At 59.0% G+C, this 55,312-nt stretch carries 59 protein-coding genes (1 of these 59 only partly in view); 26 read left to right on the top strand and 33 right to left on the bottom strand.

All coding sequences use genetic code 11. The features are described from left to right. The 6 genes in view from HL45_RS02575 to HL45_RS02550 are tightly spaced (at most 48 nt apart) and all read right to left on the bottom strand, a layout consistent with a single transcriptional unit that may run on beyond the window. Window positions 1–145: the 5' end (the start) of a DUF7504 family protein gene (locus HL45_RS02575; protein WP_049969531.1), read on the bottom strand. The gene continues 509 nt to the left of window position 1, outside the view; the window shows 145 of its 654 coding nt (coding positions 1–145); it begins with the start codon at window positions 143–145; its stop codon lies off the left edge, out of view. Between the two features lie 48 nt (window positions 146–193). Further along, window positions 194–745 carry a GTP-dependent dephospho-CoA kinase family protein gene (locus HL45_RS02570; protein WP_049969530.1) on the bottom strand — a complete coding sequence of 184 codons (552 nt, stop codon included), beginning with the start codon at window positions 743–745 and terminating at the stop codon, window positions 194–196. Between the two features lies 1 nt (window position 746). After that, complete coding sequence (spt4, locus tag HL45_RS02565) at window positions 747–944, bottom strand: transcription elongation factor subunit Spt4 (protein ID WP_049969529.1); 198 nt, start codon at window positions 942–944, stop codon at window positions 747–749. A gap of 2 nt (window positions 945–946) precedes the next feature. Further along, complete coding sequence (locus tag HL45_RS02560; RefSeq protein ID WP_049969528.1) at window positions 947–1,519, bottom strand: DNA-directed RNA polymerase; 573 nt, start codon at window positions 1,517–1,519, stop codon at window positions 947–949. A 1-nt stretch (window position 1,520) separates the two neighbouring features. Continuing rightward, complete coding sequence (locus HL45_RS02555; RefSeq protein WP_049970070.1) at window positions 1,521–1,880, bottom strand: PIN domain-containing protein; 360 nt, start codon at window positions 1,878–1,880, stop codon at window positions 1,521–1,523. 17 nt (window positions 1,881–1,897) lie between these two features. Next, window positions 1,898–3,133: a translation initiation factor IF-2 subunit gamma gene (locus tag HL45_RS02550; protein ID WP_049969527.1), complete on the bottom strand. Its 1,236-nt coding sequence runs from the start codon at window positions 3,131–3,133 to the stop codon at window positions 1,898–1,900. 147 nt (window positions 3,134–3,280) lie between these two features. Between HL45_RS02550 and HL45_RS02545 the strand changes: the two genes are divergently transcribed. The 6 genes from HL45_RS02545 (at window position 3,281) to HL45_RS02520 (ending at window position 8,053) form a co-directional block, all read left to right on the top strand. After that, complete coding sequence (locus HL45_RS02545) at window positions 3,281–4,168, top strand: winged helix-turn-helix domain-containing protein (protein ID WP_049969526.1); 888 nt, start codon at window positions 3,281–3,283, stop codon at window positions 4,166–4,168. A gap of 180 nt (window positions 4,169–4,348) precedes the next feature. Further along, window positions 4,349–4,612, top strand: a complete 264-nt coding sequence (locus tag HL45_RS02540; RefSeq protein ID WP_049969525.1) for a hypothetical protein — start codon at window positions 4,349–4,351, stop codon at window positions 4,610–4,612. A 78-nt stretch (window positions 4,613–4,690) separates the two neighbouring features. Continuing rightward, on the top strand, window positions 4,691–4,921 hold the full coding sequence (locus HL45_RS02535; protein WP_049969524.1) for a hypothetical protein: 231 nt from the start codon (window positions 4,691–4,693) through the stop codon (window positions 4,919–4,921). A 53-nt stretch (window positions 4,922–4,974) separates the two neighbouring features. Then, window positions 4,975–5,946 (top strand): DUF5787 family protein, encoded by a 972-nt coding sequence (locus tag HL45_RS02530; RefSeq protein WP_049969523.1) that lies wholly within the window; start codon window positions 4,975–4,977, stop codon window positions 5,944–5,946. A gap of 87 nt (window positions 5,947–6,033) precedes the next feature. Next, window positions 6,034–6,546, top strand: a complete 513-nt coding sequence (locus HL45_RS02525) for a hypothetical protein (RefSeq protein ID WP_211250818.1) — start codon at window positions 6,034–6,036, stop codon at window positions 6,544–6,546. Between the two features lie 121 nt (window positions 6,547–6,667). After that, window positions 6,668–8,053: an aryl-sulfate sulfotransferase gene (locus HL45_RS02520; RefSeq protein WP_049969522.1), complete on the top strand. Its 1,386-nt coding sequence runs from the start codon at window positions 6,668–6,670 to the stop codon at window positions 8,051–8,053. 23 nt (window positions 8,054–8,076) lie between these two features. Here the strand turns inward: HL45_RS02520 and HL45_RS02515 are convergent, their stop codons facing one another. After that, on the bottom strand, window positions 8,077–8,895 hold the full coding sequence (locus HL45_RS02515) for an MBL fold metallo-hydrolase (protein ID WP_049969521.1): 819 nt from the start codon (window positions 8,893–8,895) through the stop codon (window positions 8,077–8,079). Between the two features lie 3 nt (window positions 8,896–8,898). Beyond that, the gene (locus HL45_RS02510) at window positions 8,899–10,230 is read right to left on the bottom strand and encodes an ATP-binding protein (RefSeq protein ID WP_049969520.1); all 1,332 of its coding nucleotides are present in this window, start codon (window positions 10,228–10,230) and stop codon (window positions 8,899–8,901) included. A gap of 260 nt (window positions 10,231–10,490) precedes the next feature. Between HL45_RS02510 and HL45_RS02505 the strand changes: the two genes are divergently transcribed. Both HL45_RS02505 and HL45_RS02500 read left to right on the top strand, forming a co-directional pair. Next, a complete protein-coding gene (locus HL45_RS02505; RefSeq protein WP_211250817.1) occupies window positions 10,491–11,288 on the top strand; it encodes a polysaccharide deacetylase family protein in 798 nt (265 codons plus the stop codon). Between the two features lie 6 nt (window positions 11,289–11,294). Further along, the gene (locus tag HL45_RS02500; protein WP_049969519.1) at window positions 11,295–12,482 is read left to right on the top strand and encodes a polysaccharide deacetylase family protein; all 1,188 of its coding nucleotides are present in this window, start codon (window positions 11,295–11,297) and stop codon (window positions 12,480–12,482) included. On the opposite strand, the gene HL45_RS02495 is transcribed toward HL45_RS02500, so the two are convergent. Then, window positions 12,483–14,276: a flippase activity-associated protein Agl23 gene (locus HL45_RS02495; protein WP_049969518.1), complete on the bottom strand. Its 1,794-nt coding sequence runs from the start codon at window positions 14,274–14,276 to the stop codon at window positions 12,483–12,485. It lies immediately after the preceding gene. Window positions 14,277–14,430: 154 nt separating this feature from the next. Further along, entirely contained in the window at window positions 14,431–16,245 is a 1,815-nt protein-coding gene (locus HL45_RS02490; RefSeq protein ID WP_049969517.1) for a flippase activity-associated protein Agl23, read from the bottom strand. Window positions 16,246–16,387: 142 nt separating this feature from the next. Between HL45_RS02490 and HL45_RS02485 the strand changes: the two genes are divergently transcribed. Next, a complete protein-coding gene (locus HL45_RS02485) occupies window positions 16,388–17,536 on the top strand; it encodes a thiolase family protein (protein ID WP_049969516.1) in 1,149 nt (382 codons plus the stop codon). Between the two features lie 218 nt (window positions 17,537–17,754). On the opposite strand, the gene HL45_RS02480 is transcribed toward HL45_RS02485, so the two are convergent. Beyond that, the gene (locus HL45_RS02480; protein WP_049969515.1) at window positions 17,755–19,431 is read right to left on the bottom strand and encodes an aldehyde ferredoxin oxidoreductase family protein; all 1,677 of its coding nucleotides are present in this window, start codon (window positions 19,429–19,431) and stop codon (window positions 17,755–17,757) included. 173 nt (window positions 19,432–19,604) lie between these two features. Here HL45_RS02480 and HL45_RS02475 point away from each other — a divergent pair, with 173 nt between their 5' ends. Next, complete coding sequence (locus HL45_RS02475) at window positions 19,605–20,141, top strand: DUF7344 domain-containing protein (RefSeq protein WP_049969514.1); 537 nt, start codon at window positions 19,605–19,607, stop codon at window positions 20,139–20,141. Between the two features lie 30 nt (window positions 20,142–20,171). Here the strand turns inward: HL45_RS02475 and HL45_RS02470 are convergent, their stop codons facing one another. The 5 genes from HL45_RS02470 to HL45_RS02450 all read right to left on the bottom strand — a co-directional run bounded on the left by HL45_RS02470 (window position 20,172) and on the right by HL45_RS02450 (window position 26,012). Beyond that, entirely contained in the window at window positions 20,172–22,067 is a 1,896-nt protein-coding gene (locus HL45_RS02470; RefSeq protein ID WP_049969513.1) for a cation:proton antiporter domain-containing protein, read from the bottom strand. 150 nt (window positions 22,068–22,217) lie between these two features. Beyond that, entirely contained in the window at window positions 22,218–24,146 is a 1,929-nt protein-coding gene (locus HL45_RS02465; protein WP_049970068.1) for an AMP-dependent synthetase/ligase, read from the bottom strand. 83 nt (window positions 24,147–24,229) lie between these two features. Continuing rightward, entirely contained in the window at window positions 24,230–25,144 is a 915-nt protein-coding gene (locus HL45_RS02460; protein WP_049969512.1) for an MBL fold metallo-hydrolase, read from the bottom strand. A 38-nt stretch (window positions 25,145–25,182) separates the two neighbouring features. Then, window positions 25,183–25,707 (bottom strand): DUF3368 domain-containing protein, encoded by a 525-nt coding sequence (locus HL45_RS02455; protein WP_049969511.1) that lies wholly within the window; start codon window positions 25,705–25,707, stop codon window positions 25,183–25,185. Continuing rightward, window positions 25,704–26,012 (bottom strand): UPF0175 family protein, encoded by a 309-nt coding sequence (locus tag HL45_RS02450; protein WP_049969510.1) that lies wholly within the window; start codon window positions 26,010–26,012, stop codon window positions 25,704–25,706. Before HL45_RS02450 ends, HL45_RS02455 begins: the two co-directional genes overlap by 4 nt. A 534-nt stretch (window positions 26,013–26,546) precedes the next feature. Between HL45_RS02450 and serS the strand changes: the two genes are divergently transcribed. The 3 genes from serS to HL45_RS02435 are packed head-to-tail and all read left to right on the top strand — an operon-like array spanning window position 26,547 to window position 28,668. After that, on the top strand, window positions 26,547–27,902 hold the full coding sequence (serS, locus tag HL45_RS02445; RefSeq protein WP_049969509.1) for a serine--tRNA ligase: 1,356 nt from the start codon (window positions 26,547–26,549) through the stop codon (window positions 27,900–27,902). Window positions 27,903–27,957: 55 nt separating this feature from the next. Further along, window positions 27,958–28,245, top strand: coding sequence for a hypothetical protein (locus HL45_RS02440; RefSeq protein WP_049969508.1), 288 nt, complete (start codon window positions 27,958–27,960; stop codon window positions 28,243–28,245). A 6-nt stretch (window positions 28,246–28,251) separates the two neighbouring features. Then, on the top strand, window positions 28,252–28,668 hold the full coding sequence (locus HL45_RS02435; RefSeq protein WP_049969507.1) for a hypothetical protein: 417 nt from the start codon (window positions 28,252–28,254) through the stop codon (window positions 28,666–28,668). A gap of 48 nt (window positions 28,669–28,716) precedes the next feature. On the opposite strand, the gene HL45_RS02430 is transcribed toward HL45_RS02435, so the two are convergent. After that, window positions 28,717–29,538: an SDR family oxidoreductase gene (locus HL45_RS02430; protein ID WP_049970067.1), complete on the bottom strand. Its 822-nt coding sequence runs from the start codon at window positions 29,536–29,538 to the stop codon at window positions 28,717–28,719. Window positions 29,539–29,703: 165 nt separating this feature from the next. Here HL45_RS02430 and HL45_RS02425 point away from each other — a divergent pair, with 165 nt between their 5' ends. Beyond that, window positions 29,704–30,429, top strand: a complete 726-nt coding sequence (locus tag HL45_RS02425) for a helix-turn-helix domain-containing protein (RefSeq protein WP_049969506.1) — start codon at window positions 29,704–29,706, stop codon at window positions 30,427–30,429. Between the two features lie 30 nt (window positions 30,430–30,459). On the opposite strand, the gene HL45_RS02420 is transcribed toward HL45_RS02425, so the two are convergent. The 4 genes from HL45_RS02420 to HL45_RS02405 all read right to left on the bottom strand — a co-directional run bounded on the left by HL45_RS02420 (window position 30,460) and on the right by HL45_RS02405 (window position 33,595). Further along, on the bottom strand, window positions 30,460–30,924 hold the full coding sequence (locus tag HL45_RS02420; protein ID WP_049970066.1) for a hypothetical protein: 465 nt from the start codon (window positions 30,922–30,924) through the stop codon (window positions 30,460–30,462). 31 nt (window positions 30,925–30,955) lie between these two features. Then, window positions 30,956–32,527 carry a sodium:solute symporter family transporter gene (locus tag HL45_RS02415; RefSeq protein WP_049969505.1) on the bottom strand — a complete coding sequence of 524 codons (1,572 nt, stop codon included), beginning with the start codon at window positions 32,525–32,527 and terminating at the stop codon, window positions 30,956–30,958. Then, a complete protein-coding gene (locus tag HL45_RS02410; protein WP_233274667.1) occupies window positions 32,524–33,105 on the bottom strand; it encodes a hypothetical protein in 582 nt (193 codons plus the stop codon). The genes HL45_RS02415 and HL45_RS02410 overlap by 4 nt, the downstream gene beginning before the upstream one ends. Window positions 33,106–33,268: 163 nt before the next feature. Then, window positions 33,269–33,595 (bottom strand): nuclear transport factor 2 family protein, encoded by a 327-nt coding sequence (locus tag HL45_RS02405; protein ID WP_049969504.1) that lies wholly within the window; start codon window positions 33,593–33,595, stop codon window positions 33,269–33,271. 292 nt (window positions 33,596–33,887) lie between these two features. Between HL45_RS02405 and HL45_RS02400 the strand changes: the two genes are divergently transcribed. Both HL45_RS02400 and HL45_RS02395 read left to right on the top strand, forming a co-directional pair. Next, complete coding sequence (locus HL45_RS02400; protein WP_049969503.1) at window positions 33,888–34,406, top strand: DUF367 family protein; 519 nt, start codon at window positions 33,888–33,890, stop codon at window positions 34,404–34,406. 70 nt (window positions 34,407–34,476) lie between these two features. Then, a complete protein-coding gene (locus tag HL45_RS02395; RefSeq protein WP_049969502.1) occupies window positions 34,477–34,626 on the top strand; it encodes a 50S ribosomal protein L40e in 150 nt (49 codons plus the stop codon). Window positions 34,627–34,669: 43 nt separating this feature from the next. Here HL45_RS02395 and HL45_RS02390 read toward each other — a convergent pair whose 3' ends face one another. After that, window positions 34,670–35,215 (bottom strand): GNAT family N-acetyltransferase, encoded by a 546-nt coding sequence (locus HL45_RS02390; protein WP_049969501.1) that lies wholly within the window; start codon window positions 35,213–35,215, stop codon window positions 34,670–34,672. A gap of 396 nt (window positions 35,216–35,611) precedes the next feature. Further along, window positions 35,612–36,220, bottom strand: coding sequence for an MBL fold metallo-hydrolase (locus tag HL45_RS02385; protein ID WP_049969500.1), 609 nt, complete (start codon window positions 36,218–36,220; stop codon window positions 35,612–35,614). Between the two features lie 81 nt (window positions 36,221–36,301). Here HL45_RS02385 and HL45_RS02380 point away from each other — a divergent pair, with 81 nt between their 5' ends. The 3 genes from HL45_RS02380 to HL45_RS02370 all read left to right on the top strand — a co-directional run bounded on the left by HL45_RS02380 (window position 36,302) and on the right by HL45_RS02370 (window position 37,731). Beyond that, entirely contained in the window at window positions 36,302–36,484 is a 183-nt protein-coding gene (locus HL45_RS02380) for a DUF5786 family protein (RefSeq protein WP_049969499.1), read from the top strand. Between the two features lies 1 nt (window position 36,485). Further along, a complete protein-coding gene (locus HL45_RS02375) occupies window positions 36,486–37,082 on the top strand; it encodes an endonuclease dU (RefSeq protein WP_049969498.1) in 597 nt (198 codons plus the stop codon). A gap of 61 nt (window positions 37,083–37,143) precedes the next feature. Continuing rightward, window positions 37,144–37,731: a uracil-DNA glycosylase gene (locus tag HL45_RS02370; RefSeq protein ID WP_049969497.1), complete on the top strand. Its 588-nt coding sequence runs from the start codon at window positions 37,144–37,146 to the stop codon at window positions 37,729–37,731. Window position 37,732: 1 nt separating this feature from the next. Here HL45_RS02370 and HL45_RS02365 read toward each other — a convergent pair whose 3' ends face one another. The 6 genes from HL45_RS02365 to HL45_RS02340 all read right to left on the bottom strand — a co-directional run bounded on the left by HL45_RS02365 (window position 37,733) and on the right by HL45_RS02340 (window position 44,785). Beyond that, window positions 37,733–38,176 (bottom strand): universal stress protein, encoded by a 444-nt coding sequence (locus HL45_RS02365; RefSeq protein ID WP_049969496.1) that lies wholly within the window; start codon window positions 38,174–38,176, stop codon window positions 37,733–37,735. 102 nt (window positions 38,177–38,278) lie between these two features. Next, the gene (locus HL45_RS02360; RefSeq protein WP_049969495.1) at window positions 38,279–39,553 is read right to left on the bottom strand and encodes an inorganic phosphate transporter; all 1,275 of its coding nucleotides are present in this window, start codon (window positions 39,551–39,553) and stop codon (window positions 38,279–38,281) included. Window positions 39,554–39,610: 57 nt separating this feature from the next. Continuing rightward, window positions 39,611–41,797, bottom strand: a complete 2,187-nt coding sequence (locus tag HL45_RS02355; RefSeq protein WP_049969494.1) for an outer membrane protein assembly factor BamB family protein — start codon at window positions 41,795–41,797, stop codon at window positions 39,611–39,613. A 93-nt stretch (window positions 41,798–41,890) separates the two neighbouring features. Then, window positions 41,891–42,907 (bottom strand): phosphonate ABC transporter, permease protein PhnE, encoded by a 1,017-nt coding sequence (phnE, locus tag HL45_RS02350; RefSeq protein WP_049969493.1) that lies wholly within the window; start codon window positions 42,905–42,907, stop codon window positions 41,891–41,893. Then, on the bottom strand, window positions 42,904–43,665 hold the full coding sequence (gene phnC, locus HL45_RS02345; RefSeq protein ID WP_049969492.1) for a phosphonate ABC transporter ATP-binding protein: 762 nt from the start codon (window positions 43,663–43,665) through the stop codon (window positions 42,904–42,906). The genes phnE and phnC overlap by 4 nt, the downstream gene beginning before the upstream one ends. Before the next feature lie 100 nt (window positions 43,666–43,765). After that, window positions 43,766–44,785: a PhnD/SsuA/transferrin family substrate-binding protein gene (locus HL45_RS02340; protein WP_049969491.1), complete on the bottom strand. Its 1,020-nt coding sequence runs from the start codon at window positions 44,783–44,785 to the stop codon at window positions 43,766–43,768. Window positions 44,786–44,944: 159 nt separating this feature from the next. On the opposite strand from HL45_RS02340, the gene hisH reads away from it, so the two are divergent. Then, a complete protein-coding gene (hisH, locus tag HL45_RS02335; RefSeq protein WP_049969490.1) occupies window positions 44,945–45,604 on the top strand; it encodes an imidazole glycerol phosphate synthase subunit HisH in 660 nt (219 codons plus the stop codon). Window positions 45,605–45,628: 24 nt separating this feature from the next. Here the strand turns inward: hisH and HL45_RS02330 are convergent, their stop codons facing one another. Further along, window positions 45,629–45,973 carry a hypothetical protein gene (locus tag HL45_RS02330; protein WP_049969489.1) on the bottom strand — a complete coding sequence of 115 codons (345 nt, stop codon included), beginning with the start codon at window positions 45,971–45,973 and terminating at the stop codon, window positions 45,629–45,631. Window positions 45,974–46,301: 328 nt separating this feature from the next. On the opposite strand from HL45_RS02330, the gene HL45_RS02325 reads away from it, so the two are divergent. The 3 genes from HL45_RS02325 to HL45_RS02315 are packed head-to-tail and all read left to right on the top strand — an operon-like array spanning window position 46,302 to window position 49,489. Next, on the top strand, window positions 46,302–47,408 hold the full coding sequence (locus tag HL45_RS02325) for a tRNA (guanine(26)-N(2))-dimethyltransferase (RefSeq protein WP_049970065.1): 1,107 nt from the start codon (window positions 46,302–46,304) through the stop codon (window positions 47,406–47,408). A gap of 36 nt (window positions 47,409–47,444) precedes the next feature. Next, on the top strand, window positions 47,445–48,671 hold the full coding sequence (locus HL45_RS02320) for a YihY/virulence factor BrkB family protein (RefSeq protein ID WP_233274666.1): 1,227 nt from the start codon (window positions 47,445–47,447) through the stop codon (window positions 48,669–48,671). 2 nt (window positions 48,672–48,673) lie between these two features. Further along, a complete protein-coding gene (locus HL45_RS02315) occupies window positions 48,674–49,489 on the top strand; it encodes a phosphatase PAP2 family protein (protein WP_049969487.1) in 816 nt (271 codons plus the stop codon). 37 nt (window positions 49,490–49,526) lie between these two features. On the opposite strand, the gene glnA is transcribed toward HL45_RS02315, so the two are convergent. Next, the gene (glnA, locus tag HL45_RS02310; RefSeq protein WP_049969486.1) at window positions 49,527–50,897 is read right to left on the bottom strand and encodes a type I glutamate--ammonia ligase; all 1,371 of its coding nucleotides are present in this window, start codon (window positions 50,895–50,897) and stop codon (window positions 49,527–49,529) included. Window positions 50,898–51,021: 124 nt separating this feature from the next. On the opposite strand from glnA, the gene lrp reads away from it, so the two are divergent. The 3 genes from lrp to HL45_RS02295 all read left to right on the top strand — a co-directional run bounded on the left by lrp (window position 51,022) and on the right by HL45_RS02295 (window position 52,605). Beyond that, the gene (lrp, locus tag HL45_RS02305) at window positions 51,022–51,480 is read left to right on the top strand and encodes an HTH-type transcriptional regulator Lrp (protein ID WP_049969485.1); all 459 of its coding nucleotides are present in this window, start codon (window positions 51,022–51,024) and stop codon (window positions 51,478–51,480) included. Between the two features lie 55 nt (window positions 51,481–51,535). After that, a complete protein-coding gene (locus HL45_RS02300; RefSeq protein WP_049969484.1) occupies window positions 51,536–52,180 on the top strand; it encodes a helix-turn-helix domain-containing protein in 645 nt (214 codons plus the stop codon). A gap of 104 nt (window positions 52,181–52,284) precedes the next feature. Further along, window positions 52,285–52,605, top strand: coding sequence for a DUF7344 domain-containing protein (locus HL45_RS02295; RefSeq protein ID WP_049969483.1), 321 nt, complete (start codon window positions 52,285–52,287; stop codon window positions 52,603–52,605). 111 nt (window positions 52,606–52,716) lie between these two features. On the opposite strand, the gene thsA is transcribed toward HL45_RS02295, so the two are convergent. Then, window positions 52,717–54,390 carry a thermosome subunit alpha gene (thsA, locus tag HL45_RS02290; protein WP_049970064.1) on the bottom strand — a complete coding sequence of 558 codons (1,674 nt, stop codon included), beginning with the start codon at window positions 54,388–54,390 and terminating at the stop codon, window positions 52,717–52,719. A 162-nt stretch (window positions 54,391–54,552) separates the two neighbouring features. Continuing rightward, window positions 54,553–55,101, bottom strand: coding sequence for a KH domain-containing protein (locus HL45_RS02285; RefSeq protein ID WP_049969482.1), 549 nt, complete (start codon window positions 55,099–55,101; stop codon window positions 54,553–54,555). Window positions 55,102–55,312: the final 211 nt, after the last annotated feature.

Here is a 55,312-nt window from a genome sequence, read left to right as displayed (position 1 = left end):
CGCCGAAAAACTTCCGACTAGCACACGACAGAACGGAATCGGGAACTGACCCAACAAGCAACAGATTACAGCCCCTGCGTTTCAACTGCTGGAGCATCCGCGTGAACTCCACGGTCGCGTCGTCCCCACGCTGACCGCTAGGCATTGTTATGAGGTGGCAGGCCACACCCAATAAATTTTTTCGCTTAGCGAATTATGAATTTCGACCGTCATCAACGAGCGAGAAGAGTCGCTCCGTGTCGCCATCCATCTGCGAGAGCAGGTCGGTAACCTGCTCTTTCACAGCCGAAGTCACCTGCACGAGAACCATTCCTTCGTCCGGTTGACCGTATACGACGCTTCCCCCCTCAGGCACGGCGAGCACCGCCGGAAGCGCCGCGAGGTCTTCTTCGCCTTCGACGACGAGAACGGTCGCCTCGGGCGCGACAATTGCCTCGACGAGCGCCGAAAGGAGGTCGTGGGTGAGCACTCCCGCAGGATTCTCGACCGGGACGTGTTTCGCGTCGTCGCTCACTGCATCCCGAATTTTTGGTGAGACTGTGTCGCGTTTCGTCAGTCCGTCCACCAGCGCCACGTCCGGCGTGACGCCGACCGATTCGAGATGGTAGGTGACGACGTCGCCGACTGCGACGAGTGGGCTTCCAGCGGATTCGAGAAGTCGCTCTGCATCGGTGAAAATCGGCCCGAGCGGTTCCTTTAGCTCACTTCGCAGTGCGCGAGGGAGCGAGACGACGGAGTCGGTCACGTTATCTGACTTTCAGCGCGTAGCTTCCCGGTTCCGACACACCCATCTCCTGTCCGATTTCGCTCTCCTCGGGGTGGGCGATGACGACGTAGCCACTCCAGTCCTCCGTGAGGCTGGTGGAGTTGCATATCGAGCAGATCTCCTCGTCAGCTTGGAGCACGGCGTGGCAGTCGCGGCAGGCGAGTCGATTACTGGCCATGGTTATTCACTCTCGGTAGTCGCTTGGCGCGAGTCACGGTCTTCTTTCAGCCAACCGTGTTTGCCGAGGCCGACCTGCTTCGCCGTGAGGCCGATTTTGCTCTCGCGCGGATTGCGCTCGTCGATGCTCTTCGTCACGATTCGAGCGCGAACCGAGTCACCGACGCCGAGCGTGCGGTTGGACTCGCGCGAGGCGAGCTGTTGATTCTCGTCGTCGAAGGCGAGATATTCGTCCGAAATCTGGGAGACGTGGAGCAGTCCGTCCACCGGCCCGATACCGACGAACGCACCGAAGTTGACGACTTCCACGACCTCTCCGTCCACGACCTCCTGCATCTGAGGGTCGAACGTGACGGCGTCGAACTCCGCTTCGTAGTAGACGCCGGGGCGGTTTGGAAGTACCGCGCCGTGACCGATGTCGTGAACTTCGGTGACGCTGACGACGCTGCCGACGTCCTCGTCCATCCGTCCTTCAAGTTTGTCCTGTAGGAGTCGCTGCACCAGCCCCGGCGTTACATCTGCGAGGAACTGGGGCGGAACCTCGACCGTATCTTTCAGTCTAACCCGTTTGTACATGCTATGGTTGAGTGATTGCGAGTTTGTTCTGCCCCCTTATATGAATTACCGGTACGCCAGCGTCGAGCAGACGTTTCCGAAGGGGGGCGTCGTTCGTGACGACGAAGTCGAACTCGGGTGCGAGTTCGACGAACGCGTCGTCTGCGTACGATTCTTCGTGATCGATGGTTCGACAGCGAGTCGCCAAATCCGCGCCCACGCTGGCGGCGGTCGCTTCTGCGCCGCCGCCTTGAGAGAGTCCGTCGAGTTCCGAGATGACGGCACGGGGTGTGACGCAGTCGAGCTGGCCCAACAGCCTGTCGAGTTCGTCGAACACCCTGACGCCCGATTCGACGGGCATCATGAGCGCGCTCGTGTCCATGGCGACCGTGTGAACCATCAGTTGGTGGTGAGCGTTCCGATTCCGATGAGTCGCCAGCGTGCGCCGATACGGCGGTTGATGGCGATTTTCGCGCCTTCCGGTGCGCAGACGGGGCGTTTGAGTGCGACTTCGCACTCGCCGTCGCGCGCACTGGTGACCGAACCGACGGTCGTCGCGGTGCCGACGGTCAGCATGAGCGGTTCGCCCGTGCTGATTTCGTCGATTTCCTCGTCGTCCAAGCCGACGAGTCGATCGAGCAGGTCGATTTCCATCGTGAACTGCTCCCACGTCGGGGGGAGACTGCCGGGCGTTCCCGCGACCTGTCCGGCCAGCGCGTCACCTTTGGTGTAACTCGGGTCGAGTCCAGTACCGACACCGAGCAGTCCACCGGGCGTGACCTCGTCCACCATCTCGCCGCCCGCCTGAAGGGAGCGAACGTCGGTTTGGATGGGTTCCCAATGGGTCTGGCCGCCTTCGTCGATTTCGCGGCCGGGACGTAGTTCGAGTTCGTCGCCTTCGGTAAGGTTCCCCTGCACAAGACTGCCGCCGAGAACCCCGCCCGTGAGTTTGTCCCACGTCGTACCGGGACGGTTGATGTCGAAGCTGCGGGCGACGTACATCTGTGGGTCGTCGTCCGGATTGCGCTCCGGCGTCGGAATCTCTTCCTCGATAGCTTGCATCAGCAGGTCGATGTTGACCTCCTGCTGGGCGCTAATCGGGACGACTGGTGCGTCTTCCGCAACCGTGCCTTCCACGAACTCCTGAATCTGTTCGTAGTTGCGCTCCACGCGGTCGCGGTCAACCAAGTCGATTTTGTTCTGCGCGATGACGATGTTTTCGATGCCGATGATGTCGAGCGCCATCAGGTGCTCTTCGGTCTGGGCCTGTGGAACGGTCTCCGTGGCCGAGACGACGAGCACCGCGCCGTCCATCAGTGATGCGCCCGAAAGCATCGTCGCCATGAGCGTTTCGTGGCCGGGTGCGTCCACGAACGAAACTGTACGAATCGGTTCGCTGTCCGAACCGTCGGGGCACGTCTCATCGACTGTGTAACACTCCGGAGCGTCCACGTCTGGACACTGCCGGAACGTCGCGTCCGCATAGCCGAGTCGAATCGAGATGCCTCGTTTCATCTCTTCGGAGTGCTGGTCGGTCCATTCGCCGGAAAGCGCCTGCACGAGAGTCGTTTTCCCGTGGTCGACGTGCCCGACGAGACCGATGTTCACCTCCGGTTGGTTGTGTGTTCCTGTCAACGTTGACCTCCTGAGAGTAATTTATCGTAGATTCGGCCCGAACGACTGATAAACCTACTGTTCTGGTATAGCGCGCGCTTCTGACAAGATAGTTGCAAAAATGAAATACACATAACGTTTTATTCGCTACCCGTCCGTAGTGGGTATATGAGCAGTGACACCCCGCTTCAGGAATGCGACGATTGTCTCGCTCCGGCGGAAGCGTTTTCGGTTATCGCCAACGAGACACGTCTCTCCATCCTCGAAGCCCTCTGGCAAGCGCCCGAACGGCCGGTTCGGTTCTCGGAACTTCGGAAGGAAGTCGGCATGCGCGACAGCGCGCAGTTCAACTACCACCTCCAGCAGTTGGCCGACCACTTCGTCGTACAAACCGACGACGGCTATGACTTCCGGCAGGCCGGGAAGAAGGTCGTTAGCGCGATTCTCGCCGGGTCGTTCAACGAGCATCCGCGACTCGACCCAATCGAACTCGAAGAAACCTGTGCCGATTGCGGCGCGAACCTGCACGCCACCTACGAGGACGAGACGCTGGTAATCGACTGTCCCGACTGCGCGAAACTGTACGGAAGTTATTCGTTCCCGCCGGGCGGATTGAACGACCGAACCGACTGTGAAATCATGGACGCGTTCAACCAGCGCGTGCGACACCTCCACTGTCTCGCCGCCGACGGCGTGTGTCCGGAGTGCAACGGGAAGATGCGGACGGACGTGACCCGAGATTCGGAGGACATTTTGGGAACGAAAATCCGCGTTGACCACCAGTGTGAGCAGTGTCGGCACCGACTTCGTTCGACGGTCGGGTTGTCGCTTCTCGACCAATCGCAGGTCGTCACCTTCTACAGCGACCACGGAATCGACCTCTGTCAGAAACCGTTCTGGGCGCTTTCGTGGTGCGTGAGCGACGAGCAGACGACGATTCTCGCCGACGACCCGTGGGAAATCGCAGTGACGATTTCGCTTTCCGACGGCGAACTCCGCGTCATCGTGGACGATGACCTGAACGTCGTCGAAATCGAGCGCAGACAGGTCGCATAACGAGTAGAGACTGTTTTTGATCGATGGAGAATAGACTGACGACAGCCGGCGGTTCGGAATCAACAGGAAAAGATGACATTTGAAATGCAGGATCCGATTTCAGTAGCGCGCCCAACATAACTGTATTTCAGCCAACACTTTTGCGGTACGCAGTCCTCTCTCTACCTGAGGAGACGCACCATGAAATACGAAACCACCACCCTCCCGAAACGGATTCCAACCTTCGACGCGATTCGCCGGATGCTGGTCGCGCTGTGTACTCTCGCCCTCGCTGTCGGTGCTGTCGTCCTCACCGGACTCGCGTACATCTACGGCGCTGAACTGCTCGGCGGCAACCTTGCTGTGATGCTCCTCGGTTGGGTCGCAGGCATCGGCATTGCGGTGCTTGCTCCATTCCTCGTCGTGCGAATCGTAGCCACGATTCTCACTGCGTTCCGACTCTAAGGTTTACTCCTCCCGTTTCGAAACTCACGCGAACGACTATTGAAGTCCCTCGCCAATTTTTCTCGCGGGGGAGAACCGATGTGCCACTCACGGGGGAGTTACTACCCAATCAAAGACCGAGAACCGACACGCAAAGAGCGCGAGTCGAGAGACGAGCGCGAAAACCCGAGTGAGAAGCGCAGACGAGTGAGAGAAGAGGGAATCCTCATCCGAGCGAAATACAGTCTCGCGTCCCTGTTCGACACGCCCGGCGAGGACGGGCGGCGAGAACCGGAACCGATCATGAAAATGGGAACGGGAGACGACTGAGACGGCACACCACTGACGCGGCATTTTTGTTTTCAGCGCACCAACCTCGTATCGTGCGAGAGTTCCCGTTCGAACTGGCGCTGTGTGCCCATCTCGAAGCGACGACGGACGACGTTCTCGCCAGACAAATCGGCGGCGGTGTTCACGCACCGTCGAACCGCATCATCGACGTGCTGTGCGTCGAACCCGATTCTGGGTTCGACGCCCGCGCGAAACTCACGAACGAGCGGATTCCCGACGCCGCAATCGAGAGCGAGGTCGGCGTCGGACAGTCGCGCTACTGGCGAAACGCTTTCGACACGTCGCCGGAGTACGCCCGGAAGGTCGTGGACAGGGCGGTCGAAATCGGCTTTTTCGAACGGAAGCGACGGCGCGGCAGGGAGTACGTCCGGCAGGTCGCGCGCTACCCCGACTGGTTCGGGAAACTCGTCGGCATCGAGAACAAACCAGACCTCGCAGACCCCGGCGACCTCGAAACGCAACTCCGCAAGGACGTGAGCCTCGGCCTCGTGGACGAAGTTATTTTGGCGACCGAGAGCTACGTCACCCGCGCGCACCTGAACCGGATTCCAGAGGAGGTCGGCGTCTGGCGGTTTGCGGGAGGTGAAGATGAGCGGGAAATCGAAGTCGTCCGCGAACCGACGGCGCTCGAAACCGATACGGCGGGAACCGAACTCATAGAACAGCATGCGGGGAAAGCGGACGTTCGCGTCGTCAGCGCGGCGGCGAAGGCCCGCCAGCGAAGGCGAATGGCGGAACGCGCCTACGGCAAAGGCTGGCGAACCTACGACTTCCCGGCGTGTAGCGAAATCGAATCGCGGGACGGCGGACTTCCGTACTGTCGCTGGAAAGGGCGAATCGTCAATCCAGTTCACTGCGGGCCGGACTGTTCGGGTCACGACCCTGCCGACCCGCCGGAGGTTGACCTCGATTTCGAACGCGATTCGCGGACGCCGTGGGTCGCAGACCCCGCCGGACTGAAACGACGACAAACAGGGCTCGACGCGTTTCGGACGGAGAACTGAATCGAGCAGTGAATGGATCGCTATCTCATCGCCCAAACGTCTATTGACGCCGGTACTGACAGAGTTATCGCTGAACCGGAGGAGTCTATGGAATACAAAGAATCAGTCCGAAAGGGCAAATCGGTCGTACAGTCCGTTTCGTCGCGGGAATCAGTTGATGCGATTACCATCGCTCGCTCGTTCAGTCGGGGACTCGTCGGAGGACTGATTGCCACCCTCGTCATGACCGCCTACCGGATTCCGATTGCGCGCTCGCTCCCGCCGACCGCGGCGTTTTGGGCGCAGTTCGTCGGCGAGAAGGAGGCGAGCGAGTATCCCGTCCACGGACTCGTTCTCCATTTGGTGTACGGGATGGTCGGCGGCGGTATCTTCGCGCTCCTGTTCGAGCGTCGAGTAGTCGAATCCGGGCAGACGGACGAAAAATCCGGAACGATGTGGGGAGCAGTGTACGGATTCTTGCTCTCCGTGTTCGGCATTCACGTCGTGCTGAAGCGCGTCCTTCGAATGAACCCTCAGTCGGATGAACGGTTCATTTTTCACGTGAGTCATCTCATCTACGGGGTGACGCTCGGTGCGTGGTTGGGTTCGAGAGCGGAGTGAGGACGGTTTTTGTGGCGATTCATGACATCTGTTTGTACTGCCTCTGACGGTACCGTGCAGGCGATGAGTCCGCGAAAGGATGTGTAAACATACAAGACGCAGGCCGGTAATAGTGACCGATATGCAGACGCCCTCTCGACGGCAGTCCCTTGCTGTCGGTGTGATACTCCTTTGCTGTTTTCCGTTGCTGGCTTCGCCACTCACCGCTCAGTCGGGGGGACAGGAAACAGCGCAGAATCCCTGTGCCGGAACGCTCGTGAATCCGGCAAACGGAACGACCGTTATCGCCGTACAAGGCTACTCGTGGCTGGAAAACGGCGGGAAAGAACCCGCGAAACTCGTCGGCGTCGGGCCGAACGGCGAGGTGAAGTGGGTACACCACACCGCCGAACACGGCATGGTGTGGGGCTACGACGTTGACCCGATGGAGAACGGCAACCTCTTCGTCACCGGAACGGCGAACGGGGAAACCGTCGCCTACGAGTTCAACCCGCGAACGCAAGAACACGTCTGGGAAGAATCGCTCCCAATCCACGACACGCATGACATCGACCTCATCAACAACGGCACGCAGTTGCTCGTCGCCAACATGCGCGCCTACGACGAGGAGGCCGAGCGGAACGACGACAGCATCTTCGTCTACGACTTGGAGAAAGACGAAGTCGTCTGGCGCTGGTACTTCCGCAACCACTACCCGAAAGACACCGCGAAAAACTACTCGAACGACTGGACGCACGTGAACGACGTAGACAAAGTCGGCGACGACCAGTATCTCGCGTCCCCGCGGAACTTCGATCAAGCCATCCTCATCAACAAAACCACGAAGGAAATCGACCTGCAACTCGGGGAGGACGACAACCACGACATCCTCTACGAACAGCACAACCCGGACTATCTGGAAAGTGAAGATGGCGACCCGACGTTCCTCGTCGCTGACTCCGAAAACGAGCGCATCGTGGAGTACGAAAAACAGGACGACGGCTGGAACCTGACGTGGGAACTCGGACAGGGCGACGACCTCAGGTGGCCCCGTGACGCAGACCGCCTCGAAAACGGCAACACCCTCATCGGCGACTCGAAAAACCAGCGCGTCATCGAAGTGACGCCGACCGGTGAAGTCGTCTGGGAGTTCTACGCGCCGTGGCTGGTGTACGACGTGGCGCGCCTGCCCGACGAACGTGCCGAAAGCCCGACGATGGCTGACCGGAATGTGACCGGAAGCTACGAAATTTCGGGAGATACGGCAAAGTACAACGCTGAAACGATGAAGGAGTGCCACTCCTACCTCCAATCTATCGACGGCTGGGCAGATGGGCAGGAACCCGGGCCGAACGCTGGCTCCGACACCCCCGGCGTACAGGACAATGACGAGCGAAACGACGGGAGTCTCGGCGGGCCGAACAACACCCAAACCTCATCCGGCCCGACCTCGCTCCCCGGATTCGACTTCGTCGTCGGCGCAGTCGCACTCCTGCTCGCAGTCGCCCTGTTCGTCTGGCGACGGTAGGACAAGAACGAAATACTATCGGCTCAAATTCGGTACCATTCGCCGTCTATCGCCAACGGTTCGCGGAACGCTTCTTCTGCGGGATAGAAATGCGAGACGTGGACAAGTCGAGTTTCTTCCGCACCGAGTTCGTCCGCCAGCGACAGCGCGCCCTCGCGCGTCATGTGTTTGTAGCCGAAGGTGCGCGGGACACCGTCCTCGGTGTGATGTCTGCCGCCCGCGGGATGGTGTTCACAAAGCGATGCCGGAACGATAGCGTCCGCGAGAAAGAGTCCGGGATTCATCATCTGCTCGCGTGAGGCATCCGGAATCCCGTAACTCGTGTCCCCCGAGAGGACGAGTTTCGACCCGTTTCCGACGATGACGACTCCGTAGCAGAGCAGGGGCGGATGTTCCACCGGCACGAGCGTCACGTCGAACCCGCAGGCCGAAAACGAGGTGAGCGGGTCGTGGTCGTGAACCGAAATCCGGTCGAGATAGTCGAACTTGTCCCGAATCGTGTCGGCCACGCTCTCGTCTTTCTCCGGGTCGATTTCGTTCGCGGCGTGAACCGGCAGGGAGTCGAACAGTCGGTAGGCGTTCCCCAACCCGTCGAGATGGTCGAAGTGGACGTGCGTGATGAGAAGTTCGTCAGGAAGCGGAACGTCGTGGGTGAGAAATTGGTGTCGAAAGTCGGGACTGGCGTCCACGAGCAGGCTTTCGCCCGTCTCCTCGTTGCGGACGTGAACCGAAAACCGAGAGCGCTCTACGTCGCGCTCACGAGCCAGAGAACAGGTGTCGCAATCGCAACCGGGCGTCGGTGTCCCCGTCGTGTCGCCAGTGCCGAGGAGGGTGATTTCCATCACTCAGTGGTCGTGTGAGTGACCACTTATATCCCCGCCAGCGACCAGCGCGTCGTGGTCGCCGTCAATCATGTCCATGTCCTTCAGGTTGTCGCGCTCCTCGAAGCCCTGAATGGCGTTGAGCAGGTCGTCCTGCGTGAGTTCCGTTCGGTTTTCGGTGAGGGCTTCGAGCACCGCTTCGCGGAGGACGAGTCGAAGGTCGCTCCCGGTGAGTCCTTGCGTCTTCGTCGCCAGTTCGTCGGGGTCGAAGTCGTTGATTTGCATCCGACGCGTGATGACGCGGAGGATGTCAGAGCGCATCTGCACGTCCGGTTTCGGGAAGTTCAGGATTTCGTCGAAGCGCCGCCACGCCGCCGCGTCGAGTTGGTCGGGGTGGTTCGTCGCGCCGATGAGAAGCACGTCGTCCTGAATCAACGAGATATTGTCGATGGATTTGAGCAGGGTGTTGACGGCGCGTTTGATGGCCGCGTGTTCGTCGCTCCGTCGGGTTTTGGCGACGAAATCGAACTCGTCCATGAAGAGGATGCAGGGCGAGAGTCGCTTTGCCACCTCGAACACCTTCTCGACGTTCTTCGCCGTCTCGCCGAGATACTGACTGGTTATCATCGACAGTTTCACTTCGACGAAGGGGAGGTCTAAGTCGTAGCCCAGCGCCCTCGCGGTCGAGGTTTTTCCGGTTCCCGGTGGGCCGACGAAGAGGATTTTCCCGATTTCGCGCAGGCCGATTTCCGCGAGATATTCGCGGTGTTCGATGGCTTTGACGATTTTGTGAATCTCGGCCTCTTGGTCTTCCGTGAGGACGAGGTCATCCAACGTCAGTTCGACCTCCTCCGGTGCGTGGATGTCCACGAGGTCGAGCATGTTTTCGCCATCCTCGTCTTCCTCGTCAGTGTCGAAGTGCTGTTCGAGCAGGCTGTCTATCCACGCCCGGTCGGCTTGCACCGGGCGGTTTGCCTCGCGCACAGACTCGTAGTCTACATCGACGCCGTCGCGGTCGGCGAGCGCGTACGCCAGCGTCGGGTTCCGCGCGATTCGTTCCTCATCGCGCTCCACGAACCACTCCTCGGCCATGTCGCGTTGGGTCAACTCGATGTTCCCCGAGAACGTGTCCCGCTCGGTGAACATCAAATCGGAAACGGCACCCCACGGCTGGTCGAGTTCGGTCGCTTCGCGCGTCGTTTCGACGGTCGTCTGGAGCGGTCGCTCTATCGTCCCGTCGTGCCAAAACACCTGCCGGATGGCCGGTGGTAAGTCGTTTTCATCGAGGTCTTGGTTTTCGCTGTAGATACGCGCAGTGAGCAAGAACTCGATTACGTCCAGCGCCCCGCTATTCATTCTTCCGTGAATTATCGCGGGAGAATCTTAAGCGCGTCGAAGCCCCAGCGAGACGGATTCGTCATCGCAGCCTTTGAATCAGATTTGTTATCAGTTCAATCTACCGCAGTAGGTGTTTACGAACCATCATCGCACGTTCAGACATATCCTTCTACCTCTGTATTTTGAGTAGATTACTCGTAACAAAGCAATGGTGTATCGAATTCAATTTCGAACCCATGAAGTTATCGGGATTCAGTTTAACAGACTACGAGCAAATTTTGGACGCAGCACAGGATAGTGGATACCAGTTTTACACCGTCGCCGACTACATCGAAGCGGACGTGGTGGACGAACCGTACATCGTCCTTCGACACGACGTCGACCGATGGGCCGACAACGCCGTTTCGCTGGCCACCGCGGAAGCCGAGCGCGGCATCAATTCGACGTACTACTTCAGAACGAGCACGTTCGACCCGGACACCGCCCAGGAGATGGAAGCGCAGGGTCACGAAGTAGGTTACCACTATGAAGACCTTGCGAAGGTACGCGGTAACGTCGAAGCCGCACATGCACGGTTCGCAACCAACCTCGAATCATTCCGTGAACACGTCGATGTGCGAACTGCCTGTGCGCATGGAAGTCCACTTTCGCCGCACCTGAACACAGAAATGTGGGAAGATGCGAGAACTCCCGCAGAGTACGAGCTTGTCGGCGAAGCATACAGCGGACTGGAGTTCGATTCGGACGGAGCAAGCGATTTGCTGTACTTCTCGGACACCGGTCGTGACTGGAACGCGACCGTTCCCGACTTCGGCGACGTGCGGTCAACCGCCGACGTGGTAGACGCCATCGAATCCGGCACGTGTCCGACGCTGTACTTACTGGCACATCCGAGCCGGTGGGCAACGACGCGGTATCAAACCGTCGAGCGAACCGGATGGGACATCGCCGCCGAAGCCGGAAAAATTGCGGTGCAGAATGCACACGCCGTCCAGCAAACCGGCGGACGCGTCGCCGAAGGGACGGGCATCGCACGAGCGATTCGGTCGGTTGCCATGCGGATGACAGGGGAGTAGCCAACGATGACAAGAAAACGCGTTTCGACGCGTCGTGACGTTCTCAAGCGAACCGGGATGGCCGTCGCCGGGGGGACAGTGGTCGTCGGAACGTCCGCTGCCCAGTCTACGAACGGAAAAGTGGTGTTCACCTACGACGACGGTCCTATCAAGGATTACACGCACGCGTATCAGCGAGCGCATCGAGAAGAGGACGTCCCGGGGTGCGCGGCCGTTCCGTCGGCAGGCGTTGGCACCGACGGAAACCTCAGCGCGGCGCAGCTCCGCGAACTCGAAGACAACGGATGGGAAATCATGTCCCACTCCGTTCGCCACCGCGCGCTCGGTGCCATGGCGGTGACCGAGGATATCGCCCCGGACGACCGGAAACTCTACGTCGAGTCCAACCTCCACGGGAAAATGGAAGGAGATCGACTGGTCGTCAACGACGGCTCGCAGTCCGCCACCGTCACGGTTCGCGGAAGAGACTCCGACGAGCGAGGGGAGTTCGTGACGCTCGATTCGGCGGTCGGAACGTCGTTCGCCGCCGACGATGGTGTAACCGAACGATACGTGGACGAAGTGGTACGAACTTCCCTCAGAGAGTCGAGGACGCAACTGGAGGAGTACGGAGTCACCGTCACGAACATGGTGATGCCGTATGGTGCGTACGGCCCTCGAACACGTGAACTCGCGGGTGAGTACTACACCGCTGTCGCAAACGGGGGGCTTGCCATCGGTGGTCGGGGCCAGATACACCGGGGTGGAGACATCACACTCCCGCACTTGTCGAGGACGATGTTCCGCAAAGGAAAGATGACCGAAACCGAGCTCGCGGAGTTCCTCGACGGGGTGGCCGACAGAAGCGCGCTCGGAATCCTCGGTGGGCACAGCTGGCACGAACGCCTTCCACCGAGCCGTATCAAAACAGCGATTCGAATGGCGAAAGAACGAGGGATAGACATCGTTACGCTCCGAGATGCGCTTTCGTCCTTCGACCTCACCGGAAAGGAAACGAATCGGACGACTCAAACGACCCGGACGCAGGCCGATAAAACAGGAACGGCCGATGACGGATTGGAATCCGGACAGCAGAGAACGACGTCTCAATCCTCCGAAACGACGGCCGAAACCGGGCAACCGGGATTCGGCTGGCTGGCGACGGTCGCCGGTGTCGGCGGTACCGCCGTGCTCCGACGACGACTCGGCGAATAATCAGGATTCGGAAATGATCCGCTCTTCTTCGACGTAAATCGTCATATCGCTCACGTGGCACCCACTGTTGAAGCCGTACCGCTGGAACTGGTGTGCTTCATACCCCTCCATGTACGAGTCGATGTCCTCGGCGGTGCCATCTTCCGAGATACACGTCGAAACGTTGTTCAGCGTGACAACGATAGGTGGTTTCTCACCAGCAAGGTCGGTCGAGCGGTTGGTACTGGCGACCTCGGCGTCCGCAGTTTCGAAGTACCATCCGAGGGGAAGTCGAGCGTGCCACCCCGGCCCGGGGGGCGGTACGTCGTTGTCGGATTCATCGGGCGTGTCGAGTTCCTCACCGAAGAACAGCACGTCGGTACCGTCGTTCTCCTGTGATATTTGCTGGAGGTCGGAAAGGAGCGGTTTCACATCGTCAGGGCTGGATGCCGACTGGGCATACTGGACGAGTTGATTGTCCGGACTCTGTGGGTTCTGGTAGGAAGTATCGTAGGCCGCCATCCCGACCTGTGCCGAAACGAGCAGTAACAGAACGGCGGCGGCGACGGCGCTCACGTCGTCGCCGCGTTCGTAGCCCTCTCGACCCCAGCGGAAAATCAGCGCGAGGCCGACCGCCGCGGGGAACGCCAGTGGAACGACGGCGTGTACCATCGCCCACGCGGCCTTGATGTCCATTGCGAGGGAGTAGCCGAGAACACTGGCAACGCCCCAGTAGAACCCGAACGAAACGAGAGCGTTCGGGCGGTCACCCGAATAACGGTCAACGAGGAATCCGACGACGGCGAGGAGACAGAGCGCCAGCGCACCGACTTCGAGCGACCGGAGGGAGTCGATGAGGTACGGAAGATAAGCGTGGTCGGAACTGTTAGACCAGCTGATGAACTGCTGCCACGTTTCGACCGTCGATGTGTGGATGAGTTCGGGAAACATCCCCGGATTCGAGAAGGCCTTCCACAGGCCGACTCCCGGCCGGGTTTGTGACCGCGGCGCGTAAAAGAAGACGATGATAGCGAGGAACTCGACAACCACAAGCAGGACGACACCGACTCCCTTGAGGACAGTTCTCTTTATCGTTCGTCCGTCGTTCTCCCGGAACCAGTTGCGCAGTTTCGGCGGAATCGCCCCCGCAATACCTTCGTTCCCGACCCGTCCAAGAAAGAGGCGGTGGTCGTACACGAGTGCCCCTGCACCAACCCAGCAGGCGAGATACAGCAGGGCGTTTTCTTTCATCGTAAAGCCGAGTGCGAACGAGGCGACGCCCAAGAACAGATAGCGCAGTTTTCTGGTGTCGAAAAACCGGACGAAAAAGCCGAGGGCGAACACCATCACCATGGCTAATGGGACATCGTTTCGGAGGAACCGCGAGTAGTAGAGGAGGATGGGATTCAGCGCGAACAGGGCCGCGAGCGCGACCGTCTCGGACGGGCGCAGTCGCTTTCGGAACAAGAGGGCAGCGAGCGGAAGCGCAGCGCCCATCAACGCGACGACGAGTCGCATGATGAAGTCGTTCGCGCCGAAAATCTCGAACATAAAGGAGTTGACGTGGAAGAAAAACGGACCGTGAACGAACCGGCGATAGAACCAAACGCCGTTTTCGGCATATCGGGCCATCCAGTAGGCGACGCGGGCTTCGTCCTGATGGGCGACGCGCGCGCCGAGATTGATGAGACGGAGAAACAGGGCGAAAACCGTGATGCCGATGACGGCCAGTTGGGTGCGGGTCGCGGTGGTCGTGAGCGATTCGCGGATACTCGACACCGAAACTGGCGAACGGGATTGTGCTTCAGACGGCATCTCTGTCGTAAATTCGTGCTAACTGCTGGTCGAGAACGGTTCGGAGGGTGGATGGCATTAGCAAGTACTGTTCCCGTATCTAATAAATATTTTCTGAAAATTCGAGAGGAAACGGGTTCGATAGCGCTCGATACGAAGATAGTCGGTTTGCGAATTACGCGGTTTGATTCGCGGACGCCTGCCCGTTTTCGACGTAAATCGCCATGCTACTGACGGTACAGCCACTGTCGAAGCCGTATCGGTCGAACTGGTACCGACTGTAGCCGTCCATATGCTGGTCGATGTCCTCGGCGGTACCCGACTGGTCGGAACACGTCGTCACGCTGTTCATCGTGATGATGATTGGCGGGTTCTCTCCCTGAAGGTCGTCGGCATCGTTGGTGCTGTTTACCTCCGCATCGACGGCCTCGAAGTACCACGCCAAGGGGAGACGGGCGAACCAGCCATCGCCGCCGTTTCCAACGGGTGCGATATCGTCGGCGGATTCGTCTTCGGAGTACAGTTCGGTTCCGTAGAACAGCACGTCCGTGCCTTCGTTCTCCTGTGAGATTCGCTGCAGGTCGGAGAGGAGTGGTTTCGCATCGGTGGACGACGACTGAGCGAACTGGACGAGTTGATTGTCCGGGTTTTGGTCGTTCTGGTAGGTCGTGTCGTAAGCCGCCATTCCGACCTGCGCCGAGACGAGCAGTAACAGGACGACGGCGGCGATGGCACTCACGTCGTCCCGACGTTCGTAGCCGTCTCGACCCCAGCGGAAGACTAACGCAAGGGCGACTGCGGCGGGGAAGGCCAGTGGAACGACGACGTGCACCAGCGCCCACGCGGCTTTGATGTCCATCACGAGGGGATAACCGAGGAGGCTTGCGACGCCCCAGTAGAAGCCGAACGAGACGATGTCGTTCGGGCGGTCGCCAGAGTAACGGTCAACGACGAATCCGACAACTGCGAGCAGACAGAGCGCCAGCGCGCCGACTTCAATCGTCCGCAGGAAGTCGGTGAAAAACGGCAGATACGGGTGGTCGGTGTGGCCCGTCCAACTCATAAACTCGTTCCACGTGCCGATGGTTGCAGTACCGATGATGTCCGGGAACATGCCGGGGTTGGAGAACGCTTTCCAGAGGCCCGGGCCGGGTTGTCCTTGTGACCGCGGCGCGTAGAAGAAGATGATGATGGCGAAGAACTCGATGACCGCGAGCAGCGTAACGGCGATTCCGATGAGGATTTGTAGCGCAACGGACTGCTTGTCGTTCTCCCGAAACCAGTTACGCAGTTTCGGCGGAATCGCGCCAGCGATTCCCTCGTTGCCGACGCGCCGCAGGAAGAGGCGGTGGTCGTACAGCAGAACCCCTGCGCCGACCCAACAAGCGACGTAAAGAAGGGCATTTTCCTTCATCGTAAAGCCGAGTGCGAACGAGGCGACGCCCAAGAAGAGATAGCGCAGTTTTCTGGTATCGGAAAATCGAACGAAAAAACCGAGGGCGAATACCATCACCGCGGCCAGCGGAACGTCGTTTCGCATGAACCGCGAGTAGTAGAGCAGGATGGGATTCAGCGCGAACAGGGCCGCGAGCGCGACTGTCTCGGACGGACGCAATCGCTCGCGGAACAGCAGGGCAGAAAGCGGGAGCAATCCGCCGAGCAGGGCGACGATAAGTCGCATCGAGAAGTCGTTCGTTCCGAAGAGAGAGAACAAAATCGAGTTCACGTGGACGAGGAACGGGCCGTGAACGATAGGTCGGTAGTGCCAAACCCCTGTTTCGGCGTAGCGGGCAATCCAGTAGGCGACGCGGGCCTCGTCCTGATGGGCGACGCGCGCGCCGAGGTCAACGAACCGGAGCGCGAGCGCGAAAACCGTGAGGAGGATGACGAGCGAAACCGGACTGGCAAAGCGCGCCAGCAGGCCGGACTCCTCGCTCGACGGGAGGGAACGGGAGCGAGTGGTCGTCTGAGCAGTGTCGGAACCTTGCATCGTCGGGAGTTACAGACGATATGGACTCGGTTCGGACAAATAGTTTCTGAACCCGCGTCGTTAGTCAATAAACTTACAAACTGTTTCTCATTTACTCGGAGTTCTACCGCCACTTAAGGGCATCCAGCGAGAACGGTCTGGCATGAGTAAAGACACCACACCAGTCATCGTCAAAGCAGTGAGAACGCCGCAAGGAAAGGACGGCGGCGTGTACGAAGCGGTTCGAAGCGAAGACCTCTCGACTCCGCTCATCAACACGATTCTTGCAGAAACCGGTCTGACCGGCGACCACATCAACGACCTGATGTGGGGCGTCGCCCAACAGCGCGGTCAGCAGGACAACAACGTCGCGCGAATCATCGCGCTCCTCTCCGACCTCGGCGAGAGCGTTCCGGCGACGACCATCAACCGATGGTGTGCATCCTCCATGCAGTCGCTCATCAGCGCAAGTGACGCGATTCGAGCGGGCCAGCGAGACGCCATCATCGCGGGCGGGGTCGAAAACATGTCCCGCGTCCCGATGTCCGGCGCATACGAGGGCCGAAACTTCCACCCGGAGATGTCCGAGCAGTACAATCTTCCCGAACTCCAGATGGGGATGACCGCCGAGAAGGTCGCAGAAGAGTTCGACATTGCCCGCGAAGACCAAGACGAATACGCCCTCCGTAGCCACCAGCGCGCCGCAGCGGCGACCGAGGAAGGCCGATTCGACGACGAAATCGTCCCAATCGAAACCGAAGACGGAGTCGTCGAAGCAGACGAAGGCATCCGTCCGGATACCAGCCTCGAAGCCCTACAAGGCCTCCCAACAGTGTTCAAAGCAGACGGCACGGTCACGCCCGGCAACGCCTCCCAAATTTCCGACGGCGCGGCGGCCACCCTCGTCACCAGCGAAGCCTTTGCGGAAGACCACGGCCTCGACATCCTCGCCTACGTCGGCGACAACAACGTCGCCGGTGTTGACCCGACGATGATGGGAATCGGCCCGGTTCCGGCCACGAAAGGCCTGCTCGAACGCACGGGCGAGGACATAGAGGAGTTCGACCTCGTGGAACTCAACGAAGCGTTCGCCAGCCAGACGCTTTACAGCCAGCGCGAACTCGGCGTCGATGACGAGAAGTTCAACGTCAACGGCGGCGCAATCGCCCTCGGCCACCCACTCGGTGCCTCCGGCGCGCGCCTCCCGGTCACGCTCGTCCACGAGATGCAAAAGCGCGATGCCAAGAAAGGACTCGCCACGCTCTGTGTCGGCTTCGGGCAGGGTGGAGCGATGACGTTCGAACGACGGTAGGCGGTTCAGTTTCTTTCGAGAATTTCTTTCGTCTCTTGAGTAAAATCGTCTTTCCGGCTTTCACATCCGCTATGCCACTTGCGAGTTGGGAGACTGCATCGGGGGTCAGTATCGGGGTTTTGTCCTGGGTCGTGAGTTCGATTTCTTGCGGTTCTATTCTATGATTTTCGCCTCTACCACGTCTCGCTGAAACATGACAACGGCGATTCCGGACGCCGTTAGTCGTCCGCGCTCACGACGCCGGAATCTTCGGGAACCGTCCCGTCGTCCTCCCATCCTCGAATTTCGTAATACTCGGACAATGCGCGCTCAAAGTCCGGCAGGTCGTAGGGAAGAGTGTCGTCCTCGCGGTCAAATCCGCGTTCGTTGTTGAAGTGGCGTTCGAGTGCGACCACTTTTGCACCGATTTCCATCAACTCGTCGTAGTCGGTATCGAGTAGGGTTTCGAGGCGTTCTTCGGTCATGAAGTCCCGCGAGAACTTGCAAACGACGCCGCTGTCGAGAATCGCATTGTAATTTTCCTTTGCCACGATGAGCGGCGGTTTCCCCTCCAAACCGGTCGGGTCAACCGCCTCGTCCTTGCTGACGAGGGGGTACTCTTTCGAATAAAACTCGGCGTACATGTGGTCGGCACCACGGTTGGAGGTGGCGAAGGCGAGTCCCTGTCCGTTCAGGGTACGACCGTCGTGGGCCGCAAATTCGAGTCCTTTGACCGTCCAGTCTTCGACGCCGAGTTCGTCCGCGGCGCGGTGGACACCCTCCGCGAGTAGGTCGCCTTCGTCCTCGCGGTGAGCGATTTTCTCCACGAGTTCGTGGATAAGGTCTGAGTTGCCGAACTCGTCGTTCGCGGCGAGGTAGGCCGAAACCACGTCGCCGCAGGAGATGGTGTCCATCCCCAATTCGTCACAGAGGTCGTTCGATTTCATCACGGAAACCACGTCGTCCACTCCGGCGTTGCTTCCGAAGGCCATCACCGTCTCGTACTCCGGGCCCTCGGTTTCCACTCCGGTTTCCTCGTCTTTCGTCGGTAATTTGCAGGCGAAGGCACACTGCGAGCAGGTTCCCTTCTTGTACTTTTTGTCGGAGACTGCATCGCCGCCGATGTTGCTTGCGCCCTCGAACTCCAGTTCCGAGAAGTAGTAGGAAGGAAGCGCACTGACGTGGTTCGCGTACTCCGTCACGCTGGTCGTTCCGGCGGATTTCATTGGATGGTCGTCGGCCGTCGCGGCCTCCCGGTGCACGTCCATTTGAATCGAATCGATGTCGATGTCCGGGGCGGAATCTCCTTCGAAGGAGACACATTTGACGTTTTTCGCTCCCATCACCGCACCGAGTCCGCCCCGTCCGAACGCCCGGTGTTCCGTCGTCATGATTGACGCGAACCGAACGCGATTTTCGCCCGCCGGGCCGGAAACGAGGAGTTGTTCGTCGCCGAGGTCGTGGTTTTCTGCCATGTATTCGCCGACTTCGGAGGTCGTCGCTCCGGCGAGTTCGGGAACTTCCTCGAACTCGATTCCTCCGTCCGTGACGTGAATCGCCAGCAGGTCGTCACTCTGGCCGGTCAGTGCCACCGCGCCGTATCCGGTCGCACCGAAATGACGGGAGAGAAAGCCGCCAGCGTTCGAGGAGAGCAAGCCGTCCGTGAGCGGTGAGACGCCGGTACAGTTCATCCGCCCCGTGAAACTCATGTTCGAGACTTGCAACGGGCCGGTCGTGAAAAACAGGCTGTTTTCCGGGCCGAACGGGTCGGCATCGAACGGAATCCGGTCGTGGGAAAGTTTCGTCGCCACACCCCGCCCGCCGACGAACGATGACAACACGTCGTCTATGTTCTCGGTGTGTGTTTCTCGCTCACCCACGTCGATAGTCAGCAGTGACCCTGCTGTGTGAAGCATACGAAACAGTTGGAGAGTAGACGGTATAAAAATACAGTTCACGATTCCGCAGTCTACTCCCGAAATGGCTTTTTTCTGCCGTGAAGCGGTCTAAACCGACGAACATCTTTTTGCGGTTCTACCCCGAAGTTGAAGCAGTGTAACGCCCGGTAGGCCGACTACAGCACGCGACTATGACCACCGAGCCATCGTCCGGAGCGCAAATACTGTCACGCGACATGGCGTTCGAAATCCTCACGAATGCCCGGCGTCGCTACACCCTCTCATACCTTCGGTCACAGTCGGGTGCGGTTTCCATCGGCGAACTTGCGGAAGCGGTTGCGGCGTGGGAAAACGACACCTCCGTCGAACTCGTCTCTTCTAAAGAGCGAAAGTCCGTGTACACCTCCTTGTATCAGACGCATCTGCCGAAGATGGCGGACGCGGGGATTATCGACTACGACAGACAGCGCGGAAACGTTCGGCTCGACGAACGGGCAAACGAACTCGACGAATATCTCTATCCGGCATCCGAAACGTCGAACTGGAGCGTCTACTATCTCGGATTGGCACTCGTCGGCGGATTCGCCGTTTTCTGCCGGATATTGGGAATGTATCCGTTCACAGAAATTCCCGTTCTCGTGTACGCTGGACTGCTTCTCGGGTCGTTCATGTTGCTCTCGGCAGTCAATCTCGAACTGATTCGGAGGGATAAAAACGGACGGCAGTAGAGGAGAAACGGGCGGAGTAGCAGATCCGTTTTATGCTCGCTGTTGTGGATGACAGAGGTCGATACTGTCTCGAACCGCCTCTTTTCGGCCGAGGAACGTAATGTGGTCACCTCGCTGGAGCGTGAACCCCTCGTCCGGCACCTGCGTATCGCCATCTCGACCGACGAGCGCAATGAGAACGCCGTTCGGGAGGGTGTCGTCCAATTCGGCAATCGTCTTGCCCACGAGGTCTTTTGCAGTAACTTCTATTTCCTGTACGTCGCCGCTTCGGCCGAGTTCGGTCATCCAGTTCGACAGCGCCGGACGTTCGATGACGTTGTCGATTGCCCACGCCGTAGAAAGCGACGAGGAGATGGTGCGAACGCCGAGGTCTTCGAAGGCGTCCACGTTGTCCGGATTGTTCGCCCGAGCGATGACGGTCTCCACGTCGAACTTCGAGTCTGCGAGTTGTGCAATCAACAAGTTCGCATCGTCGTCGCCAGTCGCAGCGACGACGATTTTCGCGTTGTCAGCACCCGCCGCCCGAAGAACTTCCGTATCGGTTCCGTCGCCGCGATGGACGGTGAACCCTTCGTCGCGGGCTGTCTGGATCATCGTTTCGTCCTGCTCGATGAGCACGACGTTCTCTCCACGGTCTTCGAGGCGTGCGGCGAGCGCACGGCCCACCTTTCCGCCTCCGATAATGAGTACACGCATTGGAATCACGTTCAATTTTTCTGCGATGTGTCGGGCAAAACCGGCTTCGAATACGACGGTGACGACGATGACGAGGAAGACGGTTCCGATGAGCGTCGTCGCCGCTGCCCCCGAATTCGGAATTGGTTGTGTCTGCTGTAGTTCGAGTGCAAACAGAGTTGCGACGGACGCCGGGATGATACCACGCGGCCCGACGAAGCTGACGAACAGCTTTTCGCCGCGCGTGAACTGCGTTCCGGCAGTCGAAATGAACACGAGGAGCGGCCGAAGAAGAAGCATCACAGTGAGGGCAACCACCACACCGCCGACTCCCAGCGAAAAGAGGTCGGCGGGTTCCAGCAGTGCCGCGAGCGTGATGAACACGAACGAGAGAACGACGAGCGTAATGTCGCCTTTGAACTCCTCGATTCGCTCCTCGTAGGGTAAATCCGCGTTTCCGAGGACGATGCCCGCCGTCGCAACTGCGGCGACACCCGCTTCTTTTGCGAAGAAATCCGCCGCGCCATAGGCGATAAGTGCCCCGGCCAACACGATGAGACGGGCGTTTTGCGGCGCGTTTTCCCGCGAGAGGTCAACGTATCGAAGTACGTACCAGATGACGAGGGAGACGATAAGCCCGAAGATGAGTCCGGTGCCGAGTCTGTTGAAGAACTCGCTCACGAACTCGACGGGGGCGAACGGTTCGCCTCCCGAGAGGACGACAACGTTGAATATGACGACCGCGAGAATCGCCGCGGTTACGTCGTTGACGATACCTTCCGTTTCCAGCGCCGCGCCGACACGGTCACGAACGGCGACGACGGACAGAATCGGCGTGATAACCGTCGGGCCGGTCGCCACGAGAAGCGACCCGATGACGAACGAAAGCCCCCAACTCGTATCCAGCGCGAAGTGAACGACGACGGCGGTGCCGACCAGCGAAATGAGCGCACCAATCGTCACGAGGCGAATCTGGGCGGACGGGGCCTCTCGGAGTTTGTTCAGCTTGAGATGGAACGCCCCCTCGAAAACGATGATGGCGACGCTCAGGCCGACAATCGACGAAAGCGCAGTTCCGAACGATGAGGGGTCTACCAACCCGATTCCGACAGGGCCGACGATGATTCCCGCCGAGAGCAAGAACAAAACGCTCGGCACTTGGAATCGGTCTGCCAACACCTGCGAGACGACGCCGATGCCGATGATGGCGGCGACGATGTAAATTAACTCGGCACCTGCTCCAGAACTCACGGGTGACCCTCCATTATGTGAAAATAAGTGAGTGAGAGGGTATAAAAGCCCTCATTGGAACCGACGGCATAAAATCGACTGGAGCTACTGCTTGATTCGGGTTGACGCGAATCCCCCACTCCGTGCCGCAGAAATAAAACCGTGATGTAGCTATTCGGCGTATATTGCCTCGATTTCGTCGGCAAATCTATCGAGGATGTTCCGGCGTTTTTTCTTCATCGTCGGCGTAAGGAGGTCGTTGTCCTCGGTAAATTCGACCGGAACGACGCGGAACTGCTTAATTTGTTCGTAGGACTCGAACCGTTGGTTCGCTTCTTCCACCGCCGACTCTATCCACTGCTGTACTCTGTCGTCCCGACAGAGTTCGCTTGCATCTTCGGGAAGCGAAATACCTTCTCGCTGCGCTCGGGAACGGACTTCCGCCTCGTTCGGAACGATGAGCGCGCTGACGAACTTTTTCCCGTCGCCCATCACCATGCACTGTTCGACGATGTCGATGGCCGCGAAAGCATCCTCGATGGGGCCGGGGGCGACGTTTTTGCCCGTCGAAAGCACGAGCAGTTCCTTTGCTCGTTCGCGGAAGGCGATGTAATCGTCCGGGCGAATTTCCACGATGTCGCCGGTTCTGAACCAGCCGTCGTCGGTGAACGCTTCGTCGGTCGCCTCCGGCATGTTCCAGTAACCGTCGGTGACGTTCGACCCCTTCACGAGCAGTTCGCCGACTTCGCCGTCGGCGAACTGCTCGCCGACCATCGACGTATCGACTTTCACCTCTTGGCCGAGCAGTGGCGGGCCGATGGTTCCGATTTTTGGCTCCTCGGGCGGGTTGACGGAGATAACAGGCGACGTTTCGGTCAGCCCGTAGCCTTCGAGAATCGGCAGTCCCATCCCGTGATACAGCGCACAGAGGTCGGCAGAGAGGCTTCCGCCACCGCTGATAAGAAACTCCACGTTGCCGCCAAGACCGTCCTTGACTTTGTTGAAGACAAGTTTGTCCGCGAGGGCTTTCTTCGCGCGGAGGCCGACGCCCGGTGAGTCGGTTTCGTAGAAGGCGACGCCCACGTCGGTCGCCCATTCGAAGATTTTGCGCTTCGTGTCGCTCTCTTCGGCCTGCGATCGAATCGCGTCGTAGATTCGTTCGTACACGCGCGGGACGCTGGTTCCGGTCGTTGGGCGAACCGCCTGAAAGTCGTCACGGAGGGTATCCGGACTCTCAGCGTAGGCCACCGTCGCTCCGGCAGCGAACATCAGGAAATGCCCGGCCATTCGCTCGAAGACGTGTGCAAGGGGAAGGAACGAGACGGTGCTGGAATGTTGGTCGATGGTCGGAACGGTTTTGTCCGGTCGCGGGCCGAACCGTCGGTACGACTGGTTGACGTTCGAACGGAAGTTCCAGTGGGTGAGTCGAACGCCTTTCGGCCTCCCCGTCGTTCCGCTGGTGTAGATAAGGGTGGCGAGGTCGTCCGGGTCACGGGTGTCAAGCCACGATTCGTACTCCTCCGGGTCGAACAGTTCTTCTCCCCTGTCGTGAACCTCCGCAAGGGTGTAGAGGTCGTTTCGGTCGTACTCCCGCGAGAGGGTGTCCATCACGACGATAAATTCGAGGTCGAGTTCGTCTTCGACCGCGAGAACGCGCTCCAGTAAATCCTCGTTTTCCACGACGACGCCGGTCGCTTCCGGGTCGCTGAGCAGGTATTCGACCTGTGAAACCGACGAACTCCGGTAGACAGTGGTAACGACCGCACCCGCAGAGAGCAGGGCGAAATCGGATTGTGCCCACTCCATTCGCGTATCGGCAAAGATACCGATTCGGTCGTCCGCGGAGACGCCGAGGTCGCGGAATCCGGCAGAAAGATTGTGGACGATGTCACGCATTTTGGCGTACGAAAGCGCGCGAAACTCGCCGTCCGGTGCCGCCGGAAGCACGGTTTCGGTGAGCGAGCGACTGTACACGCCACCTTTGTACTGCTGTGCGGGGCGATTCGCGTGTCGCTCGGCACTGTCTTCGAACATCCGGGCCAACGTCGTCCGTCCGATGGCCGGGTCTGTGTACTCCTGCTCTGCGTCACGCCACTCCATACCGCCCTGTTCAAACCCATGTGACATTAAGGTAGTGTAAAACGATACAAGAGTTTATTGTCGTTTTCGTCGATTCGGGTGAATCAGTCGTCGTCCTTCTGGTCGAGATAATGGAGAACTCCGCGGGTGTTCAACACGGTTTCGGCCTCGGCCTTTCGTTTCCCCCACACGTCGTTCATCTCCTGTTCTGTCACGAAATGGTCGATAACCGCCTCGTCGTCGTCTTCGGCGGCGCGTCGGGATTCGACCGCCGCGACCCACTGCGAGAGGACTTCGCCGTACTCGTCCATCACCTCGTCGGAGTACGGACGCGGGCCAAAGTGCGGGTAAAGAAGCGTCGTCGGGGCGATTTCGCGGATGGTTTCCACGTCGTCTAGACACGTATCGAGGTCGAAATCCGACGGCGGCGAGGTTTCGCGGATGCGCTCGATTTTCGGCACCCAGATGCCCGCCGCATCGCCCGTGAACACCGCGTCGTTTTCTCGGTCGTGGAAGATGAGTTGGTGTGGTGCGTGCCCCGGCGCGTGAGTTGCTTCCAACTCGTGTCCGCAGCCGATTACGTCGCCGTCGGTCAGTTCGACGATGCGGTCTTGCGGCACCGGTTTCGGTTCGGCGTAGAACTCCCACTGGTCGCCCACCGCGCTTTTGGTTCCTTTGACGAGATACTCCGGATTCACGAGGTGGCGCGCACCGATTTCGTGAATAAATACATCCGCGTTGGGGCACTCGTTCGCGATGAATCCCGCCCCGCCAGCGTGGTCGAGATGCACGTGTGTGAGGACGATAGATTGCAAGTCTTCCCGCGCGATGTCGAGTTCGTCCAGTGCAGAGAGGATTCGTTCGTGGTTCGTCCCGATTCCCGAGTCGATGATTGCCGGTTTGTCGGTATCGAGAATGTACACTGCGCCGTAGCCTTCCGTGTCGTACATCCCAGTATCGAGGTAGTAGCAGTCGGAACAGTCGCCCGTCGTGACTTCCCGGAGGTCGCCAATTGCCATACAGAATACGTGCGGGCCGACGGGAAAAACGATTCGCGTCAGTGTCGAAGTTCTCGTCCCATCTGGACTGCCCGCCGATAGAGGCTCGCACTCATCCGGAATCCGTTGTCGGTGAGGTCATTGAGTAACGAGACGTACTCCTCAAAACCGATTGTGCCGGAATCGAGCGATTCGAGAAGGACGTAAATCGTTCCGCCCACGTCCGTTCCGAGCGATTCGGCGGTTTTTCGCGCTGCGTGGTCGTCGGTAAGACAGCGCGCGTTTTCGGCGAGTGCGAGCGCAATCGCTGCTGATTCACCGCGACCCAGCTCTGCGGAGTTTTCGATTCGTTCCGCTCGTTTCGCCGTGTCACCTTCGAGCGACCGAACTGTGAGAAACGATTCTGCCGCCTGTTCGACCGAAAGCGCATCCATGTATCGTTCTTCGCGTCCACGAGTAACGACTTCTTCGTACACGGCATTCGGCACGAGAGCGTGGTCGAACAGCGCGTCAAGACGGTCGAGTTCGCCGAGTTTTCCGAGATAGATGAGTACCGTCGTGTCGGTGATGACGACCGAACTCATTCGTCGCGCACCGCCGCGAAATCCGATTCGAGGTCGGATTCGTCGTAATTCATTTCGATTCCCCGAGATTCGAGAACGTCAAGAAACCGCCAGTAAGAGATACCTGCAACTTCGGCAGCCTTGCCGAGCGATAGTTCGCCGTCACGGTATTGCCGGATAGCAGTGTCGAGACGCCATTCTTCGACACCGCGTTCCAGAAGCCGCTTTACCGCGGTTGAGCGGTCGGTTCGCTCCGTCTCCTGAATCATCTCGATAGCCTCGTAGAGGTCGTCGGGAACTCGGGTTGTAATGTGGTGCTGGCTCATGTATACACAATTGTGTCCAATGTGTATGAATACTCCGAAAGGCGAGTGAGTGAACTACTTAGGCAGGCAGATAGCAAATCACGACAACAAATACCGCAACCGCACCTCGTCTTCCCCAGCCTCCTCCCTCGCTTCACTCAGTCGTCCCTCGCGCGGACGAACCTCCGGCGGAGGTTCGTCTTCGCGCGCCATGTGAAAATCCGAGTTTCGAGAATCAACACAAACCACGGTGGCGCGTGCGTCGGTAGGCCTGAGGGCATTTCGCCCGAAGGCCTATCCGAGTTCGCGCGAGGGATGAGTAAACGAGCGACAGCGAGTGAACGAATCGGTTGGGGAGGGTGTGAGCGGGTGCGGGGTGGAGGCGGTTTTCATTGGAGTCGTGATTTGCTAACAGCAAAACTGTACTCGTTTGAACGACCCACTATCCGACAACCGATTCGTTGACTCAGTAAAAATCTCTACGATATCATCTCCCATCCCGTAGTCGTGAGAGCGATACGGTTTTTTGCAGGCGGACTGAAATCCGATACAGGAATGCTCGACAGGAAGTATATCAGGGAACATCCCGACGAAGTCCGGGCGGCCCTCGAAAACCGAGGTGCCGACGTGGACGTGGACGAGTTCCTCGACATGGACGAAGAGTGGCGAGAACTGAAAGCGCAGGGCGACGACCTGCGCCACGAACGAAACGAGGTCAGTCGGAGCATCGGCGACCTGAAACAGGAAGGCAAAGAGGAGGAAGCCCAAGAAGCAATCGAACGCTCGGGTGCGCTCAAAGCCGAACTGGAGGAAGTCGAAGAACGCGCCGAGGAACTCGATTCGGAACTCGAAGAGCGAATCTTAGAAATTCCGAACGTACCGGACGAGAGCGTTCCGGTCGGCGAGGACGAGGAGGACAACGAGGAAATCCGGAGAGAAGGCTTCGACAACCTGCGCGACTTACCCGCGGAAGTCACTCCGCACTACGACCTCGGGGAAGACCTCGAAATCATCGACGAGGAGCGCGCGGCAAAGACCACGGGAAGTGGCTTTTACTTCCTCAAAGGCGACGGCGCGCGACTCGAACACGCGATAATGCAGTTCATGCTCGATGTCCACCGCGAACAGGAGTACGTGGACATTTTCCCTCCGATTCCCATCAACAGCGACTCGATGACTGGAACGGGTCAACTGCCGAAATTCGCCGACGACGCATACAAACTGGAAGGCGAAGACCTCTGGCTCTGCCCGACTGCCGAAGTGCCGGTGACGAACATGTACGCTGGGGATATTCTCTTGCGTGAAGATCTGCCGCTGAAACATCAGGCCTACACACCGAACTTCCGCAGGGAAGCAGGAGAACACGGCACCGAAACCCGCGGTATCGTTCGTGTTCACCAGTTCAACAAAGTTGAGATGGTGAATTTTGTCGAACCGGAAAACAGCTACGACCGCCTCGAAACCCTGCTCGATGAAGCGGAAGAGGTCTTGCGACGGCTGGAACTGCCCTACCGCGTGCTCGAACTCTGTACGGGTGACCTCGGATTCAAGGCCTCGAAACAGATCGACCTCGAAGTGTGGGCACCCGGCGACGACATGGACGACGGGCCGGAGGAGGGCGGTCGATGGCTCGAAGTCTCGACCGCCTCGAACTTCGAAGATTTCCAAGCCCGGCGTGCGGGACTTCGCTACCGCCCAGAACGCCACGAATCGACAAAGTATCTGCACACGCTGAACGCCTCGGGACTCGCGCTCCCTCGCGTCATGGTCGCTATCCTCGAATACTACCAGAACAACGACGGCACCGTGACGATTCCAGAAGTCCTGCGCCCGTACATGGGCGGACAGGAAGTCATCGAGGGCCACGAACCGGTCGGCGAGAGCGCCCTCGGATCGGGCGACAAAGAGTAAAAGAGTCCTTTCACATTTCAGAAAGTATTCAAAAAAAGTTGGAGTACCGATAGGTATGCGCCGCCGAACATTTCTCGCCCAGAGTGCGACCCTCTCCGTTGCTGGCTGTGTCGGTGGAAACGCCGGAACGAAACCGGGAACGAGCGACCACGGGACGAATAGCCCGGAGACGACCGATTCCACACCAGCCACATCGACGGCAATCACGACGCCAGCGAATCGAATCTATCGAAGGTGTGACCTTCAGATAATCTACTACAACACGTTTCCAGAGCCGGTGAAAGAGGAAATTGACACCGCGCTCGCTGACGGAAAGTACGCCGCCGAGGAAGTCTTGCTTTAGGAGACGATGAGCATAGAGGACAGCTACGTGCTGAAAGACCGGGCGTACTACACTCCAAGCATCGAGCAGGTAGGTAAGGAGCGGGTACTCAGGCTACCAGAAGACCCCGAACCGAAACTACGGGAAGGTCGTGCCCTTTCGGTGAAAAACGAAACCGAAACGGAGGTCGTCGTTCGGCTTCGCAACGAAAAAGGTGAACAAATCGTGGAACCGGCACACCTCGCACCCGGTGATTGGGAGTCGGTTCATGCGACGAACAAAATCGGCAACTACGACGTCGAACTGGAATTCGGAAAAAAGACGGAAACATTCGGCTGGAAGGTAAACTGGTCGTATGGCAGTCCGAAACTGACCGTCAGAAAGGACGGGTACGACCTCGAACAGGCTGTTGCGGACATCCCTGTCTGCAATTTCGAGTATTAGACGACGAACACCGGAAAGAGCAACCGGGTCGGCGGACGCAGAGTCGGCCTACTCGTACGTCAGCGTCATCCCGCCGTCGAATAGCAAGTCGCCGCCGTTCAGATGTTTCGCGTGTTCCGAAAAACCGAACACGAACAGGTTGGCCACATCGACGGGTTCCATCATCTCCGTGCTTCGCGCTTGGCCGAGCATCACATCTTCCACGACTTCATCGACTGAGATTCCGCGTTGGTTTGCCGTATCGGGAATTTGGTTCGTAACGAGCGGCGTTTTCACGTAGCCCGTGCTGACCGAAAACGAGCGAATCGAGCCGTTTCCTTCCGCGGCAATCGACTGTGTGAGTCCGCGCAACCCAAACTTCGAGACGTTGTAGGCGACCTTGTCGGCGGTGACGTAATGCCCGTGAACCGAACACATGTTGCCGACACAGCCCACGCCGTCGTCGGTCGCGCGAATGTGGGGGAGACAGCGTTTCGAGAGGTAGAGGGGCGCTCTGAGCATGATGCCGTGAATCGCGTCGTAGGTTTCCATCGGGAACTCCTCGATAGAGTCGATGTGTTGCATCCCGGCGATGTTGGCGAGGTAGCGAATCGTTCCGTACTCTGCGGCGGATTCGACGATTCTGTCGAGGTCGTCGTCCTCGGTCAGGTCGGCGGTGACCGACTCAAACTCGCCAGCAAGTTCGAGTTCCACGATTTTGTCCGCGGTTTCGTCCAATCCGGATTCATCTACGTCGGTTCCGACGACGGTCAGGCCGTTCGCCGCCAGTGCGACGGCGGTCGAACGCCCGATTCCCGACCCTGCGCCCGTCACGATACAGACGTTCTCGGTGGTAAAGTGGTCGTCATCGACGGTGAGAATGTCGCCCATCGTCGTCTCCGGCGGGGAAATCCGGTCGTCAGCCTCGCGCTGTGAACCAGTCATTCGTGGGATAGCTGAGACGGCGAGCGAGGGAAAAGTAGCGGGTTGATATGTAAATTTAATCCGGGTGGCGATTTTCGCCATCTATATTTGGCATGAACGATGACATGGATTATGATTTCGGTAACAATGGACATGGTACAGTACGACTGTCCATACATCGACGTGACTGACGAGGTCGATGTCTCGTTTCACACGATGCACTGGGATTTCAACACGGCCAAACAGAAGTTGGAAACCAGAGTCCTCGTTACCGGAGACGACCGCGGCGCGCTGACGAATGGCCTCAGCGCGCTCAAAAGTCACGACGGAATGTTGGGGTTCGAACTTCTTTCGCGCCGGGGAAACACGGCGGTCATCAAGTCCTTCATCGGGCAGACGAACGCCATGCGAACCATCCGAGAACACGACGGCTACATCACCGGCCCGTTTCAAATCAGCGACGGGAGCGAACTCTGGAGTGTCGGTTTCGACACCGCCGACAACACCGACAACGCCCTCTCGGATTTGGAAGACGACAACGATTTTCGCGTCGAAAGCCGCAACGCAACGTCGTTCGAGGATTATCTCGACGTCATCCAACATCTCGGCGCGGCGAAAAACGTCCTCGACGGGTGTCGTGACCTCTCCGAGAGGGAACGCCAAACTCTGAAAAAAGCCGTCGATGGCGGCTATTTCCAGACGCCACGGAACGCAACGCTCGGCACGCTGGCCGAAGAGTTCGACGTGTCGAAAACCGCGGCCTCGAAAAATCTCCGACGCGCCGAAGAGAAGGTGCTCGAACGAATCGTCTCGTCGTTTCCCGATGTAGAGGATGAAACCATACTGGCTCGAAAGTAGCAACCCGGAAAGAGGATTCGAAAACCGAAATCAGAACAGCCCGCTCTGTGTCTCGGCCTCGACACTAACGTGGGAGAGTGCCGATTCGTTTTGCAGTGTTTCTACATCGTCTACCTGTGAGTCCGCCGATTTCGTCGCGTAAAGCTCGAACGAGTCGGATTCGGCACCGCCGTTTTCGTCCCACTCCACGGTCAACGTCGCACGACGAAACAGAGAGCCGTCTCGAAGCCGAATCGACTCGACTGCGGCGAGCGGAACGGCGAAGTTCCGCTCGCTGAGCGTGAGTGCTCGTTTCGGAGTGATGTTCTCGATTTCCTGTCGACCGCGTTCGCCCGTGTCCGCCCGCAAGAGCATGGATTTGAACGACTCGCCGACGAAACACCAGACGAGTCGCTCGTCGGTGACGAGCAGTTCCCAGTACTCCATCGACGTAGGGCGCTGGCGGAACCAGCCCGTGAGATGCGCGAGCAGGGTTTCACCGGGGTTTTCGTTCATGCTTTTGCTCACTGTGTCCACATCATTCATGCTATCGTTCGAGCAAAATGGCGATGTCTTCCGGAACCGTCGTCCGTTCCTGCGTCGCTATCGAGACACCGATGAACAGGGTAATCGTCACCAAGAGCGCGACCGTTCCGACCGGGAACGAACCGGGGAAGGGGTACAGATTCATGATTGCGGTACCGACTCCGGACAGTCCAACCGTGTCGGCAATCGACGGCATCGCGCTGTAGAACAGGTTGACCGCCAACCCGCCGACGAGGGCGGCGATTGCACCTTCTTTCGTCGCCCCCTTCCAGTTCAACCCGAGGCCCGCGATGGCGAAGAACGCTGCCGCGAAGAATCCCCAGCCGATGGTTCCCAGGATGCCGACCAGCGCCTCCGAGAAATAGACGATGAGCGTCGATGCAACCGTGAGACCGGCGAGTGCGGCCTGTGTGACTCGAAGTTCCGTTTTGTCGTCGTTGATTGGTCGCCCGAGCGCCCGCGGAATGTCGCGGGAAACCGCCGCCGCGCCGATGTTCAGGAACGAGTCGCTGGTGCTCATGATGGCCGCGAGCAGTGCCGCGAGAATGAGTCCGGCCACGATACCCGGTGTGTGTTCGAGGACGAAGATCGGGCCGACGACGGACGCACTTTTCGGCGCGGCGGTCTGTCCCGCTTCGACCATCGCGCGCATCGACAGGCCGGTGGAGAACGCGAGCAGACTGGAAATCGCGTAGGTCACCGCGGCGATTGGCGCACCCCAACGGAGAATTTTGAGGTTACGACTCATGTAGAACTTCGTAATGAGGTGTGGCTGTCCTGCTGCGCCGACCGAGAAGAGAATCCACCAGCCGAGCGCCGTGAAGATGGTCGCGCCCGCCGCACCCATCGCGCCGAACGGCGAGATGAACGCCGGGTCGGCAGAGGCGAGGTTTTGCGAAATCGACTGCATGCCGCCACCGAACGAAAGCGCGTAGGAGAAGACGAAAGCTGCGCCAACAATCATCGTGATTGCCTGCACGAAGTCTGTCCAGACGCCAGCAATCATGCCGCCGAGGACGCTGTAGAGGAGCAAAATGAGCGCGCCAATGAGCAGCCCCCACAGCACCGGCAGACCGAAAATCGCCCGCATGACGTACTGAAGCGCCGCAAGGTTCGTCGCCAGATACGCCATCACGCCGATGATGACCGCGACTGCGGTCAGGCCGCGAACCCACGCGCTCTCGTATCTGACGTACATTCCGTCCGCGAGCGTCATCACGTCCCGGATGTCGGCCAGCAGGCGCATCCGTTTCGCCAGCAGAACCCACGTCACGACGAATCCGAGCGGGGCCGTGAAGAAAATCCACAGCGCAGTCGTCCCGAATTCGTAGACGAGTTCTGGGCCGCCGACGAAGCCGAATCCGGACTGAATCACCGAAAACGCCGTCAAGGCAAGCACCCACGTTCCGATGCTCTTTCCCGTGATGAGGAAGTCTTCGGTGCTTTCGGTTTGGAGATAGCCCCAGACACCGATACCGAGCACCATCAGCAGATAGAGTCCGCCGAAAAGCAGGACGTAGGGGCTGTCCGTAACCGGAATTTCTTGCAGCGGAACCAACGGTATCGAACTCATCGCTGGTCACCTCCGGTTGCTTGCGGCGACTCGTCGCCGGTCGTCACGGACTCTCCGGAACTGCTTGCGTCGTCAGTACTCTCCGAACGTCCGGCAGTGTCCGACGTTCCTGCTCCGCCGGACGTTCTTGCACCGTCAGCCTCGGCTTGGGCCGCGGAAAGCGGAAACCGGTTTCGTCGTTGTACCTGCCGCACGTCGGTCATAATGTCATCAACCACGTCGTCGCTTCCGATTTTCGGGAAGGCAAAGGCGTAGTAAAACGCGCCGAGAATCGGCAACAGCCAGAGAAATCCGAAGTACGCCAGCGTTGGAATCGGAAGGCCGAGAACGTACGTGTACTCGGTGACGCTCGGATTCCACTGCAACCAGATAACCGTAAATCCGATTGTGAAAACTGCCCCCAACCCGAGCAGGAGGGGCGAGTACGGTGCGAGATTGAGTTCGCCGTCGTTCCGCTCGATGGAAGCAACGCCGAAGTTTGCGACGATGAACAGCGCCGCGAGGTAGGAAAAGGCGCGATACAATCCGGTTGCCGCGGCGACCAGCAACGCGACGGCCAGCACGGCTATCGTGCCCATGACTCTGTTCCGCGCGCCACGTGTCTGTGTTCGTGAAGACGCCATCTTGTATGGAACAAGGTAGCAAATAGCGAAAAAGAACGGGTTGATATGTAAACAGCGGCCGTCGAACTTGGATTTTTGCAGTTCGGTTGCCGTTTTCTCTCAGCGAAAGAACCGTCCCTCACCGAGTTCGAGTTCGGATTTTCGCAATTCGACCGTCCGCAATCGAAAATTCGTCTTCGAACGCGAACAGTTGCTCGCCGTCGGAATCGAGCAGACGACCTTCGACCATCGCTTTCGCGCCGTTTGCAGAAATCTCGGCAATCTCGTGCGTCGTCTGCTTGTTCGGGCGGTCGTCGCGCATGAACGTCACGAGCGTTGCCCGGCCCTCGATGGTTCTGTCCGGGCGCTCGTGAACCACGTCCGGCGTGAGCAGTCCCTCGAACGTCTCGTAATCGTGTGCGTCGATGGCGTCGTAATAGCCGCGAACGACCACCTCGGAGTTCATACGCGGGAGAACGCGGACGGGCCTCTTTAGCGTCCCGGCACCGGAGCGAATCGGAGCGAAACAAAGGAACTATAGAGCGGTATTGAGCCATCAATCGCGGGCAGTAGCTATCATATAAACGCCTATACAGTCATCATCGAAATCGACGCCTGCCGGGAACTCCCGGCCGATCAGTACTCGAGGGAACGTCTGTTTCCATACCGTCCCGGCAATCTGTCGGGACGGTCATCTTCTACGTCACCCAATGTTTCTATCGCGCTTCTTTTGAGCAACCCGCGCCAACCGTCCGACAGTGAAACTCCACGTCCGGTACGAGGGTGACGACGACCCGAAAAAATGCACGGCCCGGAAGCTCGCGCGATTCGACCTCACGGAACTGCACCGTTCGAACCGGGCGACACCCTACGGAATCGTGCTCAATCCGCACGCGGAGCAGGCGCTTTCGCCAGCGGATAGAGAGGAAAGCCACAATCTCGTCGCACTCGACTGTTCGTGGGAGAGCGCCGGAAAGGCCCTATTCGAGATGCCCGGCGTGCACCGCGCACTCCCGTTTCTCGTCGCGGCGAACCCCGTCAACTACGGGAAACCGTTCCAGTTGAACACCGTAGAAGCGTTCGCCGCAGGATTGTGTATCCTCGGAGAGCGAGCGCACGCCGAGGAAATCCTCTCGAAATTCAACTGGGGCGAGACGTTTCTGGAGTTGAACGAAGAGCCACTTCGTCGGTACGCCGACTGTGTGGATTCGAGCGAGGTAGTGACAGTACAACAGGAGTATCTGGACGCGGGCGAGTCGGACGGTTCCGACGAGTGACGGGCGGAAAACCATCCACCCTCACGGCAACTCAAAAACGTTTAAACGCGCGGGGAAGAAAACGCTCCGTATGGCCAGTTTCGACGCCGCGGAAAAACGAACGCTCGAAAAGATGATCTGCATGCGCTGTAACGCCCGCAATCCAAAGCGAGCACAGCAGTGCCGAAAATGCGGCTACAGCAACCTCCGCCCGAAAAGCAAAGAGTCGCGAAGCGCGTAGGCCGATTGCAGTTTTTTAGCGGACAGCAGCTGAGAAGCGATGGCTACGTCTCTGCCTCTCGGTCGAACCATTCCTTTTTCAGAATCGCGTAGAACTCGACATCGACGTAGTCGCCGTCCAAAAACTCCGCTTCGACGTATGTGCCTTCGTGACGGAAGCCGAGTTTCTCCCAAATTCGCGCCGACCCAACGTTCCCCGAGAAAACGCGGGCCATGATGCGGTGGTGGCGGCGTTCGCGGAAACCGTAGTCGGTAATGAGCCGACTGGCTTCGGTGCCGTAGCCCTCGCCCCAGAACTCTTCGGCGAGAAGGATACCGATTTCGCCGTTGACGCCGGTCGAATCCTTCGGGTGGAGTCCGACGGTTCCCATCGGTTCTTCGTCCCGGCAGATGAGGAGGTGGGTGTGGTCGTCGTCGGAGGCGCGCTCTTCGAACCACTCCTGTTCTTGGTGGACGTTGACTGGCAGGCGATGGCCGAGATACTGGCGAACCGCACGGTCGTTGACGGTCGCTTGGAGAAAGTCGAGGTCTTCTTCCTCAATCGTTCTGAGGTCGATTCGGTCGCCGGAGAGAAAAACTGGGCCGGGCATATTCGAGACTCATGGTGACTGACTAGAAAAACGTTCGTGAGGTGTCGTTTGCAAATCTCGACTCGCTCGCTCCCCGGCCAAATCCGCAGGCGGGCGAGTGCGGCGCACTCGCCCGCCGAGTGGTTGCGTGGGTTTCCACAGAAAACGGCAGAACGAGTTTCCACAGAAAACGGCAAGTTGACTTTGGATTGGGCGGGCAGGCCAGCGGTCTGCCCGCCCCGCAGTCGGGCCGGGAACGAGCGTATCGAATGCGGCGCGAAGCGCAGCTGAGAGGAACGAGTGAGTCAGGTGTGGCTTGCGCCTAGCATTAGCAATCACAGCGGTTCGAACGAGGGTAACGGTGGTAACAGATAGGTGAACACCAAACCCAACCAACCATCAGAAAGTTCGTCGGCGCTATTCGGGATATTTCGGTTCTCGCTTCTCGGCCCGCTCCAGCGCGGTTTCGATGACGTCGCGCACGTCGCCGTGGAACTCGCCGCCGTGTCCAGCGTACATGTGTTCGACCGAATCGGGCATTCTGTCGAGGATTTCGCGGAGGCTCTCGATGAGTTCCTCGCGGGATTGTCCGGGCATGTCGGTGCGTCCGAAACTGCCGTCGTCGAAGGCTCCGTCGTCGTGAACGACGACGTCGCCGCTGAAGATGGTCGAATCGCTGACGAAGGCGAGATGGTCGTCCGCGTGGCCGGGCGTGTGGATGGCCTCGAACTCCTCGTCGCCGATTGTGACTGTGTCGCCGTCTGCGATGGCGGAGTCCCTGCGTGGGTGGTCGTCGTAGGCGGCGAGTTCGGTATCGAACGAATCCAGCACAGAATCGAGTTGTTCGACGTGGTCACCGTGTTGATGGGTCAGAACGACTGCATCGAGCGAATCCGTGTGTTCACGAACCACGTCTACCACGCCGTCCATCGCGCCAGCATCGACGAGGACGGGGCGGTCACCGAGGACGAGATAGGCGTTGCAGGTGAACGTCTCGGCGTCGGCGGTGACGGTTACGACTTGCATATTGAGGTGTTTCCCGCCATCTACCAAAATTCTGACGGGCGGCGAGCCACTTTAGTGAGAGAAGAACATAATTATGAATGCATGGGCTTTGGGAGCTACGACGAATCCGAACAAGAAAACCGAGAGTACAGTGCCGATTTGGACGACGACAGCGGCGTCAACACGTCCGAACACGACCACGAGGGGAGCGTCAGCTTCGAAATCGGCGCATCGAACGACGAACTACTGAATCGTCTCTCGGACATCAAAGACGGCGACGAGTAGCGTGAAACCCGGCGTCAGAGCGCTTGGCGTCGCGGAGTCGTACCACGCAAACGCGAGCGATGAAGGCGGTGGAGACGGCGAGACGACCAGCACGCTCGCAGGCGTGGTAACCCGCGCGAACAGAGTCGCAGACGGCTTCGTTTTTGGAACCTGTACGGTCGGCGGAACGGACGTGAGCGACGCGATTGTCGACCTCGGAAAACGTCTCGACCGCGAGGACGTGCGCTACGTTTTCGTGGCCGGAATCGCGCTCTCGTGGTACAATATCGTGGATATGCATCACATCGCCGACGCCCTCGACCGACCGATTGTTTCGGTCACCTTCGAGAAAAGCGACGGATTGAGCGCCGCTCTCGAAACCGAATTCTCCGGCGAGGCACTCGAACGGCGGCGAGAAATCTACCGCAGACAGCCGCCCCGGCACGAACTCACAGTCAACGACCAGACCGTCTTCGTCCGAAGCGTCGGAATCGACGAGGACGAAGCCCGCGACGTGGTTCGGGCGTTCACGCCGGAAGGGGGTCGCCCGGAACCGCTCCGGGTCGCGCGACTGGCGGCCCGCGCGGGGGACGAGTGGCAAAGGATGGAACGATACTGAAGGTAAAACAGCAAAATTGCATGCCGCGGGGACTTAATACGCCCCGCTCGTTTTTCCGCACATGGGTACGATGGAGGGACTGGAAGTCACCGACTGCGAGCAGTGTCCCGCGCTCGTAGACTGTCGAAGCCAAATCGTCAACGGAACCGGGCCGGAGGACGCAGACCTCCTGTTTGTCGGGGAAGGCCCGGGCGCGAACGAGGACGAACAGGGCGAACCGTTCGTCGGACGGAGCGGTTCCGTGCTGGACGACAGACTCCGCGACGCGGGGCTTTCGCGCGCAGACGTTCGAATCACGAACTGCGTGCGCTGTCGGCCGCCCGAAAACCGCGACCCGACGAAAGAGGAACTGGGTAACTGCCGAGCGTATCTGGAGCGCGAAATCGAACTGGTGAATCCCGACGTTATCGTCACGCTCGGCAAGGTTCCGAGTCAGCACCTCCTCGATAGAAACGTGGCGGTGACGAGCGAAGCAGGAAGCATCGTCAACGCCGAGCTCGGGGGAGAACTCCGAGACGTGCTGATTTGTGTCCATCCTGCGGCGACGTTGTACGACCGCAGTCAGGAATCGACGTTCGAAAGCGCAATCGAAAAAGCCGCCACCATGGCGGGGTCGAGCGGCGGACAGTCGAGTCTCGGCGAGTTTTAAGCTATTTCACTATCGTCACCGTTATCGGCGCGCGATGGGCCACTTTCTCGGCGACAGAACCGAGGAAGACGTTCGAGAGGTCTTCTTTTCCGTGCGTTCCCATCACGATGTGGTCTACGCCTTGTTCGGTGGCGTGTTTGACTATCTGTCGCGCGGGTTGCCCCAACGTGACGACGCTTTCGAACGGCACGTCGTCCGCTTTCTCGCGCAGTTCTTCGTGCAGTTCCTTCGCGCTGTCCCACTCTTTTTGATACCATTCCTGCGAATACGCAGGCATTCCGGCCTTCCCCAGCGGCGATTTGTACCCCGGCGACAGCGGGTCGATGTCGAACGGATTGACGACAGTGAGAACCGTGATTTTGACCTCGGGCATGGTCAATGCGTAGTCAAGCGCCGCCTTCGATGCCGGTGAGCCATCTATCGGAACGAGAACGTGCTCCCCCATGTACGAGGACACGACTGTGACGGAGTAAAGCGATTTTCTCTGGTTGCGACACGAATCGGAGTGAACGATGAACCGCGATTCGCAATGGTTCGGCTCGTCGGTTCACCCGGTTCCTAACACGAACTCGAACAGAATGTACGACCCAACCGCCGAAATCGTGGGCGAAAGAACCCAGAGAACGACGATTCGGCTCGTCGCCGCCGGGTCGAACAGGCTCTCGGCCGCCAGTTCTTCGATACTCTCTTCGCCGATTGGCGGAACCTCCGGCGTCTCGCCACCGTCGCGCGATTTTGGCGGGGTCGGCACTTCACCCTCCGCAACGTCGCCAATCGTCGGGCCGGGCGGCACCTCGGCATCGCTCGTTTCGGCGATGAGCGCGCCCGCAGAAAGGTCAACGTCGGGTGCCGGTTCCGGCTGTATCGCGGATTCCGCCACGTCAGTGAGTGCCACGGCGCGGCTGGCACGGCCCCATCCGAGTCCGATGATGCACGAGGTCGTGCTGACCGCGAGACTGGCTGGAATCCCGAGTCGGGAGAGAACCGTGATGATGGTCGCCCCGATTATCGAAACGATGAGCGCCGCCAGAATCGGCAGGTCGGTGATTCCCTCGCCAATCGTGTCGAGCGTTCGGCGGGCGATGGTCAACCCTCCAAGACCGATGGAACCGATAGCGAGCAAAATCCCCTGTTCGATGGTAATCGAGCCGTCGCCGACGAGCGGGGCGACGGCGTTGGCCGCGTTCGACGCACCCGCGCTGAATCCCATGTAGCAGGCGATAACGAGCACCAAAATCGCCCCAGTCACGTCGCGTTTTCCGACCCTGGGGTTGAGCGTCGGTCGCGGAACCGACCCCGAGCGGTCGAGTCGAAACAGCCCTCCCTCGATTCTGGAGAAGGAAAATCGGGCGTCCAAATACGGGTAGATGTAACGACCGATGAAAAACCCGACCCAGAACGCCGCCAACGGGGCGACAATCCACGCTGAGACGATGGTGAACATGAGCGACTCGTTCAACGAATCCGTCGCAAGTCCGAGTCCAACGATTGCCCCGACTGCGGTCATGGATGTCGATGCTGGCACGCCGTACAGATTCGAGATGAGGAGCGCGAATCCGGCGAAAAACAGCACGACGACGCTCGTTTCGAGCGTAAATTGGCTCGCCGGAACGATGCCGTCGCTCATGGTTTCGATGACGTTTCTGCCGACCGTCCAGCCGCCCCAGAGCGCGAAGGCGGTGAACAACACCCCCGCGCCGACCTTTCCGATGATTCGGCTTCCGACCGCAGGGCCGAACGCGACGCCCGTCGATGACCCGCCGATGTTGTAGCCGACGAAGACGGCAACTAACAGTCCAACTACCAGTAGCGCAGTAACCACACAGAGTTCCCCCGACAGTACGACGGCGTGGAGGTATTTCGTTCTTTCTCGTCTGACTCAAGCGCGGAACGTCGCCCAGCGCAACATGTCGTCGAACTTCACGACCGATTGATACCGGTCGTCCGGGTTGGATGCCATCGCCGTCGAAAGCACGTCGGTCAGTTCCGGGGAGAGGGAAGAGTAGTCCTGCAGAGAGGGAGAATCGTCCGCTGTCGGCGGCGATGCGCCCGCGGGCGCATCGCCAGTGAGGACGAAATAAGCAATCGCGCCGAGTCGGTACACGTCGGTTCGTTCGTCCGCCGCCTCGCCCGCGACCTGTTCCGGCGCGTCGTAGGGCGAGGAATCACGATGGTCTGTGAACGCGGTGGCGAGTTCCCAGTCGCTCACGCCACCCCGACCGTCACCATCGAGCAGAATCGTTTCGGGCCTCAGTCCGCCGTGAATCAGTCCGTCACCGTGCGCCCTGTGAACGGTCATGTTCGCGTCCGAAAGGGCCTTGATTCGCTCTCCCGTTGGTCGCTCGCTGTCGGCGAGCGACCCGCCCTCGTAGTCGGGGAGTTCGGCCCAGTCGTCCCCGAAATCGAGGACGGGAACGACGCCCTTTCGGTCGCTCAGGTCGGCCCAGCGTTCGACTGCCGATTCGAACTCCTCAATTAGGTTCGAGTCGGTCAGATGCTTTTTCACGACGACGCGCGGGCCGTCCTCGCTTCGTTCTCTAACCCGGAAGGTTTCGGTGAACTCGTCGCTGGCGATGCGTTCCAGACGGCCGTACTCCGGTTCCGGTTCGGGTTCCGGTTTCGAGTCAGGTTGGGATTCGGAATCCAATTCCGGTTTCGGCGTTCCGTCCGACGATTCCGGTTCCGCGTTCATCCGGCGATACGCGACGAACACGCCGCTTCCGAGGAGGACGCTGGACAGGGCGATACCGACTCCAGAGGTGAGAAAGCCGGTCGTCTCCTCCACGAGCATATCGGGAATCGACTGGGGCAAGTCGAAACAGTACAGCGATTCCATCGTTCCGAGGAGGACGGCTTCCTCCGAGACGGATATCGTCGTCATCTCCTCGTCAGGTTGAAACGACCATTCGACAGTGCCGTCCTCGGTGGAAAGCGCGCGCAGTTTGCTCCCGTGAACGACGTAAAAAGTGCCATCGACGATGTCTCCCCACGACAAGCGATAGTCGTCCTCTTCGGGCAACTCGAACGTCCATCGCTCGGAACCGTCGAAGTTCACCGCGACGATTGTCTGATCGACTATCGAGAACACCGCTCCATCGGCCACGAGGACGGAGCGACCTCGTTCCCGTCTGTTCGCTTCGTCGTACTCCCAGCGTATCGTTCCGTCGCCGACGGAAACCGCGAACAGAGAGTCGCCCCAGAAATACACCGTGTCTTCGTGAAGCACCGGTTCCGAATAGCTTGAGTTGTCGAGGGAGGCCGTCCACTGCGTATCGCCGTTTTCAGGGTCAAAAGAGACTACCGTGGAACCGCTTCGGCAAAGGATGCCCTTTGCGGTGGCCAACTGCAACCGGAGTGGGTTTCTATCGGCGTCGATGACATCCGACCCGCCAACATTTTGCCCATCTCGATGCCATTGTTCTTTCCCGTCCTCGTCCGAGAGTGCGTACACTCCAGCGTTCGTAGTGGTATAAATCGTACTGCCGACGTGAGAAAGCATATGAACTGCTCCGATTTCGGCGTCCGACTGCCAGACTTCCGACCCGGAGTCGATGTCGATTGCTTCGATTCCGCGATTTCCTGCGACGTAAATACTGTCACCCTCGGCCGTCAGTTGCCGCGGATACTCATGGACAGGGTGTCTCCACTGTTCGTCGCCATTTTTCGAATCGAACGCGCGCAGTTCGTAGTTTTGCTGCGTCTCACCATCGCCAGTCGTGGTGGTAACAAAGACGGTGCCATCCTCGATGACCATATTGGCGAGTGACGGAAGCGTTTCCGTCCACAGCGTCGTTCTGTCCGCTTGGTCGATTGCATAGAGAGTGATTTCGTACTGATTCGTCCTATCCGACTCGGAAGAACCGAGAACGTATGCAACGCCGTCCGCCGTTTCGAACGGATAGTACGCATCAATGTCGGCCTTCGAAAACGTCCAATCAGGTTCCCGCTGGCTTTCCTCCGATGTAGTGGTAGTTGTCTGTGCGTTCCCGACTGCGGTGGCCATGCCGACTGTTCCGTACGCCGTGAGAAACCCGCGTCTGGAGAGCGAGGAGGGCGAGGGATTCATATCGATAGCTAACGAGTCGAGTTATTTATAGTTGAATGTGTGGGGAAAATGGAACGTCGAAGAAGAGTCGCTATTTTGGAACCAAACCGGTCGTTATCGCCACGCGGATTCGCTCATCCGCTGTGGGAAGCCCCGAATCAGGTCGATGAGGTGCTGGAAGAATCCGCCGTGGTCTTCGCCGTCGCCGCGGAGATACGACCGAGTTCGCTGACTTATCATCTCGACGGAGACGACGAGAACGAAGATGACGATGATGGTCGCCATCATGTTCGTGTAGGCGAACAGGCCCTGTTGGGTGTTGAGGATACCACCGATACCGCCTGCGCCGATAAGCCCCATGGTCACCGCGATTCGGACGTTGATTTCGAGGATGTACATCGTCCACGCGATAAACGGCGTGAACACCTGACTGAGCATCCCAAAGACGATGGTCTGCGGTCGGTTCGCACCCGTACTTTCGATGGCCTCAATCGGACCATCTTCGACCTCTTCCAGTGCATCGGTGAACAGTCGTCCGAGATTTCCGATGGTGTCCGTCCCGATTGCGAGGGTCGCCGTGAACGGCGACAGTCCACCGAGCGGAATGTAGATGATTGCCCACACCAGCGCGGGAATCGAGCGAATAGTGCTCATCACGCCGCGGAAGATGAAGTTGAACGGGAAGGGCGTCACTCGCTCACTGCCGAGAACGCCGAAGAGAAGTGCACCGGGAACACCGAGAGCGGTTCCCGCGAACCCGATTGCGAGCGTCGTCAACGCGGCTTCCGTGAACGACGTTCCGTTCTGAACCGGTTGTTCGACCGTGATGAACTGCCAGTACTGACCGAAGTCGATGAATGGAATCACGCCGAAGTAGGTCGTTATCGGGAAGAACTCCCCGAGTGCATCGCGGAAGACGGGCCAGTATTCGATGAGTTCCGAAATCGAGAAGTTGACCTGCGAAAGCGAGAACAAAAAGAGATACGCGAATCCAGCAAACCCGACGAGCCATCCGAGCCGTTTTACCGTCTTGGCCCGTTTTAAATCCATCAAGCGTCGTTCGACGTTGTTTTCACCGCTGTAGCCGATACCAAAGTACGCTCGTATCCGTTCTCCCGGTTTCCCACTCATGCGTTTGCCTCAGTTTCTTCGTTGCCGCGAATCGCTTCCGTCTGAATGTTGCCGTATATTTCGTCCACCACGTCGATGGAGAAGTCCTCACGATAGCCGTCGAAGACGACTTCCCCACCTTTCATACCGAGGAATCGGTCACCGAACTCCCGCGCCAAGTTGACTTGATGGAGACTGGCAATCGTCGTCAAATCCCGTTCGCCCGCCGCATTCCGAATGTATCCCATCACACTTTCCGCGCTCGCTGGGTCGAGACTCGCGACGGGTTCGTCCGCGAGCAGCAGGTTCGGCGTCTGAACCAACGCGCGAGCGATACCGACTCGTTGTTGCTGTCCCCCGCTCATGCGACTCGCTTGCTGGCCTGCTTCGTCGAGCAGTCCGACAGTGTCGAGCGCACGAAGGGCCTCCATTTTGTCCGCCCTGTCGTTCCACTGGAACAGACTCCGGAAAAACGACGTTCGGTTGAGTGACCCAGTGAGTGCGTTCGCGTACGCGCTCAACTGACCGATGATGTAGTGTTGCTGGAAAATCATCGCCACGTCGTCCCGTGGCCCGGTAATCGGTTCGCCGCCGATGGTGACGCTTCCCGAAGTAGGCTTCGTCAGTCCGTTCAGACAGCGAAGAAGCGTCGATTTCCCTGCACCGGACTCGCCGAGAAGGACGACGAACTCGCCGTCGGGTATCTCGAACGACACGTCCTTGAGTGCTTGCACATCACCGTACGATTTACTAAGGTTCTCTACTTTGATGGTGCTCATTCTTGTATCCGTGTTTACCCGCCATAGGCCAATCGTTGACCGCTTCGTATGAAGGTAGAAAGCAGTTCGATATTAAAGAGGTGCGAAACGATTCGAACGGTTAGTTGCCGAATTCGAGACCGAGCGAGTTTTTGACGTTCTTGACAGGGTCGTAGTCGTTCACGTCGCCTTCTTGGACGCCCGTGAACCAGAGTTCGTTGTCGCCGCTTGCGTCGCCTTTGAGGTCTTCTTCGGTTGCGTCGATAAGCGCCTGCTCGACTTCCTCACGCTTCGGCGAATCCCAGTTGGAGCGGGAGAGAATCGGAGCGCGCGGAATCGGTTGCGACGCCTTCAGCAGTTTCAGTTCCTCGTCTTCGCTTCCGGCGTTGTCGAACTCGGAGGACATCTCTTTGAACCGTGATGGGAACTGGTCTTTCGGAATGTGCGGTGCGGCGACGAACGCACCCGTCCCTGCCGCCATTACGTCGGGTCGGTTCATCATCTGATTCAGTGCAGTGTCGTGGTCACCGGCCCACTGACCGTCGAAACCATTCGGAGTTCCTTCGGGGGCGTTGCCGATGTCGAGTCCCGCCTCTTGGAGCATGTAGAGCGGGAAGAGCGACCCACTGGTCGAGATTTTGGAACCGAACGTGACGGACTCGCCTTCGAGGTCGGAGAGGTTGTTGGCACCACTGTCCGGGGTGGTGGAGATGAGCGAGAAGTATTTTGCCGAACCGTATGCGACGCGGATACCGACGACATCGGTGACGTTCTCCTCGTCGCCGACGACTGCCAGCGTGGGCGATGCATCAGCGAGGTCACCGCGTCCGCCTTTGAGCGCCTGAAACACGGCGGGGTAGCTTGCCGCTTTGGTCGATTCGACCGTGACACCGGTTTCGCTTTCGATGTAGTCGAACAGTCCCTTGTACTGCTGTTTGACGTTCACGGACGCCTCGGCGGGCGTGAGGATGAAGTTGACCGTCTCACCGTCACCGCTCTTCGTTGAGGTTCCCGTACCCGTTCCGGGCGTCGTGCTTCCGTCGCCGTCGTTGCCGGAATCGTCGTTGTCGCCCGTGCAACCAGCAAGACCGAGTATTCCTGCGGCACTCGCGGTTCGGATGAAGGTGCGTCGTTTCACCATGCTGAAATCATGTTATCGGTTCGGCAGTTATTTGTTAAATCTTCCTATTCTTTCCTTGTGTATATACTATGTCAGCTATAAACACATATATGAGCAGATGTATCGGGAGAATCGGGGTGAACGCAAAACAGTTTGTGCACCGAGTCACTACCGAAAGATATGGAACAAAGAGAACGCATGCGAGAACAAACCGTCTCCGTCGTGGTCGTAGATTACGGACTCGGCAACCTCCGGAGCGCCGTCAGCGGCCTCGAACGCGCCGGAGCGGACGTCGAAATCTCCGACGACCCTGCCACCTTTGAAGAAGCGGACGGAATCGTCCTGCCGGGCGTCGGCGCGTTCCGAGAGGGCGTCGAAAACGCCGGGCCGTACCGTGACGCACTCGTTGAGGCCGCAGAAAGCGGGACGCCCGTGTTCGGCATCTGTCTCGGCATGCAGATGTTGTTGACGACGAGCGAAGAAGCAGAACGCGCCGGGGAAGGAGAAGTCACCGGACTGGACTTCGTCCCGGGAACGAACGTCCGATTCGGCGAGGGACAGAAAGTTCCGCACATGGGCTGGAACGAACTGTCGGTGGAGCGCGACCACCCAATCGCAGCGGGCGTCGATGGAGAGTACGCCTACTTCGTCCACTCCTACTACGCCGTTCCCGAGAACGAGAACGCGGTTGTGGCGGAAACCGACTACGGCACTCGATTCCCCAGCATCGTCGCTAACGAATCGGGAACCGTCTTCGGAACGCAGTTCCACCCCGAAAAGAGCGGCGAGACGGGGCTTCGCATTCTCCGAAACTTCGTGGATATTTGCGCCGAAGCGTAGCCGAGAAAGCCGGGAAAGCCGAGTTTACAGAAATTCCCGAACGTCCGAATACCACATGTCGTGGTCGTCCATCGCGTCGATTCGCCGGGCGATTTTCGCGGCGAGGACGTGCCAGCAAAGGTCGGTCGGGTCGTCGGGGTCTAAATTGTATTCGCTATCCCGGCAGGTACAGCCGCCCTCCACGATGTACTCGTCCTCGAATCCGACGACGACCACGAAATCGCGGTACTGTTTCACCCGCTTTTCGGACACCGCTTCGATTGCCTGCATCCCTCGGTCGTCGTGAACTTTGAGGATTCGATTCACTATTTTCGGCGTCAGCGACTCCACGTCGTCGAGGTCGGCTTGCCACTGTTGGACGGGGTTCATAGCTCCCCCTCCGTGAACAATTTCGGACGACGGGACGAATGGGACACCGGACGCACGGATGGGCGGTTCGGACGGGCCGAATAAACCCATTCCGATAGCGGGTAGCGGGACTGATTTTTTGCGTAATTACTGTGAGTGCGACAGGTGGTACAGTGTCGTTTGTAAATCACGTCTCCAAACCCGCCCTCGCTCAGGCAGTCACTCGTGGCTTCGCCACTCGTTCCGTTGGTCGCTCGCCCGTTGCCACCAGGTTCCGCAGAGGCGTCCGTTCGAAACCGTCCTGATGGAACTCGCTGGGCTTTTCGGCACGGAACGCAGAATTCACGTTATGAACGTCCGCGAAGGAGGAGTCGAGGTGGTCGTCCCGGAACAGGACGGGGACAGCATCACCGACGACGTGTTTTTCAACCCGGTACAGGAGTTGAACCGCGACCTGACCGTCGCCGTCCTGCGAACCTACCGCGACCGAGAACCGCGGGCCGAGAGCTATCTCGACGCGATGGCGGCCTCGGGAATCCGCGGGGTTCGCGCCGCCGAAAACGACTGGAACGTGACCTGCGCCGACATCGACCCCGACGCAGTGGAACTCTGCCGCGAGAACTTCGAGCGGAACGACCTGCCGGGCGAAGTCGTCCACCGAAACGCCAACGCGCTGATGCACGAGTCGGTGTTCGACATCGTTGACATCGACCCGTTCGGAACGCCGATGCCCTTCGCGGACGCCGCGTTCGCCAACACCCGCGACCTCGTCTGCGTGACGGCGACGGATACGGCACCCCTCTGCGGCGCGCACTTCCACAGCGGCGTCAGAAAGTACAGCGCGATTCCGCGGAACACCGACTATCACGCCGAAGTCGGGGTTCGCATTCTCCTCTCCGCACTCGCTCGAACTGCCGCGCGGTACGACACTGGCGTCAGGCCGATTCTGACCCACGCGACGAGCCACTACGTCAGAACCTATCTCGAACTCGACCATCGCGCGACGGATGCGAACAACGCCGTAGACGAACTCGGCCACATCTACCACTGCGAGGACTGCCTGCATCGAGAGTACGAATACGGCCTGATTGCGAACCAGCCCGAAACCTGCCCGGCCTGCGACGGCAACCGCGTTCTCACCGCTGGCCCGGTGTGGCTCGGCGTGACTCACGACGCGGACTTCGTGGCGGAAGTGCGCGAAAACGTGACCGAAGATATGGGAAGCGCGAAGAAGGCGAACAAACTCCTCGACGCGCTCTCCGGCGAGTTGCACGAACCGACCCACTACGACCAACACCGCCTCTGCAAGCAATGGACGCGCTCTGCCTCCGGTATGGACGCGTTTTTGGAGCGTCTTCGTGACGCGGGTCACGAAGCATCGCGCGCGCACTACGGCGGAACGACGTTCAAGACGCCCGCAAGCGTCGAGGAAATCCGAAGCGCGACCGAGACGTAGCGAAATTATTTGTGCGATTTCGTGGAAGTAGCAAGTGTGAATTTTCGAGTAACTACACGCGAAATCGCCGCCGAGGTGCGTGAACAGGAAATCACGTTTCTCGCCGCCGGAATCGCATTTTACGCGTTCGTCTCGATACTCCCTGCGCTTCTCCTCGGACTCGCGCTCGTCTCGGTCGTCGGCGGCGAGGGCATCGCCACCGAAATCGTTCGAACTGGCCAGCAGTTTCTCTCACCCGCCGCGGAAGCAGTGATTTACGAGGCGTTTACCACCCGGTCGGGTCGTGGAGGTGCGACGGTTATCGGTTTTTTCGTCCTCCTGTGGAGTACGCTCCGCGTGTTTCGCGGCCTCGACAAGGCGTTTTCGCGGGTGTACGATTCGAACCACGAGGAGTCGTTTTTCGAAACGCTTGTCGATGCGTCCACCGTCGTGGTCGTCATCGGGTTGGCACTCGTCGGCGTCGCGCTCGGAAGCGTCGTCTTCTCCGCGTTTGCGTGGGTTCCGTTCGTGAAACCGCTCTCCTCGGTCGTCGTCCTCCTTGCACTCGCACCGGTGTTTCTCCCCCTCTATTACTTCTTTCCGGATGCGGACGTGACGGTTCGAGAGGCGCTTCCGGGGACGATACTGGCGACGGTTAGCTGGGTTGCCCTCCAAGCACTGTTTCAAGTATACGTTGAATCCGCGGCGCAGTTCGCCGCCTACGGCGTCCTCGGCGGCGCGCTGTTGCTGGTTTCGTGGCTCTATCTGGGTGCAATCGTCCTCCTGTTAGGGGCGGTGGTGAACGCAGTTCTCGCCGGAGGGTCTTTCAGGAAAACTAAAGATGCGGGGGCAACCAACAGCAAACAGCAGGTAGACTCAGGAGAGTACATGACCGACGATACAGAGCAGTCCGCCCCGGACATCCTCGAACTGCACGGCGACGTAGAGCGTCTCCAATCGGAGTTCGAGGAGTTCGAGCAAGACGTTGATGAGCGCACGGTTCAGAAACCCGAACTGAAGTCGGAGCTAAAGCGATACGTCCGCAGACGGATGCGGCGCGGCCACGCCCGCGGATGGGGGCCGTATCTCGTTCTCCTCTACGGGACAGTGATGACGCTCGGCGCGTTCCGATGGCTCGAAAGCGGATGGGCCATCGCCGCCATGCTCGTTATCTGGCTCTCGACCCTCGGACTGTACACGCTGATGGTTCTCGTTGGATTCGGCGTTAGTGCGGTCGGCGTCCCCGGTCGCGTCGGCGGGCGAATCCGGGACTGGCGTTCCTAACCATGAGTCGGGGCTGGGGCATCATCGAAGCGTTTCGTGAGGTGTTACCGGGATGGGCACCCGAACTGTTCACCTACGTCACGCAACTCGGGGACGTGTGGCTTCTCTTCGTCGTCGGCGCGCTCTGTTACTGGTTCAACGACGACCGAGAGCGATTCGCGTTCGTCCTCGCCGTTACGCTGGGCGCGCTCGCGTTGACGCTCGCGCTGAAGGAGTTTTTCGCACTTGCCCGGCCGAACGAAACACTCCGAATCGTCGATTCGAGTGGCTACGGCTTCCCGAGCGGCCACGCCATCGGCTCCACCGTCTTCTGGGGTGTTCTCGCGTTGGCGGTAGACCGATGGAATCGCGGGATACGAATCGCCGGAGCCGCGGTTATCGTCACGCTGGTCATCCTGTCTCGAATCATCATCGGCGTTCACTTCGCAATCGACGTCATCGTCGGCGTTGCGGTTGGCCTCGCGTATCTCGCGTTCGTCGTCAAGGGACTCCGCTGGCGACCGACTCCCGCGTTCGGACTCGCGGTCGTCATCGCGCTGGTCGCGGTGCTGTTGGCACTGCAACCACCAACGACCGACCACGGCATGCTCGACGCTGTCGCCGCGCTCGGTGGTACGGTGGGTGCCTTGCTGTTGTGGTGGGGAGTCGGCCCCCCAGATGGGTCAGTAACCCCGATTGCAGGCGCCGCCGGACTTGTCGCGCTCGGCGTCCTCTCTTACGTCGGACTCGAACTATCGATTCCGCTCGTCGCGGTGTTCGTCGTCAATGCAGTGGTTCAGGCAGGCGTCGTCGCCTATCCGCGAATCGCGGGACAGTAACGAAAAACAAGCGATAAAAACGACTGAATCGGCCGCGTTAGAACTTCTCCAAGTAGCGCTCTTTTTCCCAGCCGCTGACGTAGGTTTTGTAGTCGTCGTACTCGGTGGTTTTGACCGTGGTGAACTTCTCGACGACGTGGTCGCCGAGCGCCTCCGTGATGACTTCATCCGTCTGAAGCGCGTCAACTGCTTCCGAGAGGTTACCGGGGAGCATGGTGATGCCGTAGTCATCAAGCTTCTCGTCGTCGAACTCGTAGATGTCCTCACGTACAGGTTCGCCGGGGTCGGCGTCATTTTCGATACCTTCCAATCCAGCACTGATGACGGCGGCGAGTGCGAGGTATGGATTGCACGACGGGTCTGGACTGCGGATTTCGAAGCGCGAACTCGTGCCTGCCGCGTCCGGAACACGGAGGAGCGCCGATCGGTTCACACCGCTCCACGCGACGTAGACCGGAGCCTCGTAACCGGGAACGAGACGTTTGTAGGAGTTGACAGTCGGATTCGTGATTGCCGTGAACGCTTCCGCGTGGTTGAGAATGCCGCCCATGAAGTTGTACGCCGTCTCGGAGAGGTTGAACTCGTCGTCGCCGTCGGCGAAGGCGTTACCGTCCTCGTCGAAGAGGCTCATGTGGCAGTGCATGCCCGACCCGTTAATCGCCGAGATGGGTTTCGGCATGAACGTGGCGTGGATGTCGTTTTGTTCTGCGACGGCGCGAACCACGGCGCGGAAGGTTGCGATATTGTCCGCGGCGGAGAGCGCATCGTCGTATTTGAAGTTGATTTCGTGCTGGCCGTCCGCGACTTCGTGGTGGCTGGCTTCGATTTCGAAGCCCATCTGTTCCAGCGTGAAGATGACTTCACGGCGCACGTCGCTCGCCATGTCCTTCGGCGCGAGGTCGAAGTAGCCGCCGGAGTCGTGCGGGATAGTGGTTGCTTTGCCACCCTCGTCCTTTTCGAACAGGAAGAACTCGGGTTCCGGGCCGATACTCACGGAGTACCCCATCTGGTCGGCTCTGTCGAGAACGCGTTTGAGAACCTGTCGTGGGCCGCCGGAGAACGGCGTTCCGTCGGTGTTCACCACGTCACAGATGAGGCGCGCGCTCGCGGTTTCGCCGTTAGAGCGCCACGGGAGAACCGCGAACGTGGACGGGTCGGGTTCGAGACGCATGTCGCTCTCCTGTAGGCGAGCGAAGCCTTCGATAGAAGAACCGTCGAACCAGATACCTTCGTCGAAGGCCTTCTCGACTTGGTGAGCTGGGATGCTGACGTTTTTGACTGTCCCCGTGATGTCGGTGAACTGGAGGCGGACGAAATCTACGTTTTCGCATTCGATTGCTTCTAAAACGTCCTGTTCTTCTTTCCCCAACCCTTTCTCTTCTTTCGCGGCAATATTTCCGTCTGTCATCTTTATCGACAGCCTACGTAAATACATCCATCATTAAAACTGTAACGGTTGGTCAATTGTGCAATTTTTGCCCAGAATTGGATATTCGTTAAATTCTAATGCTTGGAGTGGGATGGTTGGTGTAATGACGTATGAAAATCTGGATGCGAAGTTAGTAAACGAACTACTTGGTGACGGTCGAGCAAGTCTTCGGAGTCTCGCGGAGAAACTTGATGTTTCGGTGACAACTATCTCGAACCATCTGGCGGATTTGGAGGAACGAGGTGTCATCCAAGGATATAGTCCGCGCGTGGATTACGACGCACTCGGCTACGACGTGACCGCAGTCGTCCAGTTGAAGGTCGAGGGGAACGCGCTCCCGGAAGTGACCGACCGACTGCAAGACCACGACCAGATGATAAGCGTGTACGAAGTGACGGGAGATTACGACATCATCGCCATCGGAAAGTTCACAGATACGGACGGCATGAACGAACAAATCAAAAAACTGCTCATCGACCCGGACATCAAAGAGAGCAACACCAGCGTCGTGTTGAACGCCGCGAGCGAACACGAGCAGTTCAAACTCGACATCGAGGAATAGCCGCTCGTCTCCGTTTTCAGTAAACACTTAGACCCCCGGACGAGTCACCCCGGTAATGAGCGTTATCGCGGAGTTTACGATTCACGCTCCGACCCTCGCGTTAACACCGACGCTCGAAGCGGTTCCCGAAATGACCGTCGAACTCGACCAACAGATGGTCGCACAGGGGTACACACCGCTCGTCATCGTCTGGGCGAGCGGCGGCGATTTTACCGCGTTCGACACCGCTCTCGAAACGGACACGACGATTGCCTCACACGCGATTATCGAAGACCTCGACACCCGGAAGCTGTATCGGTTGGAACTGTCTCGAAGCGACCTGCAGGAAGTGTATCCCGCGTACCAAAACGTCGGTGCTATTCCGATGGCAGGACACGGAAAGGCGGGCGTTTGGCGGCGGCGCATTCGATTTCCCGACCGCGACGCATTAGGCGATTTTCAACAGTTCTGCACCGAGAAAACCATCGACTTCTCGCTCAAACGGTTGTACACCCCGGGCGACGATGACACAACGTTTCAGTTGACCGAACCGCAACTTGAGGCGCTCGTCGCCGCATACGAGGTCGGCTATTTCAACGTTCCACGCGATGCGACACTCGAAGAGTTGAGTTCGAAGTTAGGAATCAGCAAGCAGTCCGTCTCGGAACGACTCCGACGCGCGCAGTCTCGCCTCGTCTCGAACGCCATCCTCGGGAAGTAGCATAAAAAGCCTGAATTGTAAGGCCAACGTTGAGATTGGCTGGCGTATATAAATCAATACAGCGAGAGTACAGATTTCCAACCGAACTGCGCCCTCCATCCAAGATGCCCATTCCAGACGACATTGACACGCCCGCACCGTCAGTTGTTTTCTCGACACTCGCCAGTCAACGACGACGACTCGTGCTTCGGGAACTACTCGACGGGGAGCAGTCCGTAACGAGTCTTGCACAGAAAATCGCATCCGAGAAGTCGGATAGCGAACCGCGACGAATCTACGCTCAACTGCATCACAGCCATCTCCCGAAACTCGAAGATTCCGGATTCGTCAGCGTCGAGGACGGCATCATCACGCTTGCTTGCCATCGGGAGACTATCGAACCGTATCTGATTCTGGCGGAGCGATACGACTCGTCGGACGAATAATTCTAAAAAAGTCGGATAGCGCCGTTCGAACAAAAATTCGAGGTAGTCGGTAGCGATGCGGTTGCGAAACGCGGTTTGAAATGCGGTTGTGTGGTTAGGCTGTGGCCGGTCTTACATCGCGCCGCCCATGCCACCCATACCGCCCATGCCGCCCATGCCGCCACCCATGCCGCCTGCTGGTGGGCCGCCTGCGTCGTCGTCGTCGTCGCCAACCTGACCGCCCTTCAGTTCGCCTGCGGCGATAACGTCGTCGATGCGCAGGAGCATGACAGCGGCTTCCGTCGCGCTCTCCACTGCCTGCGTTTTGACTCGGAGGGGTTCGACGACGCCGTCTTCTTCCATGTCCACGATGTCGCCCGTGTAGGCGTCCAAGCCCGACGCTTCCGCGCCACCGTCGTGTTTGCTACGGAGGTCAACGAGCGAGTCGATGGGGTCGAGTCCGGCGTTCTCGGCGAGCGTGCGTGGAATGACTTCGAGCGTGTCGGCGAACGCTTCGACGGCCAACTGCTCGCGGCCTCCGACGCTGTCGGCGTAGTCGCGCAGGGCGAGGGCGAGTTCCGTCTCCGGAGCGCCGCCGCCGGGGAGAACTTTGCCGTCTTCGAGCGTGACGCGAACGACACCGAGGCTGTCGTCGATTGCGCGTTCGACTTCGTCAACGACGTGTTCCGTGCCGCCGCGGAGGATGAGGCTGACCGATTTTGCCTCTTCGACGTCTTCCACGAAGATACGTTGGTCGCCACCAACGTCCTTCTGGGCGACGCTACCGGCGAATCCGAGGTCATCTTCCGTGATGTCGTCAACGCTGTTCACGAGCGTTGCGCCCGTCGCGCGGGCCAGTTTGTCTATGTCGCTGGATTTCGCGCGTCGGACGGCGAGGATGCCTTCCTGCGCGAGGAAGTGCTGTGCCATGTCGTCGATGCCACCGTCCACGAAGACGACGTCAGCGCCGACATCGACCAGCGAATCGACCATCTCACGGAGCTGTTTTTCCTCTTGGTCGAGGAACTGCTGGAGTTGGTCTGGGTCGGTGACGTTGACTTCGGCGTCGATTTCCGTCTCCTTGATTTCGAGTGCGCCGTCGAGGAGGGCAACGTCTGCGTCCTCTGCGAAGTACGGCATGTTGTCGTGGACGCGCTCTTTGTCGATGATGACGCCTTCGACGAGTTCGGAGTTGTCGATGGTGCCGCCGACGACCTTCTCGACTTTGATGTTGTCCGTGTCGATTTCGTCGTCATCAGCGACGCTCTGGACGGCGTTGACGACGAGTTCTGCGAGGTGGTCTTTGGCGTTCTCCGCGCCCTTGCCGGTCATCGCCGTGGCGGCGATCTTTTCGAGGTATTCGGTGTCGTCCGCATCGACTTCGATTGCGGCGTCTTCGAGGACTTCCTTGGCCTTCTCTGCGGCCTGTCGGTATCCCTGTGCGAGCGTGGTCGCGTGGATGTCCTGTTCGAGGAGGTCTTCTGCCTTCTGGAGAAGTTCACCGGCAACGACGACCGCGCTGGTCGTTCCGTCGCCGACTTCGTCTTCCTGCGTTTCGGCCACTTCGACGACCATGTTGGCCGCCGGGTGCTCGATTTCCATCTCTTTCAGGATGGTGACACCGTCGTTCGTGACGACGACGTCGCCCATCGAATCGACGAGCATTTTGTCCATCCCTTTCGGGCCGAGAGTGGTACGTACTGCCTCTGCTACCGCCTTTCCGGCGGTGATGTTCATGGACTGCGCGTCGCGTCCGGAGGTTCGCTGGCTGTCCTCTGAAAGAACGATAAGTGGCTGATTGCCCATTGGCTGTGACATAGTCATCACATGGGTTGATTGCGATTCTATATAAATCTTTTCTTGGCTGCGTGCGAACGTGCCACAAACGCCGATCCGAGGGGGATGCTACACAGTAACAGAGTAGTATTTATACAGGAAATGGAAACGAATACCGAATCGAAAACAGCCTCAGCCGCTGAACTGGTGGTATTCCATTCCCTGCTGTTTCATTTCGTTTCGCTTGCGTTCCAGGAACGAATACACCGCGCCGTGTGGCGCACCGTCGAGAATCATTTCGGCGGCGCTTCGAACCGTCTCCACCTGCTGTGGCTGCCCGATGATACCGAGCGTCGTTCCGTAGATAACCACGTCGGCACCCGTCAGTTCCTCCATCAGCTGCCGAGTTCTACCGTTCTCGCCGATGAGTCGGCCTTTCTGTCGCTGGAGGTCGTTTTTGTTGCGGGCCGCCGCGTCGATGTCCACGAGGTCGAACAGCATCAGGTCGTCTTCGAGCAGCGCAAGCGCTTCGTCCGGAGCAAATCCGCGACCGATCGCTCTGACGATTTCCGGCGCTTTCAGTCCGCGTACGGGGTCGCCGTTCTTTTCGACCCGTACCGAACCGTCGTCGGAGTCGATGTCGAGGCGCACGTCCGCACGATTCTCAATCTCTCGCATTGTCTCACCGCCTTCGCCGATGAGAACGCCAATTCGGTCCTGCGGTATCGTCACGTGCTTCATAACCGCTCTTACCACCTGACGCGATTTAAGCCCTTCCCCTCCCACCTTTTGCTGCGGTCGGGAGCCAAAAGCATGCGCGAATCACGCATGCTTTTGATTCCCCTTCCTGACAAAATATAGACTAAAAGCACTCCTCACCCCCTTCGGGGGTTCGTCGGCCCGCTCACTCGTCGCTATCGCTCCTCGTTCGCGGTGAGTTTACTGGCAACTT

Origin of the sequence: Haladaptatus cibarius D43, assembly GCF_000710615.1 — an archaeon.
In the GTDB taxonomy this organism is placed as follows: domain Archaea; phylum Halobacteriota; class Halobacteria; order Halobacteriales; family Haladaptataceae; genus Haladaptatus; species Haladaptatus cibarius.
Note: the sequence above shows the minus strand (reverse complement) of the source record. Positions and strands in the feature narration are given on the sequence as shown.

Excerpts from the sequence above, each read along its gene's own strand:
- HL45_RS02465 (WP_049970068.1), bottom strand. The coding sequence starts at position 24,146 with ATGGAGTGGCGTGACGCAGAGCAGGAGTACACAGACCCGGCCATCGGA.
- HL45_RS02415 (WP_049969505.1), bottom strand. The coding sequence starts at position 32,527 with ATGAGTTCGATACCGTTGGTTCCGCTGCAAGAAATTCCGGTTACGGAC.
- HL45_RS02490 (WP_049969517.1), bottom strand. The coding sequence starts at position 16,245 with ATGCAAGGTTCCGACACTGCTCAGACGACCACTCGCTCCCGTTCCCTC.
- phnE (WP_049969493.1), bottom strand. The coding sequence starts at position 42,907 with ATGAGTGGGAAACCGGGAGAACGGATACGAGCGTACTTTGGTATCGGC.
- phnC (WP_049969492.1), bottom strand. The coding sequence starts at position 43,665 with ATGAGCACCATCAAAGTAGAGAACCTTAGTAAATCGTACGGTGATGTG.
- HL45_RS02370 (WP_049969497.1), top strand. The coding sequence starts at position 37,144 with ATGGGTACGATGGAGGGACTGGAAGTCACCGACTGCGAGCAGTGTCCC.
- HL45_RS02450 (WP_049969510.1), bottom strand. The coding sequence starts at position 26,012 with ATGAGCCAGCACCACATTACAACCCGAGTTCCCGACGACCTCTACGAG.
- HL45_RS02390 (WP_049969501.1), bottom strand. The coding sequence starts at position 35,215 with ATGCCCGGCCCAGTTTTTCTCTCCGGCGACCGAATCGACCTCAGAACG.
- glnA (WP_049969486.1), bottom strand. The coding sequence starts at position 50,897 with ATGACAGACGGAAATATTGCCGCGAAAGAAGAGAAAGGGTTGGGGAAA.
- spt4 (WP_049969529.1), bottom strand. The coding sequence starts at position 944 with ATGGCCAGTAATCGACTCGCCTGCCGCGACTGCCACGCCGTGCTCCAA.
- HL45_RS02535 (WP_049969524.1), top strand. The coding sequence starts at position 4,691 with ATGTGCCACTCACGGGGGAGTTACTACCCAATCAAAGACCGAGAACCG.
- HL45_RS02405 (WP_049969504.1), bottom strand. The coding sequence starts at position 33,595 with ATGAACTCCGAGGTGGTCGTTCGCGGCTATTACGACGCCATCGACGCA.
- HL45_RS02380 (WP_049969499.1), top strand. The coding sequence starts at position 36,302 with ATGGGCTTTGGGAGCTACGACGAATCCGAACAAGAAAACCGAGAGTAC.
- HL45_RS02495 (WP_049969518.1), bottom strand. The coding sequence starts at position 14,276 with ATGCCGTCTGAAGCACAATCCCGTTCGCCAGTTTCGGTGTCGAGTATC.
- HL45_RS02480 (WP_049969515.1), bottom strand. The coding sequence starts at position 19,431 with ATGCTTCACACAGCAGGGTCACTGCTGACTATCGACGTGGGTGAGCGA.
- HL45_RS02515 (WP_049969521.1), bottom strand. The coding sequence starts at position 8,895 with ATGGAAATCACCCTCCTCGGCACTGGCGACACGACGGGGACACCGACG.
- HL45_RS02385 (WP_049969500.1), bottom strand. The coding sequence starts at position 36,220 with ATGCAAGTCGTAACCGTCACCGCCGACGCCGAGACGTTCACCTGCAAC.
- HL45_RS02525 (WP_211250818.1), top strand. The coding sequence starts at position 6,034 with ATGGAATACAAAGAATCAGTCCGAAAGGGCAAATCGGTCGTACAGTCC.
- thsA (WP_049970064.1), bottom strand. The coding sequence starts at position 54,390 with ATGGGCAATCAGCCACTTATCGTTCTTTCAGAGGACAGCCAGCGAACC.
- HL45_RS02340 (WP_049969491.1), bottom strand. The coding sequence starts at position 44,785 with ATGGTGAAACGACGCACCTTCATCCGAACCGCGAGTGCCGCAGGAATA.
- HL45_RS02500 (WP_049969519.1), top strand. The coding sequence starts at position 11,295 with ATGACAAGAAAACGCGTTTCGACGCGTCGTGACGTTCTCAAGCGAACC.
- serS (WP_049969509.1), top strand. The coding sequence starts at position 26,547 with ATGCTCGACAGGAAGTATATCAGGGAACATCCCGACGAAGTCCGGGCG.
- HL45_RS02325 (WP_049970065.1), top strand. The coding sequence starts at position 46,302 with ATGAACGTCCGCGAAGGAGGAGTCGAGGTGGTCGTCCCGGAACAGGAC.
- HL45_RS02520 (WP_049969522.1), top strand. The coding sequence starts at position 6,668 with ATGCAGACGCCCTCTCGACGGCAGTCCCTTGCTGTCGGTGTGATACTC.
- HL45_RS02475 (WP_049969514.1), top strand. The coding sequence starts at position 19,605 with ATGACCACCGAGCCATCGTCCGGAGCGCAAATACTGTCACGCGACATG.
- HL45_RS02560 (WP_049969528.1), bottom strand. The coding sequence starts at position 1,519 with ATGTACAAACGGGTTAGACTGAAAGATACGGTCGAGGTTCCGCCCCAG.
- HL45_RS02425 (WP_049969506.1), top strand. The coding sequence starts at position 29,704 with ATGATTTCGGTAACAATGGACATGGTACAGTACGACTGTCCATACATC.
- HL45_RS02510 (WP_049969520.1), bottom strand. The coding sequence starts at position 10,230 with ATGAATAGCGGGGCGCTGGACGTAATCGAGTTCTTGCTCACTGCGCGT.
- HL45_RS02420 (WP_049970066.1), bottom strand. The coding sequence starts at position 30,924 with ATGAACGAAAACCCCGGTGAAACCCTGCTCGCGCATCTCACGGGCTGG.
- HL45_RS02545 (WP_049969526.1), top strand. The coding sequence starts at position 3,281 with ATGAGCAGTGACACCCCGCTTCAGGAATGCGACGATTGTCTCGCTCCG.
- HL45_RS02315 (WP_049969487.1), top strand. The coding sequence starts at position 48,674 with ATGAGTCGGGGCTGGGGCATCATCGAAGCGTTTCGTGAGGTGTTACCG.
- HL45_RS02355 (WP_049969494.1), bottom strand. The coding sequence starts at position 41,797 with ATGAATCCCTCGCCCTCCTCGCTCTCCAGACGCGGGTTTCTCACGGCG.
- HL45_RS02460 (WP_049969512.1), bottom strand. The coding sequence starts at position 25,144 with ATGGCAATTGGCGACCTCCGGGAAGTCACGACGGGCGACTGTTCCGAC.
- HL45_RS02300 (WP_049969484.1), top strand. The coding sequence starts at position 51,536 with ATGAGCGTTATCGCGGAGTTTACGATTCACGCTCCGACCCTCGCGTTA.
- HL45_RS02295 (WP_049969483.1), top strand. The coding sequence starts at position 52,285 with ATGCCCATTCCAGACGACATTGACACGCCCGCACCGTCAGTTGTTTTC.
- HL45_RS02435 (WP_049969507.1), top strand. The coding sequence starts at position 28,252 with ATGAGCATAGAGGACAGCTACGTGCTGAAAGACCGGGCGTACTACACT.
- HL45_RS02440 (WP_049969508.1), top strand. The coding sequence starts at position 27,958 with ATGCGCCGCCGAACATTTCTCGCCCAGAGTGCGACCCTCTCCGTTGCT.
- HL45_RS02395 (WP_049969502.1), top strand. The coding sequence starts at position 34,477 with ATGGCCAGTTTCGACGCCGCGGAAAAACGAACGCTCGAAAAGATGATC.
- HL45_RS02455 (WP_049969511.1), bottom strand. The coding sequence starts at position 25,707 with ATGAGTTCGGTCGTCATCACCGACACGACGGTACTCATCTATCTCGGA.
- HL45_RS02410 (WP_233274667.1), bottom strand. The coding sequence starts at position 33,105 with ATGGGCACGATAGCCGTGCTGGCCGTCGCGTTGCTGGTCGCCGCGGCA.
- hisH (WP_049969490.1), top strand. The coding sequence starts at position 44,945 with ATGGAACAAAGAGAACGCATGCGAGAACAAACCGTCTCCGTCGTGGTC.
- HL45_RS02485 (WP_049969516.1), top strand. The coding sequence starts at position 16,388 with ATGAGTAAAGACACCACACCAGTCATCGTCAAAGCAGTGAGAACGCCG.
- HL45_RS02285 (WP_049969482.1), bottom strand. The coding sequence starts at position 55,101 with ATGAAGCACGTGACGATACCGCAGGACCGAATTGGCGTTCTCATCGGC.
- lrp (WP_049969485.1), top strand. The coding sequence starts at position 51,022 with ATGACGTATGAAAATCTGGATGCGAAGTTAGTAAACGAACTACTTGGT.
- HL45_RS02430 (WP_049970067.1), bottom strand. The coding sequence starts at position 29,538 with ATGGGCGACATTCTCACCGTCGATGACGACCACTTTACCACCGAGAAC.
- HL45_RS02540 (WP_049969525.1), top strand. The coding sequence starts at position 4,349 with ATGAAATACGAAACCACCACCCTCCCGAAACGGATTCCAACCTTCGAC.
- HL45_RS02555 (WP_049970070.1), bottom strand. The coding sequence starts at position 1,880 with ATGGACACGAGCGCGCTCATGATGCCCGTCGAATCGGGCGTCAGGGTG.
- HL45_RS02365 (WP_049969496.1), bottom strand. The coding sequence starts at position 38,176 with ATGGGGGAGCACGTTCTCGTTCCGATAGATGGCTCACCGGCATCGAAG.
- HL45_RS02330 (WP_049969489.1), bottom strand. The coding sequence starts at position 45,973 with ATGAACCCCGTCCAACAGTGGCAAGCCGACCTCGACGACGTGGAGTCG.